The sequence below is a fragment of the Bradyrhizobium sp. UFLA05-153 genome, assembly GCF_054185185.1.
This window is the reverse complement of record NZ_JBBIAM010000028.1, coordinates 1-56501: the sequence shown is the minus strand read 5'-3', so window position 1 is coordinate 56501 and position 56501 is coordinate 1. Positions and strand designations below refer to the sequence as shown.

At 61.5% G+C, this 56501-nt stretch carries 52 protein-coding genes, 1 tRNA gene and 3 pseudogenes (1 of these 56 running past the window's edge); 26 read left to right on the top strand and 30 right to left on the bottom strand.

Annotated features, from left to right (window positions below):
• The 3 genes from carB to Q2941_RS18685 form a co-directional block, all read left to right on the top strand.
• Positions 1-631, top strand: partial view of a carbamoyl-phosphate synthase large subunit gene (gene carB, locus Q2941_RS18695; protein ID WP_458193386.1) — the 3' end only. It extends 2834 nt beyond the left edge of the window; only the last 631 of its 3465 coding nucleotides appear in the window; its start codon lies off the left edge, out of view; the stop codon is at positions 629-631.
• Positions 632-839: 208 nt separating this feature from the next.
• Positions 840-1313: a transcription elongation factor GreA gene (greA, locus tag Q2941_RS18690; RefSeq protein WP_027525218.1), complete on the top strand. Its 474-nt coding sequence runs from the start codon at positions 840-842 to the stop codon at positions 1311-1313.
• Between the two features lie 143 nt (positions 1314-1456).
• Positions 1457-1864: a DoxX family protein gene (locus tag Q2941_RS18685; RefSeq protein WP_027525217.1), complete on the top strand. Its 408-nt coding sequence runs from the start codon at positions 1457-1459 to the stop codon at positions 1862-1864.
• A gap of 89 nt (positions 1865-1953) precedes the next feature.
• On the opposite strand, the gene Q2941_RS18680 is transcribed toward Q2941_RS18685, so the two are convergent.
• Entirely contained in the window at positions 1954-2433 is a 480-nt protein-coding gene (locus Q2941_RS18680; RefSeq protein WP_027525216.1) for an Lrp/AsnC family transcriptional regulator, read from the bottom strand.
• A gap of 271 nt (positions 2434-2704) precedes the next feature.
• Here Q2941_RS18680 and trxB point away from each other — a divergent pair, with 271 nt between their 5' ends.
• The 6 genes from trxB to Q2941_RS18650 all read left to right on the top strand — a co-directional run bounded on the left by trxB (position 2705) and on the right by Q2941_RS18650 (position 8568).
• Positions 2705-3670 (top strand): thioredoxin-disulfide reductase, encoded by a 966-nt coding sequence (trxB, locus tag Q2941_RS18675; protein WP_458193385.1) that lies wholly within the window; start codon positions 2705-2707, stop codon positions 3668-3670.
• A gap of 5 nt (positions 3671-3675) precedes the next feature.
• A complete protein-coding gene (locus tag Q2941_RS18670; RefSeq protein ID WP_027525214.1) occupies positions 3676-4599 on the top strand; it encodes a LysR family transcriptional regulator in 924 nt (307 codons plus the stop codon).
• 460 nt (positions 4600-5059) lie between these two features.
• Positions 5060-6031: a 4-hydroxy-tetrahydrodipicolinate synthase gene (gene dapA, locus Q2941_RS18665; RefSeq protein WP_254110414.1), complete on the top strand. Its 972-nt coding sequence runs from the start codon at positions 5060-5062 to the stop codon at positions 6029-6031.
• Between the two features lie 386 nt (positions 6032-6417).
• On the top strand, positions 6418-6732 hold the full coding sequence (locus Q2941_RS18660) for a hypothetical protein (protein ID WP_458193384.1): 315 nt from the start codon (positions 6418-6420) through the stop codon (positions 6730-6732).
• A complete protein-coding gene (locus tag Q2941_RS18655) occupies positions 6729-6965 on the top strand; it encodes a hypothetical protein (RefSeq protein ID WP_458193383.1) in 237 nt (78 codons plus the stop codon). The genes Q2941_RS18660 and Q2941_RS18655 overlap by 4 nt, the downstream gene beginning before the upstream one ends.
• Before the next feature lie 1006 nt (positions 6966-7971).
• Positions 7972-8568, top strand: coding sequence for a hypothetical protein (locus Q2941_RS18650; protein WP_458193382.1), 597 nt, complete (start codon positions 7972-7974; stop codon positions 8566-8568).
• A 198-nt stretch (positions 8569-8766) separates the two neighbouring features.
• Here Q2941_RS18650 and Q2941_RS18645 read toward each other — a convergent pair whose 3' ends face one another.
• The 3 genes from Q2941_RS18645 to Q2941_RS18635 all read right to left on the bottom strand — a co-directional run bounded on the left by Q2941_RS18645 (position 8767) and on the right by Q2941_RS18635 (position 11809).
• Complete coding sequence (locus Q2941_RS18645) at positions 8767-9438, bottom strand: hypothetical protein (protein ID WP_458193381.1); 672 nt, start codon at positions 9436-9438, stop codon at positions 8767-8769.
• Between the two features lie 128 nt (positions 9439-9566).
• On the bottom strand, positions 9567-10025 hold the full coding sequence (locus Q2941_RS18640; protein ID WP_458193380.1) for a phage terminase small subunit P27 family: 459 nt from the start codon (positions 10023-10025) through the stop codon (positions 9567-9569).
• A 152-nt stretch (positions 10026-10177) separates the two neighbouring features.
• On the bottom strand, positions 10178-11809 hold the full coding sequence (locus Q2941_RS18635; RefSeq protein ID WP_458193379.1) for a recombinase family protein: 1632 nt from the start codon (positions 11807-11809) through the stop codon (positions 10178-10180).
• A 395-nt stretch (positions 11810-12204) separates the two neighbouring features.
• On the opposite strand from Q2941_RS18635, the gene Q2941_RS18630 reads away from it, so the two are divergent.
• Entirely contained in the window at positions 12205-13626 is a 1422-nt protein-coding gene (locus Q2941_RS18630; RefSeq protein ID WP_458193378.1) for an IS630 family transposase, read from the top strand.
• A 167-nt stretch (positions 13627-13793) separates the two neighbouring features.
• Here the strand turns inward: Q2941_RS18630 and Q2941_RS18625 are convergent, their stop codons facing one another.
• Entirely contained in the window at positions 13794-14435 is a 642-nt protein-coding gene (locus Q2941_RS18625) for a tyrosine-type recombinase/integrase (protein WP_458193377.1), read from the bottom strand.
• A 126-nt stretch (positions 14436-14561) separates the two neighbouring features.
• Here Q2941_RS18625 and Q2941_RS18620 point away from each other — a divergent pair, with 126 nt between their 5' ends.
• The 3 genes from Q2941_RS18620 (at position 14562) to ltrA (ending at position 18337) form a co-directional block, all read left to right on the top strand.
• Positions 14562-15122, top strand: coding sequence for a hypothetical protein (locus tag Q2941_RS18620; RefSeq protein ID WP_458193376.1), 561 nt, complete (start codon positions 14562-14564; stop codon positions 15120-15122).
• A 406-nt stretch (positions 15123-15528) separates the two neighbouring features.
• Complete coding sequence (locus Q2941_RS18615) at positions 15529-16419, top strand: ABC transporter substrate-binding protein (RefSeq protein ID WP_458193375.1); 891 nt, start codon at positions 15529-15531, stop codon at positions 16417-16419.
• Between the two features lie 358 nt (positions 16420-16777).
• Positions 16778-18337 carry a group II intron reverse transcriptase/maturase gene (ltrA, locus tag Q2941_RS18610; protein WP_458193374.1) on the top strand — a complete coding sequence of 520 codons (1560 nt, stop codon included), beginning with the start codon at positions 16778-16780 and terminating at the stop codon, positions 18335-18337.
• Positions 18338-18825: 488 nt separating this feature from the next.
• Here ltrA and Q2941_RS18605 read toward each other — a convergent pair whose 3' ends face one another.
• Positions 18826-19458, bottom strand: coding sequence for a hypothetical protein (locus Q2941_RS18605; protein ID WP_458193373.1), 633 nt, complete (start codon positions 19456-19458; stop codon positions 18826-18828).
• Positions 19459-20179: 721 nt separating this feature from the next.
• The gene (locus Q2941_RS18600) at positions 20180-20608 is read right to left on the bottom strand and encodes a hypothetical protein (protein ID WP_458193372.1); all 429 of its coding nucleotides are present in this window, start codon (positions 20606-20608) and stop codon (positions 20180-20182) included.
• A gap of 332 nt (positions 20609-20940) precedes the next feature.
• On the opposite strand from Q2941_RS18600, the gene Q2941_RS18595 reads away from it, so the two are divergent.
• On the top strand, positions 20941-21948 hold the full coding sequence (locus tag Q2941_RS18595) for an AraC family transcriptional regulator (RefSeq protein WP_458193371.1): 1008 nt from the start codon (positions 20941-20943) through the stop codon (positions 21946-21948).
• Between the two features lie 161 nt (positions 21949-22109).
• Here the strand turns inward: Q2941_RS18595 and Q2941_RS18590 are convergent, their stop codons facing one another.
• The gene (locus tag Q2941_RS18590) at positions 22110-22400 is read right to left on the bottom strand and encodes a hypothetical protein (RefSeq protein WP_458193370.1); all 291 of its coding nucleotides are present in this window, start codon (positions 22398-22400) and stop codon (positions 22110-22112) included.
• A gap of 37 nt (positions 22401-22437) precedes the next feature.
• Here Q2941_RS18590 and Q2941_RS18585 point away from each other — a divergent pair, with 37 nt between their 5' ends.
• Positions 22438-23226 (top strand): collagen-like triple helix repeat-containing protein, encoded by a 789-nt coding sequence (locus Q2941_RS18585; RefSeq protein ID WP_458193369.1) that lies wholly within the window; start codon positions 22438-22440, stop codon positions 23224-23226.
• A gap of 383 nt (positions 23227-23609) precedes the next feature.
• On the top strand, positions 23610-24533 hold the full coding sequence (locus Q2941_RS18580; protein WP_458193368.1) for a hypothetical protein: 924 nt from the start codon (positions 23610-23612) through the stop codon (positions 24531-24533).
• Between the two features lie 227 nt (positions 24534-24760).
• On the opposite strand, the gene Q2941_RS18575 is transcribed toward Q2941_RS18580, so the two are convergent.
• Both Q2941_RS18575 and Q2941_RS18570 read right to left on the bottom strand, forming a co-directional pair.
• Complete coding sequence (locus Q2941_RS18575) at positions 24761-25753, bottom strand: hypothetical protein (RefSeq protein ID WP_458193367.1); 993 nt, start codon at positions 25751-25753, stop codon at positions 24761-24763.
• Positions 25754-25841: 88 nt separating this feature from the next.
• Positions 25842-26810 (bottom strand): hypothetical protein, encoded by a 969-nt coding sequence (locus Q2941_RS18570; RefSeq protein ID WP_458193366.1) that lies wholly within the window; start codon positions 26808-26810, stop codon positions 25842-25844.
• 126 nt (positions 26811-26936) lie between these two features.
• On the opposite strand from Q2941_RS18570, the gene Q2941_RS18565 reads away from it, so the two are divergent.
• Positions 26937-27128, top strand: coding sequence for a transcriptional regulator (locus Q2941_RS18565; protein ID WP_458193365.1), 192 nt, complete (start codon positions 26937-26939; stop codon positions 27126-27128).
• A 277-nt stretch (positions 27129-27405) separates the two neighbouring features.
• Here the strand turns inward: Q2941_RS18565 and Q2941_RS18560 are convergent, their stop codons facing one another.
• The 5 genes from Q2941_RS18560 to Q2941_RS18540 all read right to left on the bottom strand — a co-directional run bounded on the left by Q2941_RS18560 (position 27406) and on the right by Q2941_RS18540 (position 33034).
• On the bottom strand, positions 27406-29679 hold the full coding sequence (locus Q2941_RS18560) for a VapE domain-containing protein (protein ID WP_458193364.1): 2274 nt from the start codon (positions 29677-29679) through the stop codon (positions 27406-27408).
• 100 nt (positions 29680-29779) lie between these two features.
• Entirely contained in the window at positions 29780-30019 is a 240-nt protein-coding gene (locus tag Q2941_RS18555) for a hypothetical protein (RefSeq protein WP_458193363.1), read from the bottom strand.
• Positions 30019-30942: a hypothetical protein gene (locus Q2941_RS18550; protein ID WP_458193362.1), complete on the bottom strand. Its 924-nt coding sequence runs from the start codon at positions 30940-30942 to the stop codon at positions 30019-30021. Before Q2941_RS18550 ends, Q2941_RS18555 begins: the two co-directional genes overlap by 1 nt.
• A 121-nt stretch (positions 30943-31063) precedes the next feature.
• Complete coding sequence (locus Q2941_RS18545; RefSeq protein WP_458193361.1) at positions 31064-31423, bottom strand: hypothetical protein; 360 nt, start codon at positions 31421-31423, stop codon at positions 31064-31066.
• A gap of 330 nt (positions 31424-31753) precedes the next feature.
• Positions 31754-33034, bottom strand: a complete 1281-nt coding sequence (locus tag Q2941_RS18540) for a tyrosine-type recombinase/integrase (protein WP_458193360.1) — start codon at positions 33032-33034, stop codon at positions 31754-31756.
• Between the two features lie 400 nt (positions 33035-33434).
• Here Q2941_RS18540 and Q2941_RS18535 point away from each other — a divergent pair, with 400 nt between their 5' ends.
• Both Q2941_RS18535 and Q2941_RS18530 read left to right on the top strand, forming a co-directional pair.
• On the top strand, positions 33435-33584 hold the full coding sequence (locus tag Q2941_RS18535; protein ID WP_198031829.1) for a hypothetical protein: 150 nt from the start codon (positions 33435-33437) through the stop codon (positions 33582-33584).
• 122 nt (positions 33585-33706) lie between these two features.
• Positions 33707-33856 (top strand): hypothetical protein, encoded by a 150-nt coding sequence (locus Q2941_RS18530; protein WP_156944532.1) that lies wholly within the window; start codon positions 33707-33709, stop codon positions 33854-33856.
• Positions 33857-34084: 228 nt separating this feature from the next.
• Here Q2941_RS18530 and Q2941_RS18525 read toward each other — a convergent pair whose 3' ends face one another.
• A complete protein-coding gene (locus Q2941_RS18525) occupies positions 34085-34762 on the bottom strand; it encodes a ParA family protein (RefSeq protein WP_027525213.1) in 678 nt (225 codons plus the stop codon).
• 470 nt (positions 34763-35232) lie between these two features.
• Entirely contained in the window at positions 35233-35610 is a 378-nt protein-coding gene (locus tag Q2941_RS18520; RefSeq protein ID WP_254110413.1) for a hypothetical protein, read from the bottom strand.
• A 521-nt stretch (positions 35611-36131) separates the two neighbouring features.
• On the opposite strand from Q2941_RS18520, the gene Q2941_RS18515 reads away from it, so the two are divergent.
• On the top strand, positions 36132-37076 hold the full coding sequence (locus Q2941_RS18515) for an AEC family transporter (protein ID WP_254110412.1): 945 nt from the start codon (positions 36132-36134) through the stop codon (positions 37074-37076).
• Between the two features lie 28 nt (positions 37077-37104).
• On the opposite strand, the pseudogene Q2941_RS18510 reads toward Q2941_RS18515, so the two are convergent.
• From Q2941_RS18510 to Q2941_RS18480, 7 genes and pseudogenes are all read right to left on the bottom strand, one after another.
• Positions 37105-37182, bottom strand: a pseudogene (locus tag Q2941_RS18510) (IS5/IS1182 family transposase); the annotation flags it as partial.
• A gap of 585 nt (positions 37183-37767) precedes the next feature.
• A complete protein-coding gene (locus Q2941_RS18505) occupies positions 37768-38028 on the bottom strand; it encodes a hypothetical protein (RefSeq protein WP_458193359.1) in 261 nt (86 codons plus the stop codon).
• Positions 38029-38211: 183 nt separating this feature from the next.
• The gene (locus tag Q2941_RS18500) at positions 38212-39204 is read right to left on the bottom strand and encodes a substrate-binding domain-containing protein (protein ID WP_458193358.1); all 993 of its coding nucleotides are present in this window, start codon (positions 39202-39204) and stop codon (positions 38212-38214) included.
• A 98-nt stretch (positions 39205-39302) separates the two neighbouring features.
• Positions 39303-40355, bottom strand: coding sequence for an ABC transporter permease (locus Q2941_RS18495; RefSeq protein ID WP_458193357.1), 1053 nt, complete (start codon positions 40353-40355; stop codon positions 39303-39305).
• Positions 40348-41886 (bottom strand): sugar ABC transporter ATP-binding protein, encoded by a 1539-nt coding sequence (locus Q2941_RS18490; RefSeq protein ID WP_458193356.1) that lies wholly within the window; start codon positions 41884-41886, stop codon positions 40348-40350. Before Q2941_RS18490 ends, Q2941_RS18495 begins: the two co-directional genes overlap by 8 nt.
• Positions 41883-42884: a LacI family DNA-binding transcriptional regulator gene (locus Q2941_RS18485; protein ID WP_458193355.1), complete on the bottom strand. Its 1002-nt coding sequence runs from the start codon at positions 42882-42884 to the stop codon at positions 41883-41885. The genes Q2941_RS18490 and Q2941_RS18485 overlap by 4 nt, the downstream gene beginning before the upstream one ends.
• A gap of 256 nt (positions 42885-43140) precedes the next feature.
• Positions 43141-43575 carry a hypothetical protein gene (locus tag Q2941_RS18480; protein ID WP_458193354.1) on the bottom strand — a complete coding sequence of 145 codons (435 nt, stop codon included), beginning with the start codon at positions 43573-43575 and terminating at the stop codon, positions 43141-43143.
• A 274-nt stretch (positions 43576-43849) separates the two neighbouring features.
• On the opposite strand from Q2941_RS18480, the gene Q2941_RS18475 reads away from it, so the two are divergent.
• Positions 43850-44254 (top strand): nuclear transport factor 2 family protein, encoded by a 405-nt coding sequence (locus Q2941_RS18475; RefSeq protein WP_458193353.1) that lies wholly within the window; start codon positions 43850-43852, stop codon positions 44252-44254.
• 92 nt (positions 44255-44346) lie between these two features.
• A complete protein-coding gene (locus Q2941_RS18470; RefSeq protein WP_458193352.1) occupies positions 44347-45816 on the top strand; it encodes a P-loop ATPase, Sll1717 family in 1470 nt (489 codons plus the stop codon).
• Positions 45817-46151: 335 nt separating this feature from the next.
• Here the strand turns inward: Q2941_RS18470 and Q2941_RS18465 are convergent.
• The 3 genes from Q2941_RS18465 to Q2941_RS18455 all read right to left on the bottom strand — a co-directional run bounded on the left by Q2941_RS18465 (position 46152) and on the right by Q2941_RS18455 (position 47709).
• Positions 46152-46228, bottom strand: a tRNA-His gene (locus tag Q2941_RS18465).
• A 197-nt stretch (positions 46229-46425) separates the two neighbouring features.
• Complete coding sequence (locus Q2941_RS18460) at positions 46426-46860, bottom strand: phasin (RefSeq protein ID WP_458193351.1); 435 nt, start codon at positions 46858-46860, stop codon at positions 46426-46428.
• Between the two features lie 465 nt (positions 46861-47325).
• Positions 47326-47709: a phasin family protein gene (locus Q2941_RS18455; protein WP_027525202.1), complete on the bottom strand. Its 384-nt coding sequence runs from the start codon at positions 47707-47709 to the stop codon at positions 47326-47328.
• 337 nt (positions 47710-48046) lie between these two features.
• Between Q2941_RS18455 and Q2941_RS18450 the strand changes: the two genes are divergently transcribed.
• The gene (locus Q2941_RS18450) at positions 48047-51361 is read left to right on the top strand and encodes a PAS domain-containing protein (protein WP_458193350.1); all 3315 of its coding nucleotides are present in this window, start codon (positions 48047-48049) and stop codon (positions 51359-51361) included.
• Here Q2941_RS18450 and Q2941_RS18445 read toward each other — a convergent pair.
• Positions 51358-52569: an NnrS family protein gene (locus Q2941_RS18445; protein ID WP_458193349.1), complete on the bottom strand. Its 1212-nt coding sequence runs from the start codon at positions 52567-52569 to the stop codon at positions 51358-51360. The genes Q2941_RS18450 and Q2941_RS18445 overlap by 4 nt on opposite strands.
• Before the next feature lie 136 nt (positions 52570-52705).
• Between Q2941_RS18445 and Q2941_RS18440 the strand changes: the two genes are divergently transcribed.
• Positions 52706-53413: a Crp/Fnr family transcriptional regulator gene (locus tag Q2941_RS18440; protein ID WP_254109020.1), complete on the top strand. Its 708-nt coding sequence runs from the start codon at positions 52706-52708 to the stop codon at positions 53411-53413.
• On the opposite strand, the gene Q2941_RS18435 is transcribed toward Q2941_RS18440, so the two are convergent.
• Both Q2941_RS18435 and hemN read right to left on the bottom strand, forming a co-directional pair.
• Positions 53414-53611 (bottom strand): DUF1858 domain-containing protein, encoded by a 198-nt coding sequence (locus tag Q2941_RS18435; protein WP_254109021.1) that lies wholly within the window; start codon positions 53609-53611, stop codon positions 53414-53416.
• Positions 53612-53747: 136 nt separating this feature from the next.
• A complete protein-coding gene (hemN, locus tag Q2941_RS18430) occupies positions 53748-55100 on the bottom strand; it encodes an oxygen-independent coproporphyrinogen III oxidase (protein ID WP_458193348.1) in 1353 nt (450 codons plus the stop codon).
• A 197-nt stretch (positions 55101-55297) separates the two neighbouring features.
• Here hemN and Q2941_RS18425 point away from each other — a divergent pair.
• Together Q2941_RS18425 and Q2941_RS18420 are read left to right on the top strand one after the other, a co-directional pair.
• Positions 55298-55762, top strand: a pseudogene (locus Q2941_RS18425) (copper chaperone PCu(A)C); the annotation flags it as partial.
• A 561-nt stretch (positions 55763-56323) separates the two neighbouring features.
• Positions 56324-56501 (top strand): annotated as a pseudogene (locus tag Q2941_RS18420) (copper-containing nitrite reductase); the annotation flags it as partial.

Below are 56501 nucleotides of genomic sequence, written 5' to 3'. Positions count from 1 at the left end.
TGCCGCCCGCATCATGGCTGGCGAGAAGCTCGCCGACTTCAGGCTGAAGAAGGCCCAGCTCAAGCATGTCGGCGTCAAGGAATCTGTGTTCCCCTTCGCCCGCTTCCCTGGCGTCGACACGGTGCTCGGTCCGGAGATGCGCTCGACGGGCGAGGTCATGGGCATCGATCGCTCCTTCGAGGTTGCGTTCGCCAAGAGCCAGCTCGGCGGCGGCACCCGCGTGCCGCGCAAGGGCACGGTGTTCGTCTCGGTGCGCGACAGCGACAAGAACCGCATCGCGGACGCGGTGCGGCTGTTGCAGTCCGTCGGCTTCAGGGTGCTGGCGACGTCGGGGACCCAGCGCTTCCTGGCCGACCAGGGCATTCCGACAGAGAAGGTGAACAAGGTGCTGGAGGGCCGTCCGCACATCGTCGACGCCATCACCAATGGCGACATCCAGCTCGTCTTCAACACCACGGAAGGTCCGCAGGCGCTCGCCGACAGCCGTTCGCTGCGGCGCGCAGCCCTCTTGCATAAAGTGCCGTATTACACCACTCTTTCCGGGGCCGTGGCGGCCGCGCAGGGCATCCGCGCTTATCTGGGCGGGGACCTTGAGGTTCGTACCCTGCAGAGCTACTTTTCGGAAACCTGATCGCTAGCGGGGGCCAAGCCCGCGCTAAGTGATTGGCAATGAAGCTACAATGGCCGGAGGAACTGTCCGGCCATGTGGTTGTTCTGTTCCGGCGCCAGCCCCACATAACGTTCCGGTGGCCGCGTGTTCAGCCCCGGGATCACCGACGAATCAAGGTTGCTGCGCCCTCCGTTATTGTGGGGCGCGCGGCCGAAGGACGAGAGAAGAGATGGAAAAGGTTCCGATGACTTCGGCCGGATTTGCCGCGCTCGGAGAAGAATTGAAGCATCGCCAGTCCGTGGATCGTCCGCGGATCATCGAGCATATCGCCGAGGCGCGCTCACACGGAGACCTGTCGGAGAACGCGGAATATCATGCCGCGAAGGAAGAGCAGTCCCACAATGAGGGCCGCATCGCCGAGCTCGAGGACAAGCTCGCGCGCGCCGACATCATCGACATCTCGAAACTGTCCGGCGACACCATCAAGTTCGGCGCCACCGTGACGCTGGTCGACGAGGACACCGAGAAGAAGACGGTGTGGCAGATCGTCGGCGAGGTCGAGGCCGATGCCAAGAAGGGCCGCATCTCCATCACCTCGCCGCTCGCCCGCGCGCTGATCGGCAAGAAGAAGGGTGCCTCCGTCGAGGTCAATACGCCCGGCGGCGCCAAGGCCTACGAGATCACCAAGGTCGAGTGGCGGTAATCCTTGCCGCAGTACCGAGTGGAAAAGCCGCGCGGCCAGCGCGGCTTTTTTGTTTCTCGGTCGTTGCGCGTTTGTGAGCTGCCGCGATTGTGAACGACGACGTCCTCGGCCATGCTCTCTTGGCTGCATCAAGGGAGGACACGATGGACGTCGATCGTATCGCCGCGCAGAGCCAGCCCTATCTGCTCAGCCTGTTCCGCTTCATCACCGGACTTCTGCTGTTCCAGTTCGGCGTGGCAAAACTGTTCAAGTTTCCGCCCGTCGAGATGTTCGCCGACGTCACGCCGCTGTCGCTCTGGGGCATCGCCGGCATGATCGAGCTGGTGTTCGGCGGCCTGTTGATGCTGGGCCTGTTCACACGCCTCGTCGCTTTCATCCTGTCGGGCGAGATGGCGTTCGCCTATTTCATCGAACATCTGCCGAACAGCTTCTTCCCGCTCGTCAATGAGGGAACGCTGGCGATCCTGTTCTGCTTTGCCTGTCTTTATCTTGCATCAGCCGGCAGCGGTCCGATCAGCGTGGACGCGATGCGGCGCGGGTCGACGATGTGAACGTAAAGTGAGGCCGCAAACTCGATGCACCTCTCCCGCAGGCGGGAGAGGGAGCGCACCTGCATCACGACGGCAGAAGCGATGGCTTCCTACCGCCGCCCCTTCACCTCGAGCGGCACGGCGGCTTCGTATTTCGAATTGTGCAGCACCAATGAGGTCCGGACATTGCGCACGTGCGGTGCCGCGGTGAGATGGGTGACGAAATCCTGGAACGTCGCCATGTCCGGCGCGACGCATTTCAGGATGAAATCGACCTCGCCCGACAGCATCCAGCATTCGCGCACCAGCGGTTCGGCGCGCACGAACTGCTCGAAGGCGCGTAAGTCAGCCTCCGCCTGGCTCGACAGATGAACGGCGGCGAACACCGTGACGTCGAAGCCGAGCTTTCGCGAGTCGAGCAACCCGCGATAGCCGTGGATATAGCCCTCCTCCTCGAGCGCCCGGACGCGGCGCAGGCAGGGCGGCGGCGAAATGCCGACACGCTTTGCCAGCTCGACATTGGTGATTCGTCCGTCGGCCTGGATTTCGGCGAGAATTTTGAGGTCGATCTCGTCTAGGTTCCGCGACACGTGATTGGAACTCCTGGCCTTATCTGCGGTATCGGGTGGGTTCGTCGCAATCCTCATAACCAGTCCAGCCAAGATGCGCAATTTTATTGCGCGTGCAGCGCAACGGTCTTTTGTTCCCGGGGGGAAAAATCCGCCGATATGGGCTGCAATTCTTGCATAGCTCGCCAGAAGGCTTAGATTAGCAACTGACATTTCAGCGCCTCCGCGGCGCCTTCCCAGGCACTATCCGCGCCCGCGCTGCAACTCCCCCAAGAGAGAGGCACCGGTCCACATGCGCGCGCCCATCCATGCCAAGGTCGTCATCATCGGCTCCGGCCCTGCCGGCTACACCGCGGCGATCTACGCCGCGCGTGCGATGCTCGAGCCGATCCTGATCCAGGGCATCCAGCCGGGCGGCCAGCTCACCATCACCACCGACGTCGAGAACTATCCGGGCTTTGCCGACGTGATCCAGGGTCCCTGGCTGATGGAGCAGATGGAAAAGCAGGCGCTGCACATGGGCACCCAGATCAAGACCGATCTGGTCACCAAATTAGAGACCGCGCACCGGCCGTTCCGCCTCACCTGCGACAGCGGCGACGTCTATCTCGCCGACACCGTGATCCTGGCGACCGGTGCGCAGGCGCGCTGGCTCGGCATCCCCTCGGAAGAGACCTTCAAGGGCTTTGGCGTCTCGGCCTGCGCCACCTGTGACGGCTTCTTCTACCGCGGCAAGGAAGTCATCGTGGTCGGCGGCGGCAACACCGCGGTCGAGGAAGCGCTGTTCCTGACCAATTTCGCGAGCCAGGTCACGATCGTGCACCGCCGCGATCATTTCCGCGCCGAGCGCATCCTCCAGGACCGCCTGTTCAAGAACCCCAAGATCAAGGTGGTCTGGGACAGCGCCATCGACGAGGTCTGCGGCGAGGCGAACCCCAGCAAGGTCACGCATGTCCGCCTGAAGAACGTCAAGACCGGCGCACACACCAACGTGAAGGCCGACGGCGTCTTCATCGCCATCGGGCACGCGCCGGCGACCGAGCTCGTGAAGGGTCAGGTGAAACTCAAACCGTCGGGCTATGTCGAGGTCGCCCCGAACTCGACCGCAACCTCGGTGCCCGGCCTGTTCGCGGCCGGCGACGTCGCCGATGAAACCTATCGCCAGGCCGTCACGGCCGCAGGCCTCGGCTGCATGGCCGCACTCGAAGCCGAACGTTTCTTGGCCCTGCGCGCCAGCGAGCGCGCGGCAGCGGAATAACGATCATGCCTCGAACACGCGACGGATTTACCGATATGGACTGGGACAAGCTGAAGGTGTTTCACGCGGCGGCGGAAGCGGGCAGCTTCACGCATGCGGGCGAACAGCTCGGCCTGTCGCAGTCGGCCGTGTCACGCCAGGTCTCGGCGCTGGAGCAGGAGCTCTCGGTCTCGCTGTTCCACCGCCATGCCCGCGGCCTGATCCTCACCGAGCAGGGCGACCTGTTGTTCCGCACCGCGCATGATGTGTTCATGCAGCTCCAGGCGGCGCGCGCGAAATTGACCGACAGCCGCGAGCGGCCGAGCGGCGACCTCAAGATCACCACCACGCCCGGCGTCGGCATCAACTGGCTGATCCCGCGGCTCGGCGAGTTCACGGCCCTGTACCCGGAGATCCGCATTTCGCTGATCGTGACCGACGAGGAGCTCGACCTGTCGATGCGCGAGGCGGATGTCGCGATCCGCACCCGCAAGCCGACGCAGCCGGATCTCATCCAGCGCAAGCTCTTCGCGATGGGCTTCCATGCCTATTGCTCGCCGGAATACATCAAGCGTTTCGGCACGCCGCGGACGCTGGAGGAGCTCGATGCTCACCGCATCATCACGCTCGCCGATGGCAATTTCGCGCCGCATTTGCAGAACCGCAACTGGCTGGTCGAAGCTGCACGCAACGGCTCGGGTCCGCGCGAGGCTTACTTCAAGGTCAACAACATCCTCGGTCTCGTGCGCGCCTGTCAGCAGGGCCTCGGGATTGCGGCGCTGCCGGATTATCTCGTCGAAGAGAACAGCCGCCTCGTGCAGCTGTTCGGCGAATCGGACTCGATTCAACTCGATACGTATTTCGTCTATCCCGAGGAGTTGAAGACGGTCGCACGCGTGCAGGTGTTCCGCGACTTCGTGGTGAGCAAGGCGCAACGCTGGCCGTCCTGATTTCCGCATGACTGACATGCGACCTCGGCTGTTGCTGCATGGCGCTGGAGAAGCCCATACTGTTTGCACGCTGAGCCTTCGCGTTGCGCATTTGTCCCCCTCCTCCAGTGGCGCGGGAGTTCAGTAATCCCTCTTGGAAGGTGATTGTGTCGGCCTCACGTGGCCAATACCTAAGCCGGGCTCTTTCGGGCCCGGCTTTTTTTCTGCCAATTTGGCCTTCGCTTTCCGCGTGTATTGACAGTTCCATATATCCCCCGCATCATTTGCACACCATGATCACGAATTCGTGCGCAATCCTGTCGAAGGCAATCGCCTCGAAGAAAAAAGGCCCCCATCCGGGGCCAAGGGATGTTTGCGCGCGCTAGACCTTCGTCATCGTCGCGATCCCGAAAACCCCGCCGTCTGGACGGGGTTTTTTCATGTGCCCTCCGTCTCAGACCTCAACTGAAGGAGATGGAACATGACCGACCTGAGACAACAACTGCAGGGCCTCTGGCTGCCTCTGGTGACGCCGTTTCGCGACGGCCGTCTCGACGAGCGCTCGCTGCGGCAGCTGACGCGGCACTACGCGCGCGAGGCCGTCGACGGCTTCATCCTGGGCGCGACCTCCGGCGAAGGCATGACGCTGAAGGGCGCCGAGCTCGAGCGCCTCGTCGCAGCCGTGCGCGAAGAGCTCGCCGCGTGCCGCCGCAACATTCCGATCGTGCTTGGCCTCTCCGGAGCGGACACCGCGCGGCTGAAGGAAAGCCTGGACGAGACCGCGGACTGGCCGATCGACGGCTATCTGATCGCGAGCCCCTACTACCTGCGGCCATCGCAGCGCGGCCTCCTGGCGCATTTCGAGGCGCTCGCCGAACACGCCGCCTGGCCGATCGTGCTCTACAACATTCCCTATCGCACTGGCGTCAATCTCACCAACCAGACGCTGCTCCGCCTCGCCGATCATCCCAACATCGTCGGCCTGAAGGATTGCAGCGCGAACCGCGAGCAATCGATCGCGCTGCTCCGCGACAAGCCGGATCACTTTCGCGTGCTGACCGGCGAGGACGCGCACACGCATGAGGCGCTGAGTGACGGCGCCGACGGCGCCATCCTGCTCTCTGCCCACATCGAGACCGCAACCTTTGCTGCGATCCAAACCGAGCTGAAGCGCGGCAATGCTGACACCGCGCTCGCGCGCTGGCAGGAGGTTTCGGAGTTGACGCGGCTGTTGTTCGCCGAGCCGAGCCCGGCGCCGGCGAAGTACTGGCTGTGGCGATGCGGCCTCATCGACAGCCCGGAGGTGCGCCTGCCGATGGTCGAGATCGGAAGCGAGCTCGCCGCCACGCTCGATCGCGAGCTGGCGCGGAGGTTGGAAAAATCCGCACGTGAGGAACCGTCGGTGGCTCCACGCCCTGACGGCCACATGGCAGCGCCTTTCATGCAGACCTGAGTTCGGACGGGTCGAGACCTATCCGATGTCCGATTGGCTGCGCCGCGATATCGGCCTGACCGAAGACGTCGTAAGATCGGCATTGGAGCGGCTTGACCACATCAGGCAGAGACACAGCGGATGGCTCTAGCTCTTCGCCTCTCCCCGCGCACACTGTCGTCCCTTCTCCCCTTGCGGGAGACGCATGATCGTAAATAAGCCTGTAGAAACAACGGAGTGGCTGCTCACTGTCCACCGTTCTGTCTCGCCCGGCCGAGCGAACGAAAAAGGCTGTGGAAGCCCGCTGATGCGTTCGGCGCGGCGGCCAGCGTCTCATAGCCAGGAGGCTCTGGAAAGGTACCAGCGGCCGCGCTGCGCTCTGCTACTGTCACCGGATGGCGCAACCGATGATCAAGCTCCTGCTCGCCCTCCTAACCATCGCGATGCTGTCCGCCGCGGCCTCGGCGCAGTCGCAAAATGAGATCGGTACGTGTGGGGGTATTCTGCATCGGGATAAGTCACGTCTTTTTGTGGGTGACCCCAAAACAGAGACGGCCGAAGACCTTCCCTGCTTCGTCGGACAAGCGGAGGTGAAAAGGGTTTTGTCGGTATGTGTTGTCGGGAGGTGGTGCGAGCTTGCAGGCGAGATTGATGGAAACTGTGAGCCCGGCAAGTGTGAGATACGCAAGATCACCTCGGTCAGCAGAAAGAAGAAGCAATGAAGCCCGCCATGATCGCACTGGCCGCGCTCGTTGCGATAACCGGCTCAGCGTCGGCGCAACAGCGCACCTACTACGACGCGGCCGGTCGCGTCGTCGGCCGGTCCTCGACCGACAGCCAAGGCACGACGACGACCCACGATGCGAGAGGCAAGGTGATTAGCCGCGAGTCCATCAGCGGCAACACGACCACGATCTATGACGCGAGCGGCCGGATAGTGGGCAAGCGACGATGACGACCAGATGGCGTGGTCGGCACAGCGCGAAGGCGACGCCCGCGCCGCGACGGAGCGGGTCAAGGCATGACACATGGCGAAGCGCGGGGCCTCAAGTCCCGCGCTTCAACAAGAGAAAGGGATTTGTGAAACGGCTTAGGGCCGCCGATGCAAGCCCGTCACCGCAATCGCACTAGGATTTAATCCTTGGGCCGCACGTGTGCGCGTACATGCTCCGGCCGCCGATGGCGGACGCGAACATAGGAACGCACCCAGTGCTTTTGACGTTTACGCATCGGTAAACCTCCACACAGGTGTTTGGGAGGTTCTAGTTGAAAACACCGTACGAACATGCGAGTTTTTCGAGGTGCGCCGCAATGCTGCCGAGTCTCTAACCAGAACCGGTTTGCGCGGTCTTTTAAGGCCTGCATCACCTGACCGTGGTGCAGGCCTTTACGCTGTCCGGGGCCGACCGCATGCCCCCGACGCAGCTAACGTCATCCCATAGTCGCTCTCCATCGTCACGTGTTGCGCGATTTTTGCGCAACGGACGTGCACCTTCCTCTCTAGCTGAAACGGAAGCAGTTACCGGACCGTTCCTCAGCGCCCGTCGCGAATCAGCACGAGCACATGACGGTCATTGGACACCCGCGCGCCTTCTCGGCGCAACGCACAACGTAGGCACGGGTGAGTTACGAACAGGCACCTGCCTGTTATTTATGCGAATCTATACCCGTATTCGCTAATTTCCAGCAAATGTCGCCTCGTCGCAACATCCGGGTATTACCGGGGGTGAACCATCCGGCAGCGCAGCACGGCTTCGATGACGAATCCACGGCGCGCGTGCTCGCCAACGTCGCGCCGTGACGCACGATTTGCGGGATCAAGTCATGGTCGATGGTCGCGTTCGCAGCACTGCGAAGACGCGGCTGCATCTCTTCAGTCGCAAATGCGACCCATGTGTCGCATTTGCCAGCCTCGTGGCGCACGCTCTATCTTCGCCGCCTTGACAGGGACCGGAAATTCATTGGCTCGCGCAAAACACCGGAGCAGACGGACTGCCCACCAGATTCGCCACGCCTACCACGAGGCGGGCCATGCGGTCGCGCATCGTGTGGTCGGCATGGCGTGCGGCGGGGCGTCGATCATTGCCGACTACGAACAGATGTTCGGTGGCAACGCTATCGCCGAAGAGCCGTACGCGGTCATGGGCGCGTGGGAACGGCGTAACAAGCATCGTTATGGGCGGTCGGTGTTCGTCGGTCGCATCATCGGCTACATGGCGGGACGCGAGGCCGAGATCGTCGCGTGCGGCGATCACAACGGGGGCGACGGCGACGATCTCATGCAGATCGGCCTGATGGCTGATGAAGCGGGGGATATCTCGATGGCCTACCTCGAACGCTTGCGGCTGAAGGTCGGCCCGCTGCTGCGTCGGCACTGGCGCAAGGTCGAGGCGGTCGCCGAAGCGCTGCTGGCCAGCAAGACGCTGTCCGGTGCCGAGATCGACGCCATCATCGACAGGGTGACACCCACAGCCGAACGGCAGGCCGCCGAGCGGGTTCAGGTGGCCCGAGAAAGGGACCTCCGGGAGAAGATGGCGCGATGGCACAAGAAGGCGTGAGAGACTTCTGATGCTCATCCGTCGGCAGCGGAGGCCGCTGATGCGTTCGGCATCTCGGCCGGTGTTCGGTAGCGGGCGGGTCGGATTAGGCGCACGGGCGGGGCGGCTGGCAGCGCTGTGGCATGCTAATCGTTGTCGCAATGCATCTTGGTGGCGGTGCTGTGGCCAAAGTCATACTGAAGCGTTGAGCAGCCGCCGCTAGATTGAGCCGTCGTCCTTCTTCACGACCGGCGCGACGGGCGGCTTCTTCTTCTGCGCGACGGGCGGCGTCTGCTCAGGCTGCTTCTGCGCGGGCGTGATGTCGTAGGGCTGCGTCGGCGTGCTCGGCGCACCATACGGCTGCGTCGGCCTGGACGCCTGCGGCGCGCCGTAGGGCTGCGTGGCTGGCTTGCCGAACGCGGCGATGCACCGGAACATCACCAGCGAGATCGCGCCACTGCCGCCGAGATTGACCACCCACGGGGCTTCGTTGCCGTTCTGGAAGCGCATGGACATACTCCTGGCCGCCGCGAAACGCTTGATGAACGGGATCGCGTCGTCTGGCCTGATCCTCCACTCGACAAGGCTCGCCGTTTCCTTCCCGGAATAGCCCGTGGCCTCGACCTCGTAGGTCGGCTCACCATCGACGTCGATGACGATCGGCACCTTGACGCCGTTCGGCAGGTCCCAGCTCGTCTTGAAAATCTGCACCAGCAGCCCCGGCTGTCCGACGATGAACTTGATGTGCATCGCGGCTTGGCCGTGCGACATCGTGCCGTGAGACTCCATGCCGCAGATTTGGTTCTGCTCGGCGTAGTACGCCTTCCAGTAACCGGAGACCTTCAAGTCCAGCGCGTTGGCTTGCCCGCTCAGTGCCAGCAGCCCTGCCATCGCTGCTGTCAATTTCCCCAGCCTCATCCTGCCCCTCACCGTGAACGCGCTCTTATGGCCGCTTGTACGTCCGAGGCTTCGCCCTCTACGAGGCTACGTCGCACTGGCTTGCTCGTCAACGCCGCGGCTCACGCGATCAGCCCGTCGAATTTACTCGGCGGCTTTGGCGGCTCCATGCCAGACAGGCGCAGGCGTGAGATCGGAGAGAGCCCAAAATGCGCGCCGAACTTCAACGCATCGTTCGCCGCTTGGCTCGCGATCCTGACTAGCGGATGCATGCGCTGCCCGCTCTTGGTGGTGATCGTCAACGAATCGAGTCGCCCGATGGCTTCCTCCGCCGTGCGCCAGTGCGCCATGGCGCTGCAGTAGGCCGCGAACGGGCCGACGTCGAGCACGGTCAGCAGGCCAAGCCGATGTAGCTCGGGCGCGATCGCACGCCATTCCTTTTTCGCGCGGTCGCTCAGTTGTTTGGGTGGCTCCGGACAGACGTTGGCCGATTGAGCCTCGGGTGGGACACGGGCGCGGCGCTTGCCAGGGTTGCCCTTGAGCAGGCGGAGATGTGGATGTTCGGGCGTCGGACCGGGCATTGGAGCCTCCTTTCCGGCCTCAGACAGAGCAGTCTACCACGGTTTTTTGAGCCTCAAGCCGCGGACAGCTTGTGAGGTAACAACGGACGTTAGACCCTCGGTAGTCGCCCAAGGCAGACATGGGCGAATTGACCAAAAGCTGGACATCAGCCCTAGGCTCGCGACCGCTGCCTCTTTCCTAATCCGAGATGGTCGCGTTGTTGTTGCTTCGAAGTCCTTAGCGCTACCTTGCTTACTCGTCGGACTAGTGATCGAGCCAGTTCATCAAAGGTCTGATAGACGACCACCTTGTGTCGTTTGAGATTTTTCTCGGAAATCCAAAGGAGGCGGCAGGTAAAAGACGCGGCAGGCACGAGAAGGTAATCCAGCACGGAGGCGTTGCCCTCAGCGAGCCGCATGGCAACGATCCATCCGTCGGTCGGTCGTGCGCGACGAACTAGTGGCCAACGCGCCCTACGGCCTACGTATTTCCGCCATTTGGCCACGCCGAAACATACGTTCACGGCATCATTTATCCGCAGGCATCTTATCGAAGGATAGTGGACGGCTTGTTGGCCTCTTTTCTCCAAAAGATCAAGAAGGCGCGCCGCATGTCCGACGTTCAAGTTAATCCACTGCTGGCCCGCCTCAAGATTGTTGCAGTACTTCGAGCCCTTGTAGCCGATCATGCGGTAAACATTCTGGAGCGTGCCAAAGTGCTTCGCATAAGTTGAGCTGCTGGGCAGGCCGGGAGCCGAATCGATAATTTTTATGCTCAGGCTTCCTTTTTTCGCCAGCACCTTACGCAGACGCGTCAACATTTCCTCCTCTGAAATGTAAACGCGGCTCTCCTCCAAAATCTTCTTCGCTCGAAGAAATACATCCTGATCGACGATTGGATCAACGCAGCCCTCACTTCTGATCCAACAGTGCTCCGGATTGTCGATCTTCTTTGTTCCAAGCTTTGAGGTAACACGATTCCAAACGAGATTGCCGATGTAGGTTTCGTTGCGGAGAAGCGCGCACATCTTGTTTGAATTCCATGGCTGCCCGTTTTTAGTCGGAACGCCTCGCCGGTTGAGATCACGTATGATATCTGCCTGCGACTTCCCTCGCGCGAACTGGTCGAAGATTCGTCTTATTTCGGCTCTCTCATCAGTTGATCCAGGACCGACCCGGACGTGATCGCTGCCTAAGTATTTTCGCTCGCCCGGTCTCAATATTCCTTTCTGATGTGACTTCTCGTCCACGGCCAGCCGCTCCAAACCATACCCGAGCGTGCCACCCATTTTATATCCGAGCCGCGCCAAGCGAGAACTTCCTGCATGAACTTTAACCGAGAGCTCGCGGCTAAATTCGGCCGCCATAACCCGCTTTATGTTCTTCACGATGCTTGAAACAAGACTTCCGTCGTTGTCAAATTGCTCGGCGCAGTAAGCAACTCTGATCCCGGCCTGTTTGCAGATGAACTCGTAGTATGCGCTTTCATCGACATCCTGGAAGCGGCCCCAGCGGCTGACATCATAGACCAACACGTGACTAAAATCGGCGCGACCGGTTTGAACGTCCTCGATCAATCGTGCCAGGCCCAACCTGCCCTTGATCCGAAGACCGCTTTCGCCCTCGTCGCGATAGGTGCAGGCGATCGTAAGTCCGTGCGCCTGCGCGTATGCGGCAATCGCAGCGGCTTGATTTTCGATTGAATACTTCTGGTAGTCCGTAGACATGCGGACGTACTGTGCCGCAAGCAGAGCCTTCTGTGCTGCGGGCAGTTTGTCCTTGTGGACGACAAGCGCGTTAGTCATGGCGCTTCTCTCGCGAAACACCAACGCTCTCAGCCACGCTCCCGACTGCTAAGAAAAGCCCAAACCGAACCCCGCGCGCAACCGAGAATACTACTCAATGGGATTTTCGATTCATTCGGATCTGCGTGTCTGACCAATCGTGGCAAAGGTATTTTCCGCTCTTGGCCCCCAAGCCGAACATCGCTTAAGCCGTTGCGATGTCGGCTGTTGGCGGTAAACCGGACGCCGGGGTGTGCTTGCCTCGACCGCCGCTTGTGACCCTCAACGGACCTCATCATCTCAGTGAGTAACGCGGAAGACGCCAAGGAGTATATTGACGACCAAGTTTCGGGAAGCGGTCGCTGACCCCAACGGTCAAGCTTTGCGGATGATGCCTTTGCTATTGGGATGTGCTCATGTACCGCGATCAGACTCTTTGGAAAAAGCTGCAACACAGAGTATTAGTGGACGGCATTTCCATCAAATCAATCAGCCGAACGACCGGAATTAGTCGCAAGACTATTCGCAAAATGCTGTTGCGTGACGCGGCGATCCCGTACCGTTCGCGAGGTAGAGGGACGACAATCAAACCAAAGCCGAAGGAACTCTCATCACGAACTACAGCAGAAACTGGGAGATGGGACGAGAAGCCCGGCAAGCAGAATGCCTTCGAATGGATGCGGTCCGTTCTGCAAAATGAACTAGAACAAACGCGTTTGTATGATCAAGTGCGCATCAAACTCGACGAACTAAGGAAACTGACCGACCGCCTCTACAATGGACGCCTGTCTGAGCGCAACAAATCGATGGCTGTACTAGCGGTGGCACACGGTATTCGCCAAAACGCCATTTGTCAGTTTCTCGGAATCGACCGCAAGACCGCTCGCAAATACCTTGCAATTTTCTGGCGAAGCGGGACAGCAGGATTATTCGCGCCTCAGTCCAGGTCAGGTCGAAAATGTGATAGCGAGAACTTGCGAACTGCCATCTTTTCACTGTTGCATGAACCGCCGTCAAATTACGACATCAACAGAACCAGTTGGACGATGGCTGCATTGACAAAGACGTTAGCGGAAAAGGGATATCCAGCTTGTCCAGCTGTTATTCGTAAAATTACTAGGTCTTCCGGATATCGGTGGCGCAAAGCTCGGCTTGTTCTAACTTCAAGTGACCCGGCCTACAGAGAAAAGCTTGATCGGGTTAGAACAATACTTTCCCAACTGGCTCCAGATGAGGCCTTCTTCTCTATCGATGAATTTGGACCATTCGCAGTAAAAACGAAACCCGGTCGAACGCTTGCAGGACCGGGTGAGCAAAGAATCGTTCCTCAGTGGCAAAGATCGCGAGGTTCATTGATACTTACTGCCGCGCTTGAATTGTCCAGCAATCAAATACACTACTTCTTCAGCGCAAAGAAAAACACCGCTGAAATGATCCGAATGTTCGAACTACTGATTGCGGACTATAAGCAGTATCGGACCATTTATCTTTCTTGGGACGCCGCCTCGTGGCACATTTCCAAACGGCTATACGAGAGCATCGATAAACATAACATGGCATCAGGCAACCCGTTGGTGGAAACGGCCCCGTTGCCATCGGGAGCGCAGTTCCTGAACGTCATAGAGTCCGTGTTCAGCGGAATGGCCAGGGCCGTTATTCACAATAGTGACTATAAATCGGTCGATGATGCGAAAAGCGCAATCGAGCGCTACCTTGCCGAACGAAATGAACATTTTAAGGGCCACCCACGAAAAGCGGGCAATAAGATATGGCGCAGTGAGCGAGTGCCGGCAGCGTTCTCCGAGGCCAACAACTGTAAGGACCCGCTCTATCGATAGTCGATGATCGAGCGCTGTGCGAAACAACCCTCCCGGCACGACTGTGCAGCTAGCCCTCAGCGCCGTGAAGCGAGCCGAGACTTACTTCGCTGCGGTGCATGAGTCCGGAATTGGCCCACACCAGCCCTTAGTAGGCGGGCAGAGCATGTCCGCTCTGCCCAGGTATTTCAGACATCAACTTGCTCTGCTATCGCCAAGGCGTCGTCGACCTCAATGCCGAGATACCGGACTGTGCTTTCGATCTTGGTGTGCCCGAGCAATAGCTGGACGGCCCTGAGGTTGCCTGTTCGCCGATAGATTAACGTAGCTTTTGTGCGGCGCAGTGAGTGCGTCCCGAACAGTTTCGGGTCCAATCCGATGCTGCCGATCCACTCGGAGACGAGCCGGGCATATTGCCGGGTTGTCAAGCTGCGCTGAGGACCGCGATGGCCGGTAAATAAGAATTCACCCGGCTGCTTCCTCGTGGCCCTTAAATAATCATCGACCGCCTGCCGGGTCTGTTCGCTCAATTCAAATCGGACAGGCCGCCCGGTTTTCTTTTGTCGGACGGTTGCACGATCGGCCGTGTATCCACTGGCGGCGATATCCTCGACCCGGATGGCGACGACATCGCAGCCACGAAGCTTGCTGTCGATTGCGAGATTGAACATGGCCAGGTCGCGCGCGCGGCCCTCGATCTGGAGCTTGGTCCGGATTGACCAGACATGCTTAGGCCGCAGCGGCGGCTTTGCCCCGATCAGCTTGCCCTTGTTCCAGGGCAATCGCCTATCGGACCTCTCGGCAGCATTTACCTGATCCTGCATGGTCATACTCCTCAGTTGCGGGGAGCAGAGCATGTGCCGGACTTGGGGTGGCCTTGAACTTAGCTAATCTCTCCTGTTGCATATGTGGTGTATCGTCGACGGCTGAAAGCCATCTCTGAAAGGTTCGCGGCCGTGGTCCGTAGCAAGAACGCATCACCAACATGGAGCGACGTCAAGCTCGCTCTCCTCGAGTTCGATCGCGCGGGACTGCGGGGACTGGTTCAAGATCTATACACAGCGAGTAAAGATAACCAAGCGTTCTTGCATGCCCGCTTGGGGCTGGGTCACGATCAACTTCAGCCTTTCAAGGCAAGTATTTCCAAGTGGATTTCTCCGGACCTGATGAAAGGGCAGCCCATATCAGCTTCGAAAGCCAAGAAGGCGATTGCGGATTACAAAAAAGCCATTGGGCGGGCCGAGGGGATGGTGGAGCTATCGATATTTTATTGTGAGGAGGGGGTCGGTTTTCTGGAATCCTGCGGCATGGAAAATGAAAGCTACGCTTCTGCTTTGATCCGCATGTACGGACGGTCCCTCGAACTTGTGTCCAGGCTCTCCGCTGCCGAACGTGTCACCTACCTTGAGCGTCTCGATAAGCTTAGATCACGCGCGAAGAACGTCGGCTGGGCGGTGGAAGAGGAATTCAATAGCCTTTGGAGTGCTGCTGATCTGGACGCGTACCAAAATGAATGAATACGCGTTCTGTCGGATGAGGTGATCGATATAGGAGACCGGGTCGCCTGTCATACGGCAGACGGGTAGCGGGCAATTCGCCGCCGGCTTCACAAAACAGGCCGGTTTTTGGCCCAAACGCACTTGCCGCCGCAGTACCCGTATGTCCGCTGTCAGGGGATGAACCGACCTGGACGGGCGCGGCCTAAGGTCCGAGTCTGACCCTGAGCTGACCTTTCGGTCGAGCAAATTGTCTCGCTTAGAACCTCGTCGTGTGGTCAGATTGAAGGACTCAGAACGATGCCGATAGGGTGATCGCATGAGGCGGCGGGAATTCATTACTGCCCTGATGATTGCGCCTGTTGCGCGACATGCTGTAGCGCAAGAACGAGCAAAGACGAAACGCCTCGCAGTCGTAGACCCGTCGATGAAGGTCGCCGATATGGCGAAGGATCCGACTTACCGCATCTTCTTCAAGGAGTTGAACCGCGTCGGCTACGTTGAGGGCCAGAACCTTGTGGTAGATCGTTACTCCGCCGAAGGAGCAAGGGAACGCCGTGCTGACCTGGCTCGCGAGGTGGTGAGCACCCGCCCTGACCTGATATGCGCGTTCGGCAACGACCTGACATCGGCCTTCAATGCTGCCACCAGAGAGATTCCCGTTGTCGTCATAGCTGCTGGCGATCCGGTCGCCTTGGGGATTGCGGCTAGCCTTGCTCATCCCGGCGGAAACATTACAGGTGTCGCAGTAAATGTTGGGGTCGAGTTCTATGGGAAGCGTCTCGAGCTTCTTAAAGAGATGGTGCCAAGGTTGTCCAAGGCGTTTTACCTTCTCTCACAATCATTGTTGCAAAGCGCCGGGGGCATGCCGATGCGAGAAGCAGCTAAGCGCTTGGGCGTTTCATTGATCCCTGTGGTGTTGGCCTGGGACAACATCAATGAGGCAGCGTATGAGAACGCCTTCAAATCGATGGAACAGGATAGGGCAGATGCGCTTCTGGTCTCCACTGATCCTGAACATTACGCCTATCGGACTAGGCTGGTCGAATTGGTCGCGAAGACTCGGCTGCCCGCGATCTTGCCAGATCGCCGATTCGTCGAAATCGGCGGGCTGATGAGTTACGGAAACGATATTGTGGAATCATATCGCCTCATCGCCAGCCAAATCGCTGACATTCTCAGGGGCACGAAACCGGAGGACTCGCCTTTTTACCAAGTGACGAAATTTGAATTGGTCATCAACATGAAGACGGCGAAGTCGCAGGGGATCGACGTGCCGCCCGCGCTGCTTGCCCGCGCCGACGAGGTGATCGAATAGGTGCGCCAGCCGCAAGCTGGTGCGATCCAGCCGGAGAAAGTCCGGTTCAAGTAAGGAGTAGCGTCTGCTTGGTAGCGAGTGTTGCGTGGCCACTGGCGACAGTGTCTGCGAAGCGTACACAGCAATTGCATGGGGTGTGGGATTGAGCCGCGAAAGATCAGATATCGCAGGGGCCGAGGGTTTCTATTCGCTCGAAGGCAACATGTGCGTCACCGCTATGCGAGGTGCTGACGCCCTGCCGGGGTCTAAGGCCACATCACGTGCAAAAGGATCGCATCGGAAGCTGGGAGATCTCGGGTCTGACCGGAGCGGCATAGCCGTTGCCGGCCCGCATCGGGAAGGTGAGGAGCCGTAGCCGATGATGAACGGACCCGAGAAGTCGGACTCCGCCATAGTAGCGACGAAGCCGGCGAACAAAGCGGAGCCCTCTGTGGAGCGATCTGCAGGGGAGCCCTACGCGGCGGAGCCGGTGGAGCGAAGGGCGGGGACCAAGGGGAATGCGGGCCAGCAAAGCACGCGCCGGACACAGAGTCGGGAAAGCGTGTCACAGGCGCTGGAACGCATACGGAAAGTCGCGAGAGAAAGGAACAAGGAGAAGTTCACCGCGCTCCTTCACCACATCAACATTGACCTACTCGAAGAGGCGTTCTTCGAACTCAAGAAGAACGCAGCATCCGGCGTAGATCGGCTGACGTGGAAGGACTACGAGGCAGACCTTGAGCGCAATCTCAAGGACTTGCACGCACGGGTCCAACGGGGAGCGTATCGGGCACTGCCGAGCCGGCGGGTCTACATCCCCAAGCCGGATGGCCGACAGCGCCCGCTCGCGGTCGCCGCGCTAGAGGATAAGATTGTCCAACGGGCGGTGACCGCACTGCTGAACGCGATCTATGAGGAAGACTTCCTCGGGTTCAGTTACGGATTCCGACCTGGCCGCAGCGCCCATGATGCAATGGACGCGCTCTGCGTCGGAATCCACAGCAAGAAGGTGAGCTTCATTCTGGACGCCGACATCCGGTCGTTCTTCGACGAGATCAGCCAGGAATGGCTGGTACGATTCTTGGAGCATCGGATCGGCGACCGGCGCATCATCCGCCTGATCCAGAAATGGCTGAAGGCGGGCGTCCTGGAAGACGGAGTCGTTACGGTCAGTGACAGGGGGACGGGGCAGGGCTCGGTGATCTCACCACTGCTTGCCAACATCTACCTGCACTTTGCCTTCGATCTCTGGGTCGAGCGCTGGCGACAGCGCGAGGCCACGGGCGACATGATTATCGTGCGTTATGCCGATGACTTTATCATTGGATTCCAGCATGAGACCGACGCCCAACGCTTCCTGGACGAGATGCGCAAGCGGTTGGGGGAGTTTGCACTGTCGCTGCACCCTGAGAAGACCCGGTTGATCGAGTTCGGACGCTTTGCGGCAGAACGCCGTAAGCGGCGCGGACTCGGCAAGCCGGAGACCTTCAACTTCCTAGGCTTCACCTTCATTTGCGGCAAAACCCGCTCGGGCAAATTCCAGATCAAGCGGAAGACCCGAAGGGATCGCATGCGGGCGAAGTTGCGGGAGATCAAGCAGGCGCTGCGACGGTGCATGCACCGGCCGATCCCCGAACAAGGGAAATGGCTGGGGCAGGTCGTCCGCGGCTACTTCAACTACCATGCAGTGCCGACCAACGGACAAGCACTGGATGTGTTCCGGCACCATGTCACCGACCTCTGGCGGCGCACGCTGCGGCGGCGTAGCCAGAAGGATGGGATCACGTGGACACGGATGACGCAGCTGGTGAACGACTGGCTCCCGAAACCCATCATCCTCCATCCCTGGCCGAGCGATCGCTTCGCCGTTACGCACCCAAGGTGGAAGCCGTATGCGGGAAAGCCGCCCGTACGGCTTTGTGCGGGGGGCGCTCAGTAATGAGCGTCCCTACCGCGTCGACGCGGTTCGCTGCGGTGCATGAGTCCGGTGATGGCCCGAAGCGGCGGTTTCCTCGACGGAAGCAATCCTTCTGCTCACGAGGGCTAAGCGGACATCGTAAAAAAGTTCTCCAACCTGCGGCCGCTAACGTTGGACCGCCGCCGCGCTCGGAAAAACTGCGGGTCACGAATTCTCTCACCGCCCCCCCGGGCCCCTTGGATTTCCCTTTTCTAGCGATCTTCGACCGAGTCTCTCAAGCGCGTCTCGGTTGGCTTTGCGTTCATCGTCATGGGAATCGCAGTGGAGGCCAATTGTCAAAAATGCACGTCAGCGCCGCCAGTCCCGCCTTGCCTGTTGGATCAGCTAGACCGCCGCAGCCAGCGCGGGGACGAGCCATCCTTTCGTCGGCATGACCGAGTAGCGCAGTGCGATCTATGCGCCGATGATGGCCACAATCAACTGGTAGTGCGCCCTGTTGTCGTTGCCCATCATATGCCTCCGTCGTCGCGCTTAGATGGTTTTGCGCCGTTGGTGGTCGCGCCATTGCCACCACTGAATGGCTGGGTCGGCTTGGTGCCATACGGCTGCGTCGCCTTCGGCTGTCGCTCGTTGAGCACTAGCGCGCACTTGCGGAATGCCTCGCCGACTTCGGAGCTGCCGTACAGGGTGACCGGCCAAGGCCGTTCGCTTCCCTCTCTGAAGCCGACCGTCATCGTGTTTCCGGTCATGAACAGCTCGATGAACGACTTGGAGAAGCTGTCTGCGATATGGAAGTGAATCCAGCTACCGAGACCAGCGCCACTGGGCGCGGGGCTGCCGCCAGCAGTCACAGGGTACTGGTTGCCGTTATCGAACTGCACGTAGATTGGCACGTCGGTGCCTGCCGGGATCGCCCAGTTCGATTTATAGATCTGGACGAAGATATTGCCGCCCGGAACGTATTTGATCATAACGCCGCCGGTTGCTCCGTTCGAAGCGTCGAGAGACTGACGCATACCGCACATCGGCTTGCCATCGGCATTGCTCGGGTCGTACCAAGCCGTCCAATAGCCAGCGGTGCGCAGCGTCGTCTTGTTGTCATCGACGCTGGCGGCCTGCGCGGCGGTTGCCATCAGCAGCATGGCCGCTGCGCCGAGTAGAGATCGTTTCACAGCTTGTTCTCCAAGAAGTCGGGCGCAGTCGGTTGCGGCAGCGCCGGTTGCGATGAGAGGGGATGGGTTGCGGCAGCGCAGCCGTGCAGCGCGACGAGGCCTGCATCACCAGCGCGTTGTTCCTGTTGCGGTCGTACAGCCACTACATGTAGGCGACGCCGCCCTCCTCACGCCGGACCTCGCCGATCATGTACAGATGCGCGCGCGGTTCAGCGTGCCCTGCCACTGCAGCGCCACTGATGATCATCGGGAACGTACCGCACGGTCACGCCGACCACCGGATTAGTGACGCGCGGATCGTCGCCGAGCGCGACGCGCCCGCAGTTCAGTTTGAGGGCGGATGCTGCGGGGTGCTGATCATCAGCAATCCAGCGGCGGCGAGCAGACATCGTCTCATTGGTCTGAGTTGCTCCTCTTGTACTGGCCGGACTTGATCAGCGGCCACGCTTTTTCGTATCGCATCACGTCGTCATGCTTCGCGCGCCAGTGGGCGTCGATGCCGTCCCAACCGTTGCCTTGGAAAACGTGGTGACACTCCGGGCAAATGCGCGGTTCAGGTGAAGATCGTTTCATTGGCTCGTAAGCTCCTGTATGTGCGAGCTGCGTTGTGCCGTGCTCTCGCGACGCCCCAACCCCGGTAGGTTTGCGCAGCCGGGGGGACACCACGATCAAAATGTTCGGTGGTCAGGATTCAGCGCACGATCATCTTGTAGCGCACCTCGTAGGCCAATCCGGTCGGATAGATGACCAGAACCTTGAAGCTGTCCGGGCCGACATAGTCGTCATTTGACTTATAGTACATGACAGTACCGGGCATCTTGCTGTCGTTGCATTTGGCGAGTTTGTTGTCCTGTTTGAAGGTCGGGAAATCCTCGACCACTTCAGTGTCAAACGTACCGTGCTCAGGGGATTGCAGCGTTCTCACCACGATGGTGCCCACAGATGAGCAATCCGGCTTGGCCGCATACACGAAGCTCAACTTCAGCTTGTTGCCGGATCCAACGTATTTGCTCCACTCTTCCCTTTTTAGGCCAGCAGAGAGTTCTTCTTTGGTCCAGTCGTTGGCATGAGCAGAGGTCGTCAGCAGCGCAAGCGCTGCCGCAGTCAGTAGTCGTTTCATTTTTTTGCTTGCTCCTTTGAAGCGCCGGAATGGCACTCCCAACGCCCCAACCCCGGTAGGCTTACGCCGCCGGGGATACGATATGGACCTGATTTCGGGACCTTCGGCCATGCCAATCCACCCAACACGCTAAACGCGCGTTAGCCACGGAATCCGATTGCCGCGGTTCCTCTTTTGAAGCTGGCCACTGCGGTGTCGCTTCACATCGGTTCATTTCTAAGTTGTGCTGCAAAGAACTACTTGTTATTCTCCGCCAAAGACTTGGTTGCGAAGATGGCGGGGCGCTCGACGAGAAATATGGTTAAGCAGCTGTCGGACCCACCGACGGTGCAGTGCGGATTGTCGCGACTAGCTGCCGATCGCGTGCGCAGAGCCGGCATCAAATTGGAGCCGCTGTTGTCGCGCGTTGGGTTGACCATCGACCAGATCGAAGATCCCGAACGACGCATCAACGCTCCCAACCAGTCGCATTTCTTGAAGCAGCCGCCGAAGCGCTTAACGATGATCTTCTTGGCCTTCGGCTCGCCGAAGAGTTTGACCTCCGAGATCTCGGGTTGCTGTATTACGTCATGGCGTCGTCCGACACGCTCGGAGACGCGCTGAAGCGCGTCTCCCGCTACAGCCGCATCACCAATGAGGCCGTCGTGCTTCAGTATCAGGAGACTCGCGAGCCCAAACTGCGCATCGCCTATTCAGGGGTTCCGCGCCACGTCGATCTCCAACAGATCGAATTCTGCATCGTCGCAATGGTCCGCATGTCTCGCGCGTTGAGTGGCCGTCGGTTCGCCCCCAAGCACGTATCCATCAGCCACATCCGTCCGAGAGGTCTCGCGAGGTTTGCCGGCTCTCTCGGGAAAGGTGTCGAATTTGGCAGCGAGGTCGATGAGATCGATTTTCCGGCCGGGTCGGCGGAGTGGACTCTGGTCAATGCCGACGCGCGACTCAACAAGATCCTGCTTAAGGTCTGTGAAGAGAGCCTGCGTTCTCGCAAGGGTAACGTTGGCAGGCTCCGCGTCACGGTCGAGAATACAATCTCTCCCTTGCTTCCGCACGGCCAAGCAAAGGCGAGCGTTGTAGCCAAGAAGCTCGGGATGAGCGAGCGAACGCTGGTTCGGCGGCTCGCCGAAGAGGGCGAGACATTCAACGAGATTCTGCAGCAGCTCAAGTCCAGCTTGGCCATCCGCTATTTGGACGAAGAAGGCATGCCGATCTCGCGGATCGCTTGGCTTCTCGGTTTCGAGGAGGCGAGTTCTTTTAGTCATGCCTGCCGACGGTGGACCGGCAAGTCACCCCGGCAGCTGCGGCTCTCAGCGGTTCCAACCCATGCCGGACGATCTTGACGACTGACGAGGAGCGCGACGTCTGGATGCGCGCGCCGCGGGATGAAGCGAAGGCACTGCAGAGGCCGTTACCTGACGACGTCCTCAAGATCGTGATGCGCGGCGAGGACAAGACAAGATAGCGGCATAAGTTAGAAACAGATCGCACTTATGCTGCCGTCTCAATGAACAATCCGCCTTCTGCGTCCAAGTTCATCGGCCGTCTCTATGATCTTTTCTGCGAGCCGCTTGACCAGCTCTGTGTGAACCTCCTCCGGCGGCAATTTTGCCTGTTCGGTCGGCGGAAGTGCATCGCGTGCTAATCGTCTGATGATCGACAGGTGTAGAAGCAGGGCCTGAGTGCGGCCACGGCTGCACGGTAAGCCAGTCTGACGCCGATCTTCGCGCTCCTCATCGATAGCTGTGCTTGCGATCTGAGCGATCAGTCTGATGGTATCGTTCGGCTCACTCATCGGCGCGGGCTCACTCTTGCGATCAGATCGTGCTATAGTGGCGCTAAACCAGCGGCATGAACAGGAGGCCGCGATGACTATAGCAGAGCGCGACGTTGTTCCGCGCGAAAGCGATCAGGAATTTCTAGTAGAATGCTGGAAGCAATGTCTGGCTGAAATGATCGCTGACGTCCGAGAGACAAAGCTCCGTTGGAAGGACGCATCCGAACTCCTAAAGGCAGACTCGACGGCAGCGATTGCGGAGGCGCGCGCCGCTTTCAGCGACACGCTGATCAAGCTGGAGCACTCGATCGACGAGCGTCTCGGCAGGCTGCGGCAGATAATCAATCAGAAGAACGGACCGCCCGTGCGTGCCTACGTCGCGGACAAGGTACACTATGAGGGGGAACTGGTCACGCACGACGGCTCGACGTATCAGGCGCTGTGTGACACCGGCCGCGCACCGCCGGATCAAGAGCATTGGATTTGTGTCGCGGCCGGAGGTCTTGATGGCCTTTCGTTTCGTGTGAAGGGCACGTATCATCCGGGCGAGCGATATTCCAGATTTGACGTTGTCGCGCTCAATGGCGGGAGCTTCGTCGCGCGGCGCAACAATCCCGGTATATGTCCGGGTGACGACTGGCAGGCGCTCTGCTTCCAAGGAAAGAAGGGACCAATTGGACCGAAGGGTGATCGCGGCGAACGCGGCCCTCCCGGCGCGTCGATCAAGGGATGCGAGCTTGAACCCGAGCGGTACACTTTGATCCTGACCCAGAGCGATGGCACGTCGATCAGCATCAACCTGCGCCCGTTCTTTGCGGCCTACCACGCGGAATGCAACGGATGAGCACGAAGCCCCATTACCTTCCTTGCTAATCCAGTCCTCCCTCGCATAGTCGTTTAGCTGGCGCGGTGGCGCATAACGGATGTCGGATACTCACTGCGGGCATGTCGCAGTTTGCCCCTCACGCCGACCCTCATCGGTTAAACCAACTTTTGCGTCGCCCCTGTGTTGGATCTTCCATTTCCGCTGGGCCGCACGTCCGCGCAAAGCAGTTTGTCTCTATCGCCAAAATTCTTCGACGATCTGGCGCATTTGATCAAAACTTTGGCGCACCTAAACAAGGCGAACGTCGTCCGCCACCCCACATCTAGAACTAGAACGCGCCGATTGAGACCCGTCGCGGTCTTTGGGGATCGGATAGACGATATATGAGGAAAAACTGCGCCATGAAGAAACTGATAGCCGCACTGTTAGCGGCCACTGCCACTGCTTTGTCTGCTAACGCCGCACTCGCACTCGACCTCACGTGCGCTGTCCCTCCTCCGGATATGGACCCACACGCTGTGGTCGCGCTTCGAATCATCGGGCAGGAATTTGGAAACACCATCCGCAATCTGCAGCCGGTATTCACCCTCCAGAACGGTGAGACCCGCGATCGTTCCGTCCAATATCAGAAGGGATGGCGCGTTGAGCCGGTCACCTCATCGAGTGGCCCAGCCATAATGTGGCAGGGATACTATGGACCGGGCAACCACCACACTGTCGCATTCATCAAGCCGAATGATCCAAATGAAACCTATCGCGAGGATCATTACACCGACAAGGGAGCGCTTGATCACAAAGACCCCTTCCGTTGCTGGCCGACCGGATCACAGCCCACAGTCGCCGACAAGGCCCCAGTTCCAAGCAACGAACCGGTCGCGCGTAATCGTTGGGACCAGCCCAACCCGAATACGGAGGATCTCCAACTACAGCGCCAGGTTGATCAGTCCCGCACGCGTTACGAGAACGCCCAGGTAGATGGTCTCCCGGATTGCGGTGATGCGAATGTTTGGCGGGTGTTGATGAAAGTCTTCAGCAATTCCGCATTCGGCCACGTAGATGAAAGCCTCATCCGGGTAATTCAACCGGGTCAGGCTCAGAGCACTGGGATCGATCGTAACGACGGCGCTAAATTCTGCCGGATCACCCTCCACGGCAATGAGCAGGCTGCTCACGAAATAGATGCTGGCATTATCGGCAAGCATACGTTGTCGCAGATCGCCTACAACATCAATCAAGCCGAAGCAGCCGGCAACCCGCAGACACTTCGATACAAGATCCAGTTGAATGGCGAAGGTGGTTGGGTGCTGAACGTTCTCAACAACTAGATCCTCCAAACCCCGCGGCGATTGGGACTTCGATGCGGCGCATGAGTCCGCAAGTAGCCCTTAGCCGCGGTTTTCCCAGTGACAGCAATGCTTCCGGCTAAATCGAGAGCCAAACAGACGTCACGGAACATTCTCCGCTTGCGGTCGCTAAAACTGGACCGCCGCCGCGCTCGAAAAAGGGACCCTTCCCTTTTTTCCGAACCGCCCCCCGTTGTGGGTCGCTTAGGTTAGACTTGTTCCTCGGCTGGGCTCGGCTGCGGCTTTTCTTGGATGCAGCGCGACGAATAGGATTCGATCAGCCGCAAGGCCTCCAGCAGGACGCCGATATGCTGGGCGATCTTGGTGACGTGCATGCGCGCGCCGTTCTCCATGGTCGATGCGACCTCGAAATATTCATCGGCCGTGAGCTGCGGCGTCTTAGCGAACTCTTGAGCAGCCCTGCCAAGCTTGAGGATTGCGCTGGAAAACTCTCGCAGGGCGATCTGGCGCTTCTGCATCTGGATCTGATCGACGGGCATGATATGCACATGGCCGTGCTGCCTCACGAACCATTGCGCGTGGGTATATTCCGGATGTTCGGGGTGCGGCAGGTCGGCGATCTCTGGTGGAGGCCAACCGATCTGTTCCGGCGTGTATTTTGGCACTGGCTTCGGTGGCGGCAGCGCTGCTGAAGGCTTCTTCGTTGATCGCTTATTGGCACGACGATATTTGCCGTCGAGACCTTTGCGCTTCTCGGGCATGGAGGTTGGCCGATTTTCACCGTTCAACTGGGGACGGTCCCCAGTTGCTAAGTGATTTTTGAGCTGTTTCCGCAACTTGGCAACAAAATGATTGTCTACGCCTGCAATGTTGGCAATCGCCCGGTCGCTGTCATCGACGTGCCGCTCCATACGGATCAACATGTTCACGACCTTGCGCTTGTCGGCATTGGTGCGGCGCAAGCCGTCGTGGGAATCGGCCTTGGCGGCGGCGTCCTGTGCGTCCTCATAGCTGCCGGTGCTCACATAGGCGTTGGTCGTCGTCTCGCCGCAGGCGCGGCGCGCCCTGATGCGATGGTAGCCGTTGGTCAAATAAAGCTCGCCGCCAACGTCCATCACATCGACATGCGGAAAGGCGCTCCCCCGGCCCATGGCCTCCGCATATTCCGTGACCGTCTCCTTGCTGATAGTGACGCGCATCAGAAGTTCGATATCGTCGATGATCTCGTCGATGACGAGCACGCGCTCGATTTTGTCGTTCATGATAATGCCTCCAATGAGAACGGGGGCGGCATTGCTGCCGCCCGCGAGGGCTTCAGATGGAGGAATTTCAAGCCGCTTCGGCGACCGAGGTGTCGGCGAACTTCGGCCACTCGTCGGTGCGCAGGTGCAGCCGGGTCATCGGCTGGTTCAATCGCCACGCGTTGAACGCCTTGGTAATAAAGCCGAGCTTGAGCGACTTGCGCATCTTCTTGTCGATGGCGGTCTGATCGGCGAGAAGCTTCTTGCGGAGCAGGCTGATCGGCGGCGACGTCGTGTCGGGATCGCCGAGTTCTTCCATGAAGCGCGCAAGCATCTCCTCGTTGTAGGTTTCCATGATCTTCCACGCCACGAAGATTGCCGTGGGCGCATGGTCGATCAGTTCGTTGGCCTCGTCGTAATCGGCTGCCAAGATCACATGCGCGGCGTTGATCAGCGACGGGCTCGCCATCACCGTTTCGAGCACCTCGATGGGCGTCAGCTTGGGCGTCTTCTTGTCGCCTTCCACATGGTAAGCATCGGCATCGTAGTCGCGGCTGATCTTGATCGCTGCCGCGATCTTGTTGGCAACTCCGTTAACGCCTGCGGTCTGCAGCGCGTCCTTGGCCGTCCGCGCCTTGCCATTGTCGATATAGGCAAAGACGTTGTCGATGTGCTCGACATTGGTGACGACATAGGACGGGAAGCTCGCGCCGGTCAAAAGGCCGGCCCAACAGCGGTGCTGGGCATCGAGCAGTAGGTCCTTGTCCGACAAGATGATCGGCTGCCCGGTCTTCTTCCAGCCACCGGGCGCTTTCATTTGACGGCCATAATATTGTACCGTGGTGACTGAGATCCTGCGATTCGCGCCGGGGGGATTCCGGCGCAGCAGGGCCTCGGACTTCTCCGGGGTAATATTGTGCCAGCCATCGGTTAAGCCGTGCGGTTTGAGCGGATGACCTTCGCTCCACTCGCGAAAGCGTTCGATGACCTCATCCATCGTCCGCTTGTTGGCTGCTTCGAGAACGAAGTTGGTGGGAAGCCACTCATTGATACTCATGTGTAACGCTCCCGGTTTTTGCGGTCCTCGGACCATCGGCGATATCGCCAGTGTTGAGCAAAAATCAACACCGCCGAGAAGTCAATAAAAAACTGTGGATAAGTCATGTCGGTTCGAGATTTTGGCTTGCAAAAGGCGATCGATGCTGCTGGCGGCATTCGGGCACTGGCTCGCGCACTTGGGCGCAATCCGGCGCTGGTCGCGCGTTGGACCAAGGTGCCATATGACTATTTGCTTGAGGTCGAGCGGGTAACCGGCGTCGACCGCGAGGACCTTCGGCCGGAATTATTTCACCGCAGCCGGAAAGACAAAAAATAGCAGCCGTGGGCTCTTATGGATTCGGTTCACGGTCATCAGCGCGAGGAACAGTTCGTCCGCCGGCCGGCCGGTTTCCGCGTCCCGCGCCGTCACGCGGCGAACGCACGGTTCGTTCGCGGTTCGACACCCCCGCGCCCACAGCGCACACAGCACACACAGCGGATTTTCCCATAGAGGTCCTACAAATTTCAAAAACTCAGGTCCCTCGTTAAGCAAGTGCGCTGCTGTGCGCGTGCGCTGTGGGGGTCGGAACCGCCGATCCATGACAGTTTCCATCCTAAAATTGGGCGGGTGCTTCATCTGGCGGCGTCGGCTCTGGCGGCGGGTCGGTCGGCACCCACCAGCGCTTGCCTGCCCAATCGGTCTTGCCGTCGCTCCGCTCTCGTTGCCAGCCAAGGCGCTCCATCGCCGCCGCAATCCGGCGCTGATCAGCGGTGCCGACGCGTTGGGTTTCCATACCCAAACCTTCCTTCGCCACCTGACCGACTGTCACCCGGAGTTGCGTTGCAAGGTAATCTTCGATCTGTTCTTCCCAGCTGTCGTGCTCGTAACGCTCGGCCTGTTGCGGCTTGATGTGCTGGCGTTCGAACTCCTTGTTCGGCCACCAAGGCTTGCCGGCGCGATAATGATGCGCGGCCTCGGCGAAAAGCTGATCGCGGTCGCGCCTCAATCCTTCGATGTCGATGACGTTGGTCCAGACTGGCCAGAACCTGCGGCCACCGGTTTCGTCGCGCAGATACTCTCTCTTGTTCGTGGTGCCGATGAAATTGCATTGCCGGGGTTCGATGACTTCAAGCCGCCCATAGCTCGGGCGATAACGCTCGACGGTTCGCGTCAAGAATGATTTCAGCAGTGATTTGTCGGCCTTGCTCATCGCGTGCATCTCGCCCACCTCAATCAACAGCTTCCCGCGCAAATGCTGAGAAGCATCCTTGGTGGAAATATCCGGCAGGTTGTCGCAAAAATATTCACCGCCAAGAACCTTGCACACCGATGACTTCAACATGCCTTGGTCGCCTTCCAGCACCAGCATGTGATCAGCCTGACACCCCGGTTGGAATATTCGCGCGACTATCGCGATCAGAAACATCTCGCCGACTTGGCTGACATAGTTGCTGGCTTCGGCCCCCAGATACTTCGTCAGCCAGCTGTCGGTTCGTGCGATGCCATCCCAATCGAGGCTGTTGAAGTAATCCTTGACCGGATGATAGGCGCACTGGGTGGCGCGGAGAGAGACGGCGTTGTGGACGTTGTCCTTGGAGATATCGACCAGACCGGAAACCTGCAGCCATTGCTGCAATTCGGTCACGTCAACGTCGGTGAGTGGTCGCGGTTTGAATGCGGGGTCATCGCAGCCGATGGGCTGCACCAACATCACAGCGCACAGCATTTCATCGAGCGCATAGCAATTGCAAATCCGTGGATCAGAAGTGAGAGCGATCATCGCATTGGCTAGCGTCGGCAGCGGCTTGCCAGATTTGTTTGTCATGCAACGACCAAGCCAGCCGCCGTGCGGGTTCAACTTGGTAACCTTGCGCCTGTTCTCGGCCGGTGCCGCTACCTGTGGCGGATGCTTCTCGACCCACGTCCGGCACATGCCACGAATAGCCTTCTCCTCGCGCCTCCAATTCCACCGCTTGCCGTAATCGCCAGCTGCAGCACGCGTGGCAGCCAGCGTCATCTCGACCACTTCATCAAGCGGCATGCCCGAGCTGAGCATCGACGAAGTGACGGCGAGTTGCGTTTGGTGAATACCGGCATCGCCGCCAGCCATGAACATCATCTGAGCGAGCCGTGCCTCGACATCGACGCGCGGCTTATAGGCATGTTCGGCGGCATAGGCGGTGAACTCGTTGGACTCGCCCGCCGTCACTGCCTGTGGCCGTTCCTTGCGCAGCAACACTGGCGATTGCTCGGCAAGCCATTCCTCCAGATCGTCCAGTTCGTAACGCCGACTACCGTGCTGCTCGACGATCTCGACCTCGGTCCATTCGCCGTCTTTCGTGTTGTGGCTTGTCGGCAGGCGCATCAGCCGTGACACCTCGGCGCACTGCAGATCACCGCCGACGACGTCGGCGAGCTGCTTCAACGCAGTTTCGATGCGCTCCATGTTCTCTTGGGTATCGACCGCTTCCTTGAACAACCAATAGAGATGGAACCCGTGGCCTGAGAACACGATTATGCTTGGTTGATATCTGAGGCGGGCCAGCTGGCGCAGAACCGTGGCGCGATCAGGATCGCCATCGAATTCGCGGAAATCGACATCGCTGTGCAGACCGGGTGTCTGCACGATGTGTTCTTTAGCGCGACGCTGGTTCTTCTTGACGATGCCGGTGCAAAAGTACAATGCGCGCTTCGGTCGATCCCACTTCGCAATAAATTCCGCGATGCGCGACGGTGAGCGCGTGAAGACGCATCTATCACCCGCCTCAGCCTCGTCGCCGCGTTCGTTGGGCAACGTCGTGATGTAGACCGGCAGCTCGGTGGTCGTGCCGAACATGGTTGCGAGGAAGTCGGCGGCGGCGGTGTTGGTGATGTTCGCGGCATCCATGACGTTTGCATCCAGCGAAGAGACTGATCATGACCTTGCGCCTTGCTGTTTGCGTTTTGCGATTCAGCTCCGCCTGAGTGCGTGCGGAGCCGGGATACGATCACTTGCCCTGCTGCTCCTTCAGCTGCCGTTGGTGCTGCTCGATCCGGTCGGCGGCATCGCGCAGCGCGGAGACCAAACCACCGAGCACATAGTCGACGTAGACAGGCGGCAAGCCGTGATCTATCGCGGTCGCGTCGAAGGCGATGCAGTTCGCCTTCCAGATCAGGCGGTTCACGAGCGTGCAGACCTTGACCGGCTTCGGTGGACGACGTGGAGGGACGATCACAAAGTTGGTCATCATTCCCTCACCCCAGTCAGCTGAAACTTTTTGCCATTGAACAACCGGAAGGCTTCAGCGAGCTTGTCGGCACTGCGTTGTCCGTCAGGATGCAGGCACATCAGAATGATCTTGAACTGATCGACAGCGAACAACGGCTTGTGGTTGTTGGTGAACTCCTTGTAAGTGGCAATCGTCTTGTCCGCCTCTTCCTCTCGCGCCTTCAGCATGGCGAGGTAGTCCTTCGTTTCAGCAAGCACACGCTGACGAACCTCTTCGTCGAGGTTGCGCAAACCGGGGCATGTATCCTTCCCGTCATCCGACGATGACGCGACCACCTCCGGTGCCGGGGCTTTGCTCGGCGGCCTGCGCGCCTTACCGTCCTTGCCGACCGTCTTGGTCAACTGGGCAATGCGCCCCAGTTGCTCCCCTTTGGCTCTCGCACGACCAACCGTCTTATGATCAACGCCAGTATCCTCGGCAATTTGGCGGTTGGATTTCTGCGGCGAGCGGGCGATCAGCTCAATGAGAATGTTCTGCCGGTCCTCGACGTTCAGATGACGGCGGCGGATGTTGGCGCTGATGACGTAGGCGTAGGGATCAATCCACGGTCTGCCGCACGGATGGCGTTCGCAGCAAACGTAAACGTCGATCAGCGATTTCCCGTTGGGAGCGTAGACCGGTTCAACCCCATCGGGCCCCCATTTCAGAAACACACCGCCAGCTTCGAGAGCATCGAGCCTGTTGCGCCCATCCAGCAGCAGGGGCTTGCCCTCCTTACCGGGCACCCAGAACGTGACCGGCGAAACCATGCCGTTCTGCTTGATGTCCTCGCCGAGCGCACGCAGTGCGTCCGGGTCGGTGTCCTTGAGTAGCGGAAACATCTCGGCCGCCGGATGGACCGGCAGCACGTCGCGCCATGATGATTTGGGTTTGGATGTCATCGCCGGTCCCTCCCGTTGCATGGGGTGGTGATCCGGGTATGATGCGGGGGTGATGTTCGCCCCGGTCCTCGCCCGGATCGGAAAAAGGAAACGCCGCCCTCCACAGGGGCGGCGTTTCGTTTCAGGCCTCTGCAATCTCGTCCTGCTTCTGCTCCACACCGAGCTGTTTCATGGCCGTCTTCATGACGCCATCGCGCCGCCAATCCGCCGCCGCTTCGCGCGTGATCAGCACCCGCGCGCCTTTCTCCATCTCGCGCGGCGTCAACCCGAGATCGCGGAGCTTGTAGTAGAACGCCACGCTGATGCTATGGCGGCGGCAAAACTCTTCAATGCTGTAGGCGTCGAGATTGGTGTGGTTCTTGTAGAACTCTTCGACCACGATGAGGATCGACTCGATATCCTTGTCGGTGGCCTTCTTCTTTGCGATCACCGTCCCGGTCGCGGTGACCTTCTTGCCGGTGACTTCTGGGCGACGGACCATCGCATGTCCCTTTCATCTCGCTAAGTGCGAGCGTCAGGGCAGCCCAAACAGCCGCGCCTGACGCTTTGTGAAGCGTCGCGCATTCGTGCTCTCGATTTTGCTGTTTGCGAGTCCGCCTTACCCTGAGTACCGGGCGGCGTTTATTTGGGTTATCGTTGCACGGTCCTTTGCGACCGCCGCCGGTTTTGTTGTCCCCGACGCGAAGTAGGTCAGTATGCGCCCGGTTTCGCCGAGGCGTCAATCCTCGTAGAACTGTATGGAGATGGAAGTAGACTTTTCAGGTGGTCCATTGTGGACCACCTCGCATTCGAGCTTTGCGCTTGGCTACGGTCAGCGCGCGGTCGCGAGCGCGACGACGTTGTCGGCGGCTGGCGCGAGCGGCACCGGCTCGTGATCGATCAACGTGCGACGCGCGACCTCGTCGGCGGCCTCGACCTCGGCGATTGCCGAAGCATAGTGCTTCGAGATCGCCGCCGAGCTGGTGTCGTGCAGCTTCGCGACCAGTTCGATGCTGACGTGCTCCAACAGCATCCTGACAATCGATGAATGGCGCAGCGCATACAGCGTCACGGTCTCGGCAAGTCCGGCGCTCTTGATCACGTCGGCAATGCGGTCACGATAGTTGTCGCCGGGACGCTCGCTCCACGGTGAGCCACTGCCCTGCAGCAGCAACGGCGCATCGGGGCTGCGGCCCTTTGCTGCCTGCTTCAGCTTCGCGTAGAGCGAGGCGGTGATCGGCACCGAGACGCGCTCTTCCCGGCGCATGATCCTGTTCTTACTGCCGCCCTTTGCAGAACGCGGCATTCGCAGTTTCGGCCGAGCGCCGCCGACCAAGTCCTCGACCAGCAGCCGCACGGCTTGGCTCGGCCTCGCACCGGTCGTCGCCAGCGTATCGACCAGCAGGCCGAGCTTGGCGTCATGGGCGTACGCCGCGTTGACGAAGCGGCTCACGCTGGCGTTGTCGAGGATGACGTTGCGGGCGACGGTGGCGTCGGGCAACGCCTCAAGGCCGGTCTCCCATGCCGCCTTGTTGATGATGCGCCCATCGTGCGAGGCGGCGAGGTTCAAGGCGGCGCGCAGACCCTTGGCATACCTGACGACGGACGACGGCTGCAAATCCTTGGCGAGGAGAGAGTCGCGCCAGCGGCGCAGCTCCTTGGCTCCGAGCAGCTGCACCGGCTTCGACAACAGCGGCACGCCAGCGAGATGCTTGCGCGGCAGCCGCGCGTTCTGGACGTCGCCGTTCCTTGTTTTGAGATCGCGTTCATAGGCGTCGAGCGCCTCGGCGACGGTCGCAGGTCTGGAGTCGTCGCCGACGTCGCTGGTCTGCCGGGTGGCGAGCTTCTTGGCGACGTCCTGCACCGCGTAGAAGTCGAGAATGCTAGAACCGTTGCTCTCGCTGAAGTCGTCGGCCTCGCACACGCCCTTGGTCCAGTAGCGGCCGTGGCCGTCGCTCGCCTTCACGACCCAAGTGCCGTTGCCCTTGTTTCTCCGGTAGAGCAGGCTGACGCCGCGCGCGAGCCTAACACCTGCGTAGGGCTTGAAGCGGACGGCGAGCCTCAATCTCGCGCTGCGATTTTCCAGTGTGCTGTGACGCGCGTTGCGTGCCATTTTCTGTCCCCGGTTTCTGTCTCGGTGATGTGTGTGGAAGCCTATAGAAGCTCATAGCACCAGATGGATACTATGCCAGACAGATCAAGCACTTAGAGGCAGTAGCATGGACGTCAAAAGGGGCTTATAGAAGGCTACGTCTCCCCTTGCGGGAGAAGGTGGCGCGAAGCGCCGGATGAGGGGTCGCATCCGTGCGCTCACTGCAGCAGATGAACTCGCGGAGAGAGACCCCTCACCCGCCGCGCTTCGCGCGGCCCCTCTCCCGCAAGGGGAGAGGGAAAGAAAAACCGTGGTTAACCGCGCCTCAACGGCCTTCGCAGGCGCCGCATGGCGCGTCCACGGCTCGTTTACGCATCGCGCCCTATCGTTTCCGGCAAAGAACTTTCCGTAGGGGGAAACCATGGGACATCGTACACGGCCGACGGCCGCGGAAGACTTCGCGCCCGCCGATCTCATGCAAGGACTTCTAGTGATCTCGTCGTTCGGCTTCTGGGCCGTGATGCTCGGCCTGATGCCGGTGCTGCTGTTTCGCGTCTGGCTCGCGGGCTGAGGCGAAGATAGTTAATCCGCGGTAGCGTCGGTGTTCAAATCGTGCGGGAACCAGCGAGGCGGATGTTAAAACGTTTCTAGTATTACTTGACGCCACAAGCGAAGAACTCGCGGGGGCGTTTAGTGAATACTCAAAATGATATGGCGCCTGGTTATCAGGCCGCCGAGCAGCAGGGCTTTACCACCGAGGACATCCTCTGGGCCGCCGGCATCTGGTCGGTGATCCTGACGATGTCGCCGGTGATCGTGTTCTACATGCTGATGGTGGCGTAGCCCGTCTGCGCCAAGCCTCTCCCCTCATCCTGAGGAGCCGCGGAGCGGCGCCTCGAAGGATGAGCCACGGGCGATATCCGGGCTTTCATGGTTCGCCCGGCGATGCGTAGCATCGTCCGGAGACGCGTGTTCTGCGCTCCTCACCATGAGGGTCTTGCCGGCTCTCGAAACGCAAAACGCGCGGGCCAACCGCGCGTTTTTCGTTGCCCAGGAAATGAATAAAAAAAACTACGCTGCCTGCTTGTGCATTGCGCCGGATGCCGACGCCGTGCCACGGATCGCCTTGACCGAACGCTCGATCGCGGCCCACAGCCTTGCGATCTCCTGCGCGGCGCGGCTCTCCGCCTGATATTCCCGTGCGCCCTCGCCGTGGCTCAGCGCCATCAGCAGATCCGAGCGGTTGGTGATCTGGCCGCCCCAGACCGGCGCGCGGAACTTGGCGAGCGCCTCGCGGGCGATGGTGACGATCGGGCTTTCGGCTTCGTCGCGGCGCGCGGGTGCGCCGTTGAGCACGACCGCGTAGGGCTTGCGCGCCGCGCGGCACATCTGGATGGTTTCCTGCACCGCGTTGACGTCGAACACGCCAGGCCGCGCCGGAATGACCACCATGGTTGCGTTCTTGATCGCGTCGTCGACAACGGCCGACAGGTTCGGCGGCGTGTCGATCAACACCCATTCATAACCGTCGCGCTTGGCCGCGGAGACGATGCCGCTGACCGAATTCACGGCGGCCTTGATCTGCGGCTCGTTGGTGCCACGCAGCTTGTGCCACAGCGTGAGCGAGCCCTGCGGATCCGCATCGACGAGCAGAACAGGCTTGGTCGCCTTGATCTGCGCGGCGAGATGTGCAGCAAGGGTACTTTTGCCCGAGCCGCCTTTACGCGATGCAAAAACAATAACGTTCATACCCTTGGCCTCCAGATTGACCCCAGGTACCGAAAATGAATCAGCGCGCTGATTCGTGAAAGAAAAATTTACCGGGAGTTGCGTTGGAGACACGAAATAAAAGGCGTGTTGGCTTTTGAGTCACACTGCATGCGGCGCTGCGGACATGAATCGCAATGAATGGCCGTTCGCGATGGTAAATCGTGCGTTTTTTGAGCAGTTGTTCGGGAAACAGCGAAACGCAACCTGCCCGAGCAAATCTATTTCCGGCTCTTTTCCGTCGGGCGAAGGCGGAATTGCTTCACGGCTTCGCGGGGACACGTGAACAAAAGGAGTCCTTCAGCTCACGTCACACAACATCACTGAGTCATTTTTACTCAGCCGGTCACCTTGGAGGTGCGAGCCGTAGTCTCGATAACCTCTCCCGCAAGCGGGAGAGGCAGCGCAGCGTTCAACGTGGCTACGGTTTGAATCCAGTCAGGGCCGAGAGCTCAGGTATCGTCAGCCTTCGGCTTCTTCTTGCCGGACTTGCTGCTCGCCGTGGTCTTCTTCGCGGCCGGCTTGCTCGAGGTCTTCTTCTTCGCCACCGGCTTGATGTTGACGGGCTGGCCGGCTGCCTCGCCCGGTTCCGGCCCCTGACGGAAGAACACCGCGCACTGCGGCGAGAGCTGCGACTTCTTCTGGATCATGCAGGCGGTGATGGCGTCGACGTTCGGCACGAACTCGCCGCACAGCCGCATCGCATCGGGCGTGCAGGCCTGCTGCTGCTCCGGCGTGTAGGCGAAGCTTGCACGGGGCTGGACGATGATGGCCAGGGCGATCGCGGAGATCGCGGCAGCCAGGAACCTCGTAGAGCGAAACGCCAGCATGATCCCCCCAATCGTCGAGTCGGAGGGAATAGTGGGTGAAGCCTTCCGCGTTGGCAACCGAGCCGCGAAGCGAAAACCGGGAGCTGTGCGCTCCGGGCAACAGGCATCAAGAGCGCGATGGGATCAGACTCGATTATGGCCACGAGGGAAGTGCGCTCCCTCCCCCGCTTGCGGGGGAGGGGTGGGGAGAGGGTGCCTCCGCAATAGAGGGCCCCAAGAGTAGAGAGCCCTCACCCGCGCCTTTTGGCGCGACCTCTCCCGCAAGCGGGAGAGGTTCAGCGACCTCGCCGCCCGCCGCTTTAACCCTTTGGTCGCGCTAGTGAGATCGGGTTCGGTTCAAGGCTTCCGCGCTCCTCAAACAAAAAGCTCGAAAACAACCCCATGCAAAGTAGCCGGCAAGACCAGCATACATTTTGCGGATTTTACGAAATCTATTTGACACGTCGGACAAATCAGGGGCATGATGCCATCATCGAGGGCGCTTGGATGGTCAGCGGATATCCCCGTGAGGTGAGGGCCGCATGGCTACCGTGTTGATCGTTGCGCCGGTGTTTGCCCTGATCGTGGCCGGCTATGCGGCGGTGCTGTTTCGCTTCGTCTCCGAGAGCGCGCACAAGGGCATCTCCGAATTCGCCTTCAGCATCGCCATCCCCGCCCTGCTCTTCCGCACAATCGTCGTGTCGGAATTCCCGCAGCTGAGCGCCTTTCGGATGTGGGGCGCCTATTACGGTGCGCTCGCAATCACCTGGATCGCGGCGCTGGCGCTATCGGCCCTGCTGCGCGAGCGGCGCGAGGACCGCGAGGACGGCGTCGTGTTCGCGATCGGCTCGGTCTACGGCAACATCGTCATGCTCGGCATTCCCCTGACGCTCTCGGCGCTGGGAAACGAGGCGGCGGGGCCTATGGCGCTGATCCTGTCGGTGAACACGCCGCTGCTCTGGCTCTGCGGCACGCTGCAGATGGAGCTGGTCGGCCGCAAGCAGAAGGGCTCGGCCCTGTCGGTCATCCTGCCGGTCATTCTTGATCTTGCGCGCAACCCGATCATGCTGGCGATCGGCTTCGGCCTTATCTGGCGCTTCACGGGCCTCGGCCTGCATCCCGTCGTCGACAAGACGATCGAGCTGCTCGCGCAGGCAGGATCGCCGGCGGCGCTGATCGCGCTCGGCATCAACCTGTTCCGCTTCGAGGTCAAAGGCGAGAAGCTCGGCATCGTCGTGATGAGCGCGCTCAAGCTGCTGGTGATGCCGGCGGCCGCCTTCCTGCTGGCGAAGCTGCTGGGCCTGCCGCCGCTAGCGGCGGGAGTGGTCGTTCTGTTCGCCGCGATGCCGACCGGCGCGAACGCGTATATTTTTGCGGTTCAGTATCAGCGGCTGGTCAACCCGGTGTCGGGCGCCGTCGCGCTGGGCACACTACTGGCGGCGGTGACGCTGCCGGCCGTGGTGGTGCTGGTGGCGGGGCTGAAGTAAGGGCGTGGACCCATTGGCGCGTAGCTGGTCTTAGCCAGATGGATGCAAGGCGGACGAACGCGAGGTCGTTCGCAGCAAGCTTGTCGTAGCGCGTTGCGACCCGACGACAACGCTCCCGACCACGCCTGCCAAATCCGTCGAAAATCACAGGCGCAGCCGGCCGGTCTCGTCTGCCTCAGAGCGGGCAAGCCATGCCCGGTGCTGGAGCGCAACCCTGACCAGGAATAATCGGATGTGGCGCCGGAACCGGCGGCAGCGGCGGCACCGGATCGACGGGGATATGCGGCGGCAACGGCCACGGCAATGGCCACGGCAACGGCGGAGGGCCGATGTGTACCGGAGGCAGTGGATCGATGATGATCGGCAAATTCGCGGTCGCGGCGTTAGTGTCGGCATGCGCGACGCCGGCCAACGCGCTTACGGCAATGAATGAAAGACACAACGCTCGGAAAGTCATTGTCGTCGGCTCCTGCTGAGGCGCTGCAATACGATCGCGCCAAGGATGAACGATCGAACGATCCCATTGCGCGTCGCCAACGCCAAGCCGGACATGAGAGCTAGAGAGAAACGACTAGTCGCAAAGAACTAGCCGCTCATCGCAAGCGCCGGGCGTTTTGAAACCTGAAGAGAAGCGTTGCACGCATGCACAAGCGGAGGCGGCATGAAGCCCGCACTTCGGACAACAGGCTGGTCAACGCCAGACCAGCCAGAGCAGCGGCGCCAGGATGCAGAGGCTCAAGCCGATGCCGACCGACAGCCGGCCGAACCTGTGCAGCACCGACAATTGCGAGGGATCGAGATTGGGCTGCAAATCCAGCCAGCGCCGAAAGCGCTCAAACAGCCAGCCGATGAGGTGAACGAGGGCTTCGACCAGCCGGACGATGAGTTCAAGGAGCAGTTCGAAGATGGGGCCGGCCAGATCATCAAAGAGGAGGTCGAACAGGATCTCCATGCACATTCACCAAGCCGTCGGCCCATCCACCGGGTCGCTGCTCGAACTTGACGTGGGGATCGGAGATGCATGCCGACAGAAGCGTGCGCTTCACCTTTCGGGGATCGGTTCGTGATGTCTGGCTAGCGGCGCATAGCGGGCGCGGCCGATGTCAGGCCGCGCCCGCTACACCCAGAACTTGGTTCAGTTCTGCATCAGCTGCTTCGCGTTATCGGGCGTGATGGCGGTGGTCGGCACGGTCACCACGGTCTGCACCTTCTCGGCGCAATCGAGCAGAATCGACTTCGCCATCTCGATCGCCTCCGGGCCTCCGGTCGGATAGGTGAAGGTTGCCGCCCACTCGCCTTCCGCAACCGCGCGGATGCCGCCGGCAGGCCCGGGCAAGCCATCAGTCCCGAGGATCTTCACTTGATCGAGTTTACCGGCGCCCTTCGCCGCGAGACGCGCACCGGCGGCCATCATGTCGTTGCTCGCATAAACCGCCTTGATGTTCGGATGGGCCTGGAGCATCGCGGCGAACGCGGTCTGCGCCTTGTCCGGCAGCCAGTCGGCGGCCTGCTCGGCGACGACCTGGACCTTTGGATTGTCCTTCACGCCGGATTTGAAGCCGTTGAGCCGTTCGACGGCGGGCGTCGAGCTCGGCAGGCCCTGGAGCACCGCCACTTCGCCGCCTTGCGGCAGGAGCTTGTCAGCGACGTATTTGCCCGCCTCCTCGGCGATCTTGAAATTATCTCCACCGATGAAGGCCGTATATTCCTTGCCGGCCTCGCCGACCGTCTTGCGGTCGAGCTCGATGACGGGAATGCCGGCCTTCATGGCCCGCGCGACGACCGGCGTCAGAGGCGCGGCCTCGAACGGTGAGATCAGGATCAGATCGACCTTCTGGGTGATGAAATTGTCCATCTGCGAGGTCTGCGTGTTCACGTTGCCGGCGCCGTCGGCAATCTGCAGCTTGAATTGCGGCACTTTCTTCGCCGCGGCGGTCAGCTGGTCGTTGACGTGCTGGCGGTAGGGCTCGGCATTGTTGGCCTGCGAGAAGCCAATGACGAACTCCCCGGTCTTGCTGCACTCCTTGACCAGCGGCACCGCCTGTGCTGCACCGGCGACCAGCGTCGCCGTGCCGGCGCCCAGCACCAGATTGGACCAGAACCTTGCCTTCGTAGATACACGTCGCATGATTTCACTCCCCTGTTTGCCTCGAACATTCCGCCACTGACGAGCGGTCTCTTCCCGGCGGAGCTGGTCGCCGCCAGGTCTTTACGTCGCCATTGGGGTCAACGACCCAATCCCTCGCGGCGACGAACGAGAGATTGAAGAACCGCGGCCACGACGATGATCGCGCCGGTCGCGAGCAGCTGCAGGGCCGCATTGATGTTGTTGAGCTGAAGGATGTTGGCCAATGCGCCGAGCATGATCGCACCTGCGATCGTGCCGATCATCGAGCCTGCACCGCCGAACAGGCTGGTGCCGCCGATCACCACCGCCGCGATCGCGGTCAATTCATAGCCCGTGCCGTCATTGGCGCTGCCGAAATTGAACTGGCCGGCGTGGACGATGCCGGCGATGGCCGACACAAGACCTGTAATCGCGTAGACCGAGATCTTGACCAGCGTGACCGGCACGCCGGAGAGCCGTGCCGCCCGCTCATTGCCGCCGACCGCGAAGACGTAGCGGCCAAAGCGTGTGAAGTTCAGTACGAAGGTGGCCACGATCGCGACCACGAGAAACACCAGTGTCGCGACCGGAACCGTGTTGTCGAAGAGCCGATCGCCCAGCACCGAAAAAATCGGCGGCGCAAGACCCGGACCATTGCCGTAGGAGATGTTGATGTACTGGTTGTTGGAGATCACCAGCGCCAGGCCGCGCGCGACCTGCAGGCCCGCCAGCGTCACGATGAAAGCCTCGAGGCGGAAGCGGGTCGAGATCGCGCCTTGCGTGCAACCGAACAGGGCGCCGCAGGTCATCACGAACAGCAGGGTCGGAACGAGTCCCCAGCCCCAGGTCGTCATGATCGTGGCGGTGAGCACGCTGCACAGACTGAGCAGCGCGCCGACCGACAGATCGATCCCCGCGGTGATGATGACGAAGGTCATGCCGACGGCGATGATGCCCGTCTCGGAAATCGCCCTTACGATGTTCGCGATGTTGTCCGGGGCTACGAACAGGATCGAGCCGTGCCGCCGCGGCGAGAAGATGATGCCGCCGATCGCAACAAGGATGAGGCCAATGACGCTCTGAAAGCGGACCGCGATGGCGAAGAAGTCGAGACGCCGTGTCGGTGCGGGCTGCACGGGCGTGGATTTCACAAGCGTTGCGGCGTCATTCATCGCTGTCATCCTGACTGGATTCGGCCACGGCGAGGATGTCGTCCTCTGCGGCGCCTGCGGGAAACTCGGCAACCGTACGCCCGCCCCTCAGCACGACGATGCGATCGCAGAGGCCGATCAGTTCCGGCATTTCGCTTGAGGCGACGAGAATGCCGACGCCTTGCGCGGCGAGTTCGCGAATCCTGGCGTAGATTTCGCCCTTCGCGCCGACATCCACGCCGCGCGTCGGCTCGTCGAGCAGAAGCAGGCGCGGCTCGCCAAGCACCTCCTTGGCAAGCGCGACTTTCTGCTGGTTGCCTCCCGAGAGCGCGCCGACCGCGAGCTCCGGCCGCGGCGGCCGCACGTCGAATGCCTTGATCGCTTGACCGGCAAGCCTGGCTTGGCGCGCTTGCGACATCAGAAAGAACGGCGACACGCGCCGCAGCACCGAGGCGACGAGATTGCGTTCGACGCTGTCGCGCAGCATCAGGCCGGCACCGCGGCGATCGTCGCTGACAAAGGCGACGCCGGCGCGGCGAGCCTCCGGAATCGAGGTCAGCCTCGCCGGCCGGTCTTCGATCTCGACGCGACCCGACCAGGCGCCGGGACCGCCCGCGCCATAGAGCGCAGAGAGCAACTCGGTCCGTCCCGCGCCCATGATGCCGGCGAGGCCGACGACCTCGCCGGCGCGCACCTCGAGCGAGACCTCGCGCGGCGCACGCCAACCGGCCCGATGCCGGCGCGGGCGATAGGCGGCCCGCTCCAGATGCAGCACATGGCGGCCGAATGCGCCGCTGCGGCGCGGATAGAGCTCTGTCAACGGCCGTCCGACGAGCAACGCCACGAGATCGGATTGCGGCGCGGCCGGCGGCGCCGTCCCTGCGATCCTGCCATCGCGCAGAACCGTCACGCGGTCGGCGACGCGCGGAACCTCCTCGAGCCGATGCGAGATGTAGACGATGCCGACACCGCGCCTTGCGATGTCGCGCATCACATGAAACAGCCGCTGCACCTCTGCGGCGGTCAATGCGGCCGTCGGCTCGTCCATCACGAGAATTCGCGACGCGTAGGTCAGGGCCTTGGCGATCGCGACGATCTGTCGCCGACCGACCGACAATTCACCAACCGGCTGATCGACGTCCACATCGAAGCCGATCTCGCCAAGCCTTTCCCGCGCCGCGCGGCGCATCGCGCCGCCATCGAGCACGCCTGCTCGCGTCAATTCCCGGCCGAGGAACAGGTTGGCAGTCACATCGAGGCTCGGGACGAGATCGAGCTCCTGAAAGATCGTCGCGACGCCCGCGGCCTGCGCGGCGCGCGGATCGGTGAAGCGGACGGCCGCCCCGTCGATGCGGATCTCGCCCTGATCCGGCGCGATGACGCCGGAGAGAACATTCATCAGGGTCGACTTGCCCGCGCCGTTCTCGCCAAGCAGCGCGTGGATTTCCCCGCTCTCGAGATCGAAATCGACGCCGCGCAGCGCCTGCGCACCGCCAAAGCTCTTGACGATGCCACGCATGGCGAGCAGCGGGGTCTGAGCGCCCGTATTCATTTCGGCCTCCCGCAGGATTCGCGCTCGATGATCGCCGCATCGAGTTGAATGGTGCGCCGCGCCCCTTGCGGAGCGGCAATCCGCTCCATGAGCAGGAAGGCGGCGCGCCGGCCGATCTCCGCGCAGGGCTGCGCGACCAGCGTCAGGCGCGGCTCGAAGCAGTCGGCCCATTCGAAATCGTCGAAGCCGACGACCGAGATGTCTTTCGGCACCCGCAATCCGCGCCTGTGGATCGCTTTCATGATGCCGATCGTCGCGAGATTGTTACCGCCGACCAGTGCGGTCGGCGGCTGATCGAGATCAAGAAGCCGCTCCGCGGCCTGCATCGCGCTGTTCGTTGTCGCACTGCCGGTGACGAGAAGGCGTTCGTCGATCACGCCGCCGGCGCCGGCCAGACTCTCGCGATAGCCGGCAATACGCTCGAGCGTGGTCGCGAATCCGGGATTGCCGCCGACATAGCCGATACGGCGATGACCGTGCGCGGCGACCCGCTCGACGAGATTGCGCATCGCCTCGCGGTTGTTGATGCCGACCTGGTCGAAGGCGGGATCGGGCATGCGATCGACAAGCACGCAGGGCAGCCCGACGTCGCGCAGATAGGCGAGCGCGCGACGGCCGGGATCGGGGCTGGGCGCGAGAATGATGCCGTCGACGCGCCGCTGATGCAGCGCCATGACGACGTCGAGCTCGCGGCCCGGGTCATCCTCGGTGTCGGACAGAAACACCATCATGCCGAGGCGCGCGCACTCGGTTTCGATCGCACAGATGATGTCGCTGAAATAGGGATTGGAAATCGAGGAGATGGCGATGCCGACCGAACGGGTCGAAGCGGCCTTCAGGCTCCGCGCCATGATGTTGGGACGGTAGCTCAAGGAGGTGATCGCCGCTTCCACGGCGCGCGCCGTGTCCGGCGAAACCCGCCGCGTGCCGTTCACGACATGCGAAACGGTCGAAACCGAAACGCCCGCTTTGCGGGCCACATCGGCGATGGTCGCCACATCCCCTCCCATGCCTGGATCTTGTTGGGTGATCCAGTTTCTGCAGGACTATGGCATACGAAAACGTTTGCGCAATCGTTTTTCTAAGTTTTTTGAAATCTTCCGCTCTAACTTGACGTTGGGAGACGAGGCGGGTGCCGACGGAAGCGAATGCTTCACCTTCCGGGGATCGGCCCGTGATGTCTGCTAGGCCACCGATTGCGATCAGGACCTTTTCCTACCCCGGCCGCCGAGCGCCAATGCTCCAAGGTTACGATCAGCCTGCCGCTGCCAACCTGCTATCGGCATCCAGGTTTGCGCAAAGCAGACGCTTGCGGATGGCCTCTTCAACGAGTGCGAGCGCTTTCTTGGCTTCTCTTGCGTCGGCTTCAGCCGCTTGGGCGCGTAGCTCTGCGGCCGTCAGCTTGTCTTCTTGAGCTTCTATACGCGACTTGGCTTGTTCTAGTGCTCTGCACGCATCCTGCAGCTTGTGTTCGGCGGTGATCACGAGTTCACGTTGCGCCCGCTCGGCGGCCTCAGCTCGCATTTCGGCGAGCCGCAGCTTTTCCATGGCGCCCCTGCAGAGTTCCTGCGCGCGGGCTTCGGCCTCGCGGGCATGCTCTTCCATATCGCGAAATACATCAGCAGCTTGATACACCAGATCAAGAGCCGTTGCGCCTCTGTCTCGTGCCGACGGTCGAGAGAAGGACAAGACGCTCTCGTCTCTTCCAACTGACGCCGTGGAATTGCGCTGCGTCATGCAGTTCAAGCCCCGTCGCGGATACTGCGGCGTAGCGTGAGAGGTTTTGGTAAATGAACGGTTAACGCGTGCCGAGCGGGACGCAGCCGCTGCGTACCAACAACGGCCGCGTGTTCGCCACAGTGAACGAGGCGACACACCGGGCTCATTGCGCCCAGCGTTATTGATTTTGCCTTTGCACGCGAAGGTAGCTACCCTGCGATGAGGCGTGTTGCAGGAGGCGGATATGGGACAACGCGAAGATATGCTCGAAGTCATCAGAAGCGCTTATGCTGCGCGCGGCAGCGGCGACGTAGACGGCCTCGTGGGAGCTTTTGATCCCGCGGGTGTGTTCACCCTGGTCGGCGACAATAGCGCGCTCGAACTGACCGGAAGTGCTCAGGGGCACCCGACCTTGCGAGAGGCCTTCGGCCAGTTCATCGCCAATTTCGAGTTCGTAGAGCGGCAAATCCTGAGCGAGTTGGTTGACGGGCAGCATGCCGCAGTACGGTCGCGCCTCGTCGTCCGATATCACCCCACCGGGAAAACCTTCAGCACCGAAGTCCTGGACTTGTTCAGATTTCAGGACGGCAAGATCGTTGAGCTAGTTGAGTTTGCGGACACTGCGCAGATCAAAGCCGTGATCTCCTAGGGTGGCGATCCACACCTACTCCCGTTAGTTCCGAAATACGAGCATTCGAAATACGAGCATTAGAGGGTGCCGCTTTGGATCGATTGCAACTGTTGAAGAGGATTTCGTTTGGTGCGCGGGTCGCAGAAGAAGAAACTGGCGAGCTTGGCACCTATTTCGTTGAAACGGATCAGTGGGAGCGAATCTTCAACGGCGAAATTGATATAGTCAAAGGAGACAAGGGCGCAGGAAAGAGCGCGATCTATTCCCTGCTAAGCGCCAAATCTGATGAGCTGTTCGACAAGCGGATTCTTGTGATCACGGCGGAAGAGCCAAGGGGAACGCCTGTCTTCAAGGAGCTCGTCACTGATCCACCCGCAGCAGAGGCTGAATTCATCGGGCTGTGGAAACTCTACTTGCTGTCCCTTGTGGCTAAAAAGTTTCAGGAATTTGGAATCAACAACGAGCCAGCAATACAGCTCATTGACCATCTCTCAGATCAGAGCCTCATTCCGCCAGCTTTTGATCTACGGAAGCTTTTAAAGGCAGTGCGTCAATACGCGCACCGTTATTTCTCTCCAACGGTTGAAGCAACCGTGAAGATCGAACCAACCGGAGCACATGTCTTCACTGGTAAAATTACCCCGGGCGAGCCTAGAGCCGATGAAACAAAGGCCGGTTACGTATCAGTCGACAGCTTGGCCAGCTTAGCGGAGCAAGCTCTGAAAGAAGCCGACTTTCAAATCTGGGTACTACTGGATCGCCTGGACGTGGCGTTTGCCGAAACTCACGATCTGGAGAAAAACGCGCTTCGAGCATTGTTCCGCGTTTACCGGGATTTCAGTGCTTACGATCATATCAAACTAAAGATATTTCTTCGAACTGACATCTGGAGCCGCATCGTCGAGTCAGGATTCCGAGAAGCCAGTCACATCACGCGAGATATTACGCTGACATGGTCGAAGAATGCTCTGCTAAATCTGATCATAAAGCGCGTGGTGAAGAATGCCGCATTGGTAGAGGCGGAAAACATTGATCGGGATGCCGTGCTCCGGAGCTTCCCGGCCCAGACAGAACTATTCCACAAATTGTTTCCTGAGCAGGTCGATCAGGGCGCGAAGAAGCCATCGACGCTTGACTGGATCATCAGTCGTTGTGCTGATGCTTCAGACAAGACAGCACCTCGAGAGGTAATACACTTGCTAAATTCCATTCGAGAGCAAGAGGTTGCTCGATTGGAGCTAGGCGAAGAACCGCCACCTGAACCGCAACTGTTCGACCGGTCCGTTTTTAAGCTGGCATTGCCGGCCGTATCGCAGGCCAAGTTGGTTTCGAACCTGTACGCTGAGTACCCCGAACTCAAACCGACGATACAGGAGCTAAGAGGCGAAAAGACTGAGCAAACCTTGGAAACACTTGCGAAGCTTTTCGGGCAATCGCTTGATGAAGCGGCCGAGAGCGCAGAGAGCCTCGTCTCAATTGGCTTCTTCCAGAAAAGGGGATCTCGTGACAATCCCACCTTTTGGGTTCCCTTCCTGTATCGAGACGAACTGCAAATGGTTCAAGGCTTGGCCGACGATTGAATGATCGTTGAGGTCACATAAAGATTGGCTTGCAAGGAGTTTCCCGAAGATCTGCAGACGCTGGCCGGAAACGAATCGATGGCCACTGCGGCAGACGCTCGCGGGTAAGAAACCAATCAGCGATGAATGCCTTCGGGCCTTCTGGCGGCGGATTGCCCCGAAGTCCCGAGATCATTGCGGGAACGATAGCGGGGATAAGGTTTCCGCATCACCTTGCGCGCCCCCGGAAAGCGCGAGTGTGGCGCCAGTTTTCCTGACGAGGCTAAAGCACCGGCCAGCGGGAGCTAGACGGTAGCAGCGGCACCTTCTCGTTTAGGCAAACTGCTTGATGGAGCTGGTACAGTTGGGTGGGCTCGAACCACCGACCTCCTGTTCCACAGACAGGCGCTCTAACCAACTGAGCTACAACTGCATTTTCGCGCGAGCCGCCCTTGAGGCTGCCTGAAAGGCTTGAAGCACCGAGGGGGGCTGAACGGGCCGGAAACTAGGTGCAACGGCCCTGTTTGGCAAGGCCGCTTGCTCGCTAAAATCCGGCCTGAATCACCTTATTCCAAAACAAAACCCGGGCCGCGGGGCCCGGGTCTCTTAACTAAGAGGAGGCCGATCGGATCAGGCGGCGGGCTTGTAGAACTTCGAGGCGCTGGCCTTGATGGGCTCGACGGTCTCGGAAGCGACGCGCTGGCCGAGCTCGGCGAGCTCCTTGGCCTGGGCCTGGAAGGTCTCGAGCTGCTTCTTGGTGTGGGTGTTCCACAGCTCCATCGCTTCCGACGGCGACTTCAGGCCAAGCAGCTCCTGGGCGAAGTCCAGATGCGCGCTGGTGTTGGCCTTGGTGAATTCCATCAGCTTGGCGGTGTATTCGCCAAAGCCCTTGTTGGCGGAGGCGAACACCGCCTCGATGGTGCCGTTCTGGCTCTCGGCAGCATCCTTGAACTTGGCGTAGTTTTCGCGGGCCTGCGACACGCCCTTTTCGGCGAACGCACGCATCTGCTCGGGGACCTCGAACGGAATGATCGAGGCGGAAAATGGATCAGTCGCACCTGTCATGGTTATCCCTCACAATGGTCGAAGAAATGAGTGAGCCGTCTGGCGCCCGCCTCCCAAGATGGCGGGTACGATAGAGGTGGAAACGCTAAAAACGAGATGGCTCGCCCAGCGCCTCCGTTTATCTACGGATATCATGTCAACATTGTGCGTCGCAATGCGACATGAGGTGCAACGCCGCAATTTAATCCCGGCCAGGAGGTAGTTCCTAGCCGGGGAACCCTGGGGTTGCGCGGTAAATTCTTCCGTCATTCCGGGGCTCGCGAAGCGAGAGCGCGGAATCCATCGGGCCGCAGTGCATCGTTGCCACGAAGGAAATGCGCTCCCTCTACCGCTTCGCTTGCGGGAGAGGTGCAGCGAGGCCGCGGCCAGAGCGGAGCGGAATCCATCGGGCCTCAGCCCACGTGGATAAATGCATTCCGGGCTCGATGCTTCGCATCGCCGCGGAATGACATCTCCCAAGCGGCCTCAGTGCTTCGGCTTGGTCGCGTCGATGGCAGCGCGGCTGACGGCCTGGCCCATTTCGCTGGCCTGCTCGGCCAGCGCCTTCATCTGCGCCTGCACATATTCGCTGTGCAGCCGCATGATCTCGGACAGGTCCTTGGCGTGGATCAGCGACTGGGCGTAGTCGAGCGAGGCCTGCACGTTCCTCTCGGCAAAGCCCAGCGCGCGGGCGTTGAGGTCCTTGGCGCCGGCGCGCATGGTTTCGCCGCGCTCCTCGATCGAGCCGGCCGCGGCCTGGGCGCCGCTGAGGAATTTCTCGAAGGCATCACGCGCCTGCTTGAAGCTCGTCTCCGCCATGGATCGCATCTCCTGGGGAATCTCGAAATGTTCACGGGCTGGTTCGCTCATGCTGCCACTCCTGTTGTTTTGGTCTCGGCCTTGTCCGCCCTTCTGGGCTGGCCGTTGTTTTGGAAGCTCCACCAGCTTAGCGGCGTATGGCCTGGCCGGTATGACACCGCGCGATGGCCGGCTTCCGTAGAACCCACAGCCCTTACCCACATCCAACGCGCTGGCGGGCTTGCGGGTTCAGCTAGATTAAGGTTATCGCGGCTTATGGTCGCTTTCCGGGGCCAGCGGCCGTGGACCTGCCCGCGGGCGCAGGCGATACTAACCCTTTCTTAAGGCTGCCATTCCTGCGACGGCCTTGCGATCAAGAGTTGCATGACCACCAGGACAAGCCGGTTGGATGAATAGCTCGGATTTCCAGTTGCGAGGCGTGGACGATCCGCGGCTGGCCGTGCATGCGACCTCCCCCCTGCCGGCTTGGCTGTGGTCGATCGACGGCGCGCGGGTGGTCTGGGCCAATCCGGTCGGCGCAAAGCTGTTCGGCGCGGCCAATGCCACCGAGCTCGCCAAAAAGACCTTCGGGCCGGCCGATCCGCACCGCCGCCAGGTCGCGCAGCTCGGCCGGCGCCTGGCGGCCGGCGGCGCGGTGCGGCTCGAGCGGCTGCGCGGTTTCGGCGCCTCGCTCGGCACGCTGATGACCTGCGCCTGCGCGCGGCTCGAATTTCCCGACGGCAGCAGCAGTGTGCTGGCCGCCGCGATGTCGTCGAGCGGCCGCGTCATGCCGCTGGTGGAACGGCTGCAGCGCCTCGTCGAAGGCGCTGACGTGCCGATGGCGGCCTTCGCACCGGACGGCCTGTTCATCGGCGCGAGCGAGACCGCGCGCACCCTGCTCGGCTTTCCCGATCTCAACGCGGCAGGTCTCGCGCAGGCGCGCTGCGATGCACTCGCGCAAGGGCGGGCCAGGACGCCGCTCGGCATCGGCCACCTGGTGCTGCAACGGGTTGGCTTCGGTGCCGATACCGGCCTCGTCGCGCTGTACGAGCGAGGCGCATTTGAGGCCGCCCAGATGCCGCGCGATGTCGCGCCGGAGACGAATTCCGAGCCGCCGGCCGCCGCGCCCGTTCAATCCGGGCTGCCGGCAACGCCCGCGTTGCCCGACTACGAGCAGCCGGCGCTGGCGAACGAGGCCCCGGCCGAGTTCGCGCTGTTCGACGCTTTCGCCGAGCCGCTCGAAGCGGAGGCAAGGGGCGAAGCGGCGCCAGAGCCGCCCGCAGCCGCAACTGCTGCGAGCGAACAAGCGGTTGATAACCCGGCCGAAGACATTGTCTCGCCCAAAGCCGAGCCGATCAGTGCGGCGATGGACCAGCCGCCTCCAGCTGCGGACGCGCCTGCCACGCCACGCAATCAGCCCATGCGCTTCGTGTGGCAGATGGATGCTGTGGGGCGCTTCGTGCTCGGGTCGGACGACTTCATCCGCCTGATGGGCGCGCGCACCGCCGCCGGCTTCGGCCGGCTGTGGTCGGAGATCTCAGAGGAGTTTGCGCTCGACCCCGAGGGGCGCGTCGCCAGGGCTCTCGCCACCCGCGACACCTGGGCCGGCATCACCGTGAACTGGCCGGTCGATGGCGGCGAGCGGCTACTGGTCGAGCTCGCCGGCCTGCCGATCTATGACCGGCTGCGCAACTTCGCGGGCTTCAAGGGCTTTGGCGTCTGCCGCGATCTCGACGGCCTCAACCGGCTCGATGCGCTGAGGCGCTTCGAGCTGTTCACCGATCCGCCTTCGCCGCTGCGCGTATCGGCCGACACCATCGAGCCGGCCACGGAGCCGGAGCCCGAACCGCCGGTCGTATCAGAGATACCAGAGCCCATTGCCGAACTGCCTGAACCGATCATCGACGCGAATTCACAACAAGCCGATTTGGATAAGCAAGTGGAAACGCCCCCCAACGTCGTGCCATTCCGCCCGCTCGGCGACAACAAATCGCCGATGCTGACACCGGTCGAAAACTCCGCCTTCAACGAGCTCGCCCGGCAATTGTCCGAGCGGCTCGAGCGCGAGAGGGACGCGGCCACCGCAATCGTCGAACCGCAAGAGACGACGCAAGCCACCGTCGAGGAGCCGCCTGCCCCGCCTGCGGAGGAGAGGCCGCGCGAACTGGCCGAGTGGCTGGTGACCGAGCCCGAGCCGCCGCCGCGCGGCGAGTCCTTGCGCGACCGCACGCTGCTCGATCTCGTGCCGACCGGCATCCTGATCTACCGGCTCGACCGCCTGCTCTACGCCAACCCCGCGTTCCTTGCGCGCGTCGGCCATCCCAACCTGGGTGCGCTGGAGGAAGCCGGCGGTCTGGATGCGCTCTACGTCGCGCCGGGCGTGTCATCCGAAAGCAGCACGTCGGAGGCCGGCACGCCGGTGACGATCAGCGCGACCGACGGGTCTGACGCGACCGAGGCCCATCTGCACACCATCGACTGGGACGGCGACACCGCGCATGCGCTGATCTGCGCGCTGCCGCCAGCCGCGCCCGTCGTTGCCCAAGCCGTCACTGCTGCGGAAGAGCCCGAGCCTGAGCCCGAGTACGAACCCGAGCCGGAGCTCGAACCCGGCCAAGCCAATGCGGAAGATCTCGCCGCGATTCTCGACACCACGGCCGAGGGCATCATCATGTTCGATGCCGAAGGCAATATCCATGCCTGCAACCGCAGCGCCGAGGCGCTGTTCGGCTATGACGGCGAGACGCTGCTGCAGCAGAACCTCACGACGCTGTTCGCGCCGGAAAGCCAGCGCCTCGTCATCGACTATCTCGAGAGCATCAGGAGCGGCAATATCGCGAGCCTGCTCGACCATGGCCGCGAGGTGCTGGGCCGCGAGTGCAAGGGCGGCGTCATTCCGCTCGCCATGATCATGGGCCGCACCCAGCCGGACGGCCCGAACTTCTTCGCCGTGTTCCGCGATCTCTCCCAGAGCAAGAAGGGCGAGAGCGAATTGAAGCAGGCGCAGCGCCTCGCCGACGGCACAGCGAACGCCAAGGCCGACATGCTGGCGCGCATCAGCCACGAGATCCGCACGCCGCTCAACGCCATCATCGGGTTTGCCGAGGTGATGATCTCCGAGCGTTTCGGCGCGCTCGGCAACGAGCGCTACGGCGACTATATGAAGGACATCCGCGCCTCCGGCGAGCGCGTGATCGCCATCATCGACGATCTCTCGGAGCTTTCGCGGATCGAGACCGGCAAGCTCGATCTCACCTTCGGCAATCTCAACCTCAACGATCTCGTCGAGGCCTGTGTCGTGGTGATGCAGCCGCAGGCCAACCGCGAGCGCATCATCATCCGCACCTCGCTCGCGCATGCGCTGCCGCAGGTTTCGGCCGATGCCCGCGCGCTGCGGCAGATCACCATGAACCTGGTCGGCAATTCGATCCGGCTCGCCAGCGCCGGCGGCCAGGTCATCGTCTCGACGGCACTCACCGACCGCGGCGAAGTCGCACTTCGCATCCGCGACACCGGCCATGGCCTTTCCGAGAAGGAAGTCGCCGCCGCGATGGAGCCGTTCCGAACCCCGCCTCCGCTGGATGCCTCGGAAAGCGCCGGCCTCAGCCTGTCCCTGATCAGGGCGCTGGTCGAAGCCAACCGCGCCCGGTTCAACATCAAGAGCGCGGCGAATACCGGCACGTTGATCGAGGTGGTGTTCGCTCCGTCGCTGGCGAGGGCTTAGCGCGCGGGCACCGCGGCGCGCGGAATCGCCAGCGCGCGGCGTTTGCTGCCGACGAGCAGCGGGCCGAAGGCGATCGCAAAGCCCGCGAACGCCGCGGCCCAGCCGAATGCTGCGACATGCAGCAGCACCTCGCTATGCGCAGGCTGGACCACCGCGCAGACCCGCGCCAGCGCCGCCACGACGATCGCGGCATAGATCGCTTGCGTCGCGACGGAGGCCGTCAGCGCCTGACCGGTATGGCCGAGGGTTGCACGCGTCATCACCGCAAGCGTCATGGTGCCGGCCGCCCCCGCCATCCAGGCGTGAATGCCCGCGCTTGGCGGCAGCGCGCCGAAGGCGGCCGCCGCGTGCAGCAGGAAGCCGAGCGGCACGAAGGCGTAGCCGATATGCAGGACCAGCAGCAGCCGCTCGCCCGTGGTGCGATCGCCGGCCCAACGCGCAAGACGCACGATGTGCAGCACGCCGGCCAGCGCCATTGCAACGCCCGTGAGCGCACTCAGCGGGCTCGCGATCCAGCACACGAGCGCCAGCGCGCTCAAGGCGATCACGCCGCCGTCGAAGCGGCCGAACGGCACCGGCAGGCGGCCCGGATTCATCTTGACCAGCCAGTTCCGCGTAAAGCTCGGGATGATGCGGCCGCCGATCAGCTGTAACAGCAGCACGACCACACTGATGCCGATGCGGATGCTGTAGTTCGCGGCGCCCGCGATATGCGCCTCCAGATGGAACGCGACGTTGCCGGCGAGCAGCAACGCCACCAGCAGCACCACCGGCAAGTTGCGCCAGTTTTTTCCAGCGGCGATCTCGCGCAGGGCGGCGGCGACGACCAGCGCGAGGAACGCAGCATCGACCGCGAGCGCAACGGCCCAGCCGAGCCCGGCCGAGCACGTCACCGCGATGCGGCCCGCAAGCCATACGATGACCAGGGCCGCGAGCGGCGTGCCCTGGATCGGCAGCCGCCCGGTCCAGTTCGGGATCGCCGTGAACAGGAATCCCGTGATCACGGCCGGCAGGAAGCCATAGAGCATCTCGTGCACATGCCAGTCGCGCGGCGAGAACGCGGAACTCAGCGACAGCTCGCCGTAGAACAGCGGCAGCCAGACCAGGATCGAAACTGCCGCCTGGATCGCGGCCAGCAGGAAGAACGGGCGAAAGCTGTGCGCCAGCAGCGGCCAGCCTTGGTGGTTGCGGGTACGGGCGCCAGCCATATCGGTAAACTCCGGCTCAATCGGGCTTTGCACACAAAAATACCGGCGCTGGACCGGCCAGTTTTGCGCTAACGCAAATTGCCGGCCGAATGGCGTGCAATCACAAAGTCCTGAACGCCCGCGCCATGGAGGCAGAATGGCCAAGGTCGACCCGTCACTGGTTGCGCATTTGCCGCTGTTTGCCGGCTTCACGAACGATGAGCTCGAGGAGATCCTGCGCGAGGCGCGCTCGTCACGTCATCCGAAGAACAGTGCGGTCTTCGCGCAAGGCGAGGACGCGCATTCCTTCTTCCTGTTGCTGCACGGCCATGTCCGCGCCGCCAAGACCACGCCGACCGGCGAGCAGATCGTGGTGCGCTATGTGGCGCCCGGCGAGACCTTCGGGCTCGCAATGGCGATCGGGCTCACGCAATATCCGGCAACCGCGACCGCGGTGGACGACAGCGTCGTGCTGGCCTGGCCGACCGGCGCCTGGCCGCGGCTGGTCGAGAGGTTCCCTCCGCTCGCGACCAACACGCTGCAGACCGTCGGCACGCGCTTGCAGGAGAGCCACACCCGCGTGCTGGAGATGTCGACCCAGCAGGTCGAGCAGCGCGTCGCGCATGCGCTGCTGCGGCTTGCCAAGCAATCCGGCAAGAAGCTCGACCACGGCATCGAGATCGATTTCCCGATCAGCCGCCAGGACATCGCGCAGATGACCGGCACCACGCTGCACACCGTGAGCCGCATCCTGAGCGGCTGGGAGAGCCAGGGCCTCGTCGAAAGCGGCCGCCAGCGCATCATCCTGCGCGAGCCGCACAAAATCGTCGTGCTGGCCGAGCAGAGCGCCAACGGCGGACGCTGACTACGCCGGCACGCTCTCGCAGAGCGCGGACAGGAACTTTGCGCGATCGATGCCATGCTCGCGGCAGGCGTCGTCGACGGTGTGGAAGCAGGCGATCGGACAGCCGACGCACGCCATCCGGAATTCCAGGAACACGCGGATCGTGTGCGGCGCCGAGCGCATGATGTCGTCGACGAGATCGTCAGATCGGAAGGGCATGGGCAACTCCGTTCCGATGGGACGATAGCGGCCCTCCCAGCAACCTCTTTGTTGAAGCGCAAGCTGGCGCCAGTTCCTCCGCCCGTCATTCCGGGCTCGCGCTGTCGCGCGCCCTGGAATGACAGTGGGAGGGAACCTACACCGCCCGGCTGTGCAGCTGCTTGGCGGCGTCCAGATGCGCGTCGAAGGCGGCGGCGACGCTGCGGACGAGGAAGCGGGAATCCCTGGCGACCGCGAGCTGGTTGCCGTCGAGCCTGACCACGCCGTCGGAGATCAGCGTCTTCAGCCGCGGCGTGGATTGCAGCATCGCGTCGGCCCTCGCGCCATGCCGGGCGCAGATCGCGCCGAGATCGGCGCCGTAGTCGCACATGATGCGCTCGATGATGTCGGCGCGCAGCCTGTCGTCGCCGGTCAGCGCGTAGCCCTTGACGGTTGCGAGACGGCCGGCCTCGATGGCCTTCGCATAGGCGACGATCGACACCTCGTTCTGGACATAGCCCTGTGGCAAATGGCCGATCGCGCTGGCGCCGAAGCCGAGCAGCACGTCGCTCACATCGGTCGTGTAGCCCTGGAAATTGCGGCGCAGGGTCTTGCTCTCGAAGGCCAGCGCCATGGCGTCGTCGGGCCGCGCGAAATGGTCGAGCCCGATCTGCACATAGCCGGCCTCCTTCAGCGCGCTGGCGATCGCGCAGGCCTGGTCGTGGCGTGCCGGGCCGTCGGGCAGGACCGCTTCGTCGATCTTGCGCTGGTGCTTCTTGAAGGTCGGCACATGGGCATAGCCGAACACCGAGAAGCGGTCGGGCTTAAGCTCGAGGCTGCGCCGCACGGTATCGAGACAGGAGGCGATGGTCTGAAGCGGCAGTCCGTAGATCAGGTCGAAATTGACGCCCTTGATGCCGGCGCGTCGCAAGTTCTGCGTGACGGCAGCGGTCTGCTCGAAGCTCTGCACGCGGTTGATCGCAAGCTGCACGCGCGGATCGAAGCTCTGTACGCCGAGGCTGGCGCGGTTGACGCCGGCAAGCGCCAGCGCGTCGGTCATCTCTTGCGTCAGCGTCCGCGGATCGATCTCGATCGCGATCTCGGCCGACGGCAGCACGAAGTACGCCTGCCGGATCGCCGCCATCAATTCGGTGAAGGCCTCCGGCGCCATGATCGTCGGCGTACCGCCGCCGAAATGGATGTGCGCGACCTTGATGCGGCGGCCGATGGTGTCGGCCACCAGGTCGACCTCGCGACGCAGCGTCCGCTGATAGGCGGCGATCAGATCGTCGCGGCGGGCGATCTGGGTATGACAGCCGCAGTACCAGCACATCTTGCGGCAGAACGGCACGTGCAGATAGAGCGAGGCGCTGACATTGGTCGGAAGCTCGGCGAGCCATTGGCCGTAGGTCTCGGCCTTGACCGCGGGCGAGAAATGCGGAGCGGTCGGGTAGCTCGTATAGCGCGGCAGACGTTCGTCGCCATAGCTAGCCGCCAGATCCGCTCTCATGTCCTGATCCATTCCTGATGTTGAGGTCTTAATGGGACGCGCCCCGCAAGTGCTTCTGCTACCCCGGATTTGGCCGTTCCACCTTGCGCTCGCTCAAAGTGCCGCGGAATTGGAACGTCGGAACTTTGCGCTCGCGCAAAGCGCGTACGGCGGTTTCGGCGCTAGCTGCGCGTCTCAAACCACGGGAAACATCCGTCATGAAACATTCCAAGCGCGCATTCGCCTGCGCGGCCGCGCTGTCGTGCCTTTGGTCGCAACCGGCGCTGGCCGGTGATGCGAGGCATGGCGATCTCGTCATCAGCAAAGCCTGGAGCCGCGCAACGCCCGGCGGCGCCAAGGTCGCCGGCGGCTATCTCACCATCGAGAACAAGGGAGCTGCGCCGGAGCGGCTGAAGGCGGCATCGACAACGCTCGCCGCCAAGACAGAAATGCACGAGATGGCGATCAACAACGGCGTCATGACCATGCGGCCGCTCAACTCCGGCCTTGCGATCGCGCCGGGACAATCCGTCCAGCTCGCGCCGGGCGGCGGACATCTGATGTTCGAGGGCCTCAAGGCGCCGCTGCACCACGGCGATCAGGTGCCGGTCACATTATCATTCGAGCACGCCGGCGAGGTGAAGGTGACGCTCGACGTGCAGGCCATCGGCGCGCAAGCGCCCGAGCAGTCAAACGCCGCGCAAGCGCCGGAGCAGACAAACAACGCGCAAGCGGCGGCGTCTGCAAATCGCACGGAAGCCATAACGGCTGCGCCCGCGCCAGCCGCCAGCGAAGCGGACGAAAGCTTCTTCACCCATCTGCATGCCGAGAAGGCGATGGCCAACGTCACGGTCTCGCCGGGTCGCGCCGGTCCGGTCGAGATCGCGATTCAGCTTGAAGATGCGAATGAGTTGCCGCTCGCAGCGAGCTCCGTCTCGGTCACACTCGGCAATATCGAGCATGGCGTTGCGCCTGTCACTGCGAATGCAGAACGCGTCGGTCACGATCAATGGCGCGTAACGATGTCGGCGCCACTGTCCGGACGCTGGTCGCTCGGCCTCGACATCCACATCACGCCGTCGGATGCGGTTAACGTCGTCTCACCGATCCTGCTTCGGTAAACGACCTAAGTACTGCTCCGGAGGCAAATCAGGCGAAAGGTTGTTGCAGCGCAAACTCTCTTGCACCAGGAAGCGCAGAGTGGGTCCCGTCATCAAAACCTTTTCAGATGAAGGATGCTTCCGATGCTAACCCGCAGAGCCGCATTGATCAGCGCCGCCGCGACCGCCCTGATGCTGGCGACCCCCGCTCTTGCCGCCGACGATCTCAAATTGCCGCGGCAGAGGGTCGAGCTGGTCGCACCGCCCTTCGTGCATGCGCACGAGCAGGCCACCAAGCAGGCGCCCAAGATCATGGAGTTCA

Excerpts from the sequence above, each read along its gene's own strand:
- Q2941_RS18590 (WP_458193370.1), bottom strand. The coding sequence starts at position 22,400 with ATGAGTGAGCCGAACGATACCATCAGACTGATCGCTCAGATCGCAAGC.
- Q2941_RS18515 (WP_254110412.1), top strand. The coding sequence starts at position 36,132 with ATGGCTACCGTGTTGATCGTTGCGCCGGTGTTTGCCCTGATCGTGGCC.
- Q2941_RS18505 (WP_458193359.1), bottom strand. The coding sequence starts at position 38,028 with ATGGAGATCCTGTTCGACCTCCTCTTTGATGATCTGGCCGGCCCCATC.
- Q2941_RS18630 (WP_458193378.1), top strand. The coding sequence starts at position 12,205 with ATGTACCGCGATCAGACTCTTTGGAAAAAGCTGCAACACAGAGTATTA.
- hemN (WP_458193348.1), bottom strand. The coding sequence starts at position 55,100 with ATGAGAGCGGATCTGGCGGCTAGCTATGGCGACGAACGTCTGCCGCGC.
- trxB (WP_458193385.1), top strand. The coding sequence starts at position 2,705 with ATGCGCGCGCCCATCCATGCCAAGGTCGTCATCATCGGCTCCGGCCCT.
- Q2941_RS18540 (WP_458193360.1), bottom strand. The coding sequence starts at position 33,034 with ATGGCACGCAACGCGCGTCACAGCACACTGGAAAATCGCAGCGCGAGA.
- Q2941_RS18460 (WP_458193351.1), bottom strand. The coding sequence starts at position 46,860 with ATGACAGGTGCGACTGATCCATTTTCCGCCTCGATCATTCCGTTCGAG.
- Q2941_RS18435 (WP_254109021.1), bottom strand. The coding sequence starts at position 53,611 with ATGCCCTTCCGATCTGACGATCTCGTCGACGACATCATGCGCTCGGCG.
- Q2941_RS18450 (WP_458193350.1), top strand. The coding sequence starts at position 48,047 with ATGAATAGCTCGGATTTCCAGTTGCGAGGCGTGGACGATCCGCGGCTG.
- Q2941_RS18555 (WP_458193363.1), bottom strand. The coding sequence starts at position 30,019 with ATGACCAACTTTGTGATCGTCCCTCCACGTCGTCCACCGAAGCCGGTC.
- Q2941_RS18490 (WP_458193356.1), bottom strand. The coding sequence starts at position 41,886 with ATGAATACGGGCGCTCAGACCCCGCTGCTCGCCATGCGTGGCATCGTC.
- ltrA (WP_458193374.1), top strand. The coding sequence starts at position 16,778 with ATGATGAACGGACCCGAGAAGTCGGACTCCGCCATAGTAGCGACGAAG.
- greA (WP_027525218.1), top strand. The coding sequence starts at position 840 with ATGGAAAAGGTTCCGATGACTTCGGCCGGATTTGCCGCGCTCGGAGAA.
- Q2941_RS18445 (WP_458193349.1), bottom strand. The coding sequence starts at position 52,569 with ATGGCTGGCGCCCGTACCCGCAACCACCAAGGCTGGCCGCTGCTGGCG.
- Q2941_RS18520 (WP_254110413.1), bottom strand. The coding sequence starts at position 35,610 with ATGCTGGCGTTTCGCTCTACGAGGTTCCTGGCTGCCGCGATCTCCGCG.
- Q2941_RS18615 (WP_458193375.1), top strand. The coding sequence starts at position 15,529 with ATGAAGGTCGCCGATATGGCGAAGGATCCGACTTACCGCATCTTCTTC.
- Q2941_RS18605 (WP_458193373.1), bottom strand. The coding sequence starts at position 19,458 with ATGCTGCTGATGGCAACCGCCGCGCAGGCCGCCAGCGTCGATGACAAC.
- Q2941_RS18645 (WP_458193381.1), bottom strand. The coding sequence starts at position 9,438 with ATGGCAGGGCTGCTGGCACTGAGCGGGCAAGCCAACGCGCTGGACTTG.
- Q2941_RS18475 (WP_458193353.1), top strand. The coding sequence starts at position 43,850 with ATGGGACAACGCGAAGATATGCTCGAAGTCATCAGAAGCGCTTATGCT.
- Q2941_RS18500 (WP_458193358.1), bottom strand. The coding sequence starts at position 39,204 with ATGCGACGTGTATCTACGAAGGCAAGGTTCTGGTCCAATCTGGTGCTG.
- Q2941_RS18640 (WP_458193380.1), bottom strand. The coding sequence starts at position 10,025 with ATGCCCGGTCCGACGCCCGAACATCCACATCTCCGCCTGCTCAAGGGC.
- Q2941_RS18570 (WP_458193366.1), bottom strand. The coding sequence starts at position 26,810 with ATGAGTATCAATGAGTGGCTTCCCACCAACTTCGTTCTCGAAGCAGCC.
- Q2941_RS18440 (WP_254109020.1), top strand. The coding sequence starts at position 52,706 with ATGGCCAAGGTCGACCCGTCACTGGTTGCGCATTTGCCGCTGTTTGCC.
- Q2941_RS18455 (WP_027525202.1), bottom strand. The coding sequence starts at position 47,709 with ATGAGCGAACCAGCCCGTGAACATTTCGAGATTCCCCAGGAGATGCGA.
- Q2941_RS18655 (WP_458193383.1), top strand. The coding sequence starts at position 6,729 with ATGAAGCCCGCCATGATCGCACTGGCCGCGCTCGTTGCGATAACCGGC.
- Q2941_RS18685 (WP_027525217.1), top strand. The coding sequence starts at position 1,457 with ATGGACGTCGATCGTATCGCCGCGCAGAGCCAGCCCTATCTGCTCAGC.
- Q2941_RS18495 (WP_458193357.1), bottom strand. The coding sequence starts at position 40,355 with ATGAATGACGCCGCAACGCTTGTGAAATCCACGCCCGTGCAGCCCGCA.
- Q2941_RS18660 (WP_458193384.1), top strand. The coding sequence starts at position 6,418 with ATGATCAAGCTCCTGCTCGCCCTCCTAACCATCGCGATGCTGTCCGCC.
- Q2941_RS18550 (WP_458193362.1), bottom strand. The coding sequence starts at position 30,942 with ATGACATCCAAACCCAAATCATCATGGCGCGACGTGCTGCCGGTCCAT.
- Q2941_RS18670 (WP_027525214.1), top strand. The coding sequence starts at position 3,676 with ATGCCTCGAACACGCGACGGATTTACCGATATGGACTGGGACAAGCTG.
- Q2941_RS18580 (WP_458193368.1), top strand. The coding sequence starts at position 23,610 with ATGAAGAAACTGATAGCCGCACTGTTAGCGGCCACTGCCACTGCTTTG.
- Q2941_RS18635 (WP_458193379.1), bottom strand. The coding sequence starts at position 11,809 with ATGACTAACGCGCTTGTCGTCCACAAGGACAAACTGCCCGCAGCACAG.
- Q2941_RS18535 (WP_198031829.1), top strand. The coding sequence starts at position 33,435 with ATGGGACATCGTACACGGCCGACGGCCGCGGAAGACTTCGCGCCCGCC.
- Q2941_RS18545 (WP_458193361.1), bottom strand. The coding sequence starts at position 31,423 with ATGGTCCGTCGCCCAGAAGTCACCGGCAAGAAGGTCACCGCGACCGGG.
- Q2941_RS18525 (WP_027525213.1), bottom strand. The coding sequence starts at position 34,762 with ATGAACGTTATTGTTTTTGCATCGCGTAAAGGCGGCTCGGGCAAAAGT.
- Q2941_RS18600 (WP_458193372.1), bottom strand. The coding sequence starts at position 20,608 with ATGAAACGACTACTGACTGCGGCAGCGCTTGCGCTGCTGACGACCTCT.
- dapA (WP_254110414.1), top strand. The coding sequence starts at position 5,060 with ATGACCGACCTGAGACAACAACTGCAGGGCCTCTGGCTGCCTCTGGTG.
- Q2941_RS18625 (WP_458193377.1), bottom strand. The coding sequence starts at position 14,435 with ATGACCATGCAGGATCAGGTAAATGCTGCCGAGAGGTCCGATAGGCGA.
- Q2941_RS18560 (WP_458193364.1), bottom strand. The coding sequence starts at position 29,679 with ATGGATGCCGCGAACATCACCAACACCGCCGCCGCCGACTTCCTCGCA.